Raw genomic sequence first — 57,671 nt, 5'->3', positions numbered from 1 at the left:
AGCGCCCGTCACGCCTGGCGGAACAAGCACCCGGTGCTGGTGCAGACGGTCCAGAAGATCATCACGACGAAGCTGCCCGGGCTGGAAGGCGCCCGCACGAGGGTCAACGCCCGCCACACCAGGAAGATCCGCAGCGGACCGGGCCAGGCGGACTCGCTCGAAGAACGCAACGCCGAGCGCGACGCACTGCTGGCGGAGCTGGGACTGGGCACCTCGGCCGCGTCGACGGCGCCGGCCCAGCCGGCGGATCTGGCCGGGGCCATCGCACTCGCGCCGCTGGGCCCGGCGGCAGGGGCGTCGACCGCGCAGGCCACCCCGCCGTCGACGAGCGTGACGACGGTCGGCACGCAGGACGTCACCACCCTTGTCGCGGTGCGGCGGCGGCTCTACGCCCCGGACAACCGCCACTACACGGGCCTGTCCGACTACCGGCAGATGGCGCTCGGACTGCTCGGCACCGAGGGCGAGGTGGGCGCGGCCGAGCTGCGCGACCTGGCCGCCATGGTGCGCGGCATGCCCCGACGCCTCCCCCTCACCAGCAAGGACAAGTCCGAGGACCAGCGGGCGCGGCAGTGGCTCACCGAGCAGGCGACCTCGAGGTGGAAGGCCGAGCCGCCGGGGCACCGCCCCGACCCGCAGAACCCGAACGGTGTGCCGGATGCGAGGACCGACCGCAGCCGGATGGTCAGCGCCTTCCACGCCATCGGCGAGATGCCGTTCGTGGCGGACCTGACCGCCTGGATCAACCAGGCGGTGCCGTTCGGCGGAGGGCAGGTCACCGAGGAGGTCGTCCAGCGCAAACTGGCCTCGCTGTTCGGTCAGGTACTCGACGACGGTGCGGCGCTGGAGGTCACCGTCGGCGGCAACACCTACGACATCCGATTGTGGGCCGTGCCGGTAAGCGGGCCGGCGGTGGATGCGGACAGCCTTCCCGGCGCGGAGAACAGCAACCGGTTCAAGGGCAAGCAGGAGCTGCGGATCTATGGCTACCACGACCTGGCGTCCTGGTACACGTGGGCGAGGGCGCACAGCTACGACGGCGGGTTGATCTACCGAGCCGCGCTCGGGCAGGCGGAAGCGCTCAGCGGCGCCCGGATCGACCTGGTGGCCACCCTCGGCCGAGGGGCGGGCCGGGGTCAGCGGGAGCTCAGCGCCCACGCCCCCGCCGAATTCCAGCAGCTACGGATCAAGGAACCCCTGGGCTGGGTGAACCTGCCGGTCAACTGGGCGTTGCGAGTGCAGGCGCGCGGGACCGGGAGGTGGCGGGAGCTCACCTTCCGGGACGCGGACGGCGCGTTGCGCGTGGACAACGTGCGCTATGCGGTGGCGGAGTTCCAATTGCCCTACTCTCTCAAGGAGAGCCGTCTTCCCGCGCTGGCGGACAAGACTGACCCCGGCTATCTGCAACCGGTGGCCGTCAGCAGGCCTGAGCAGTTCCCGGTCTGGAAGCTGGATCACGGGGTCTCGCGCGTGCAGCTCTCCGACGCGGTGCTCAGCCAGGTGCAGAGGGCGCTCACCCCCGAGGATTACGCCTTCTGGAAGCCGTACGCCGAGGCGTACCTGGCCAACGACCAGATCGCCCTCCATCTCGGCGACATCCTGCGGCCCGGTGCGGACCGCACCTACCAGCAGGTGTTCCGCGTGAGCCTGCAGGCCGAGGGTAGGCGGTTGAGTCTGAGCCTCACCGCCGGTGATCGGGCCCAGCCGGTCACGTCGGTGGCGAAGGTCAGCGAGGTGAGTGGAAGCGGGGAGACCCGGTTCGACCGGGTGCAGGCCGTGGTGGCCAAGACCCTGCTCAGCGAGGACACCCAGTTGACGCACCGCGGAACGCTGACGATGGCGTTCCGGATGCTCGAGCGGTACCTCCGCCTCGGTGGCCGCGGCCAGCTCAGCTGGCAGAACGGGGATCAACTCATCCGCCATCACCGGGCCCTGCTGACGCGGGCCGAGCGGGTCGTCGGTGAACTGCAGGTCGCGCTGGCCGACTTCACGGTCCGGTTGGATCTCCACCACGAGCGCGACGGTGTGGTCACCGACCCCGGGCCGATCGACGTCGATGGTTTCGCGCACTTCATGGTGCGTAAGGACGAGCTGGCCGCGTTGGCCCTCACCGACCCGGTGGGTGCCTCCGGCGAAACCAGTGGCGCGGCGGCGTCGTCCTCCGCCGTGGCGCCTGCCGCGGCGAAGCCCACGCCGAAGTGGTGGACCCCGGGCCCCGACTGGGGACCGACGATGGACTTCGTCAAGAACCTGGGTGGTGTGCGGGAGCTCTACAACCAGATCGCCGCGCTCATGGTCACCGAGGGGTACCTGCCGAAGGCCGCGGCGGGTGTGCGGGGCGGCACACCGTGGGACACGTTGCAGGGCTTGTCGGTGACCGGCGCGGACGTCAACAAGGCCGGCGTGGAGTACGCGAACTGGGAACTGCTCATCAACAAGCTGTCCGAACGGTCCCTGCGCGCCGGCGCCGACTACGTGCTGAACATCGACCCGCGGCAACCGGGCGTCGCCTGGGTCTTCTCGCACCCCAAGCACCCGGTCTCGCCCACCCGCACCCTCACCATCGGAGTGTCGGCCGAGACCACCGGACGCACCACCTTCGTCGCCGAGAGCGACAAGCAGGTGCAGGTCGGCCACACGAGCATCGACACCATGACCGCCAAGCGCGCCAAGGGCAAGGTCAAGGATCTCTCCGGGTACGGCGGAGTCGGCGGAAACGAGCTGCGCAGCTTCTGGCAGGGGCAGGCGGGTGCCCAGGGCACGTGGACGAACAAGAACAAGGCCGGCGACACCCAGTCCACCGCGCTGACGTCCGACACGGACGGCCAGAAGATGCCCAGCCCGATCTTCGAGGTGGGCATCCGGTGGAGGTGGGTGGCCCTGCGCGACGGGAAGTCCGTGGCGCCGGCCGGGACGGTCGACGCGACAGCGACGATCCTGCAACCGGATACCCTCAACGACGACGCCACCACACCGGCCCCACCACCGCGCCGCTTCGTCCCTCCCTCCGACGAGTCGCCGGCGCGGATCATGCTCGACAGCGACCCGCCGGCAGGTCTCCACAACGATCCGCACCTGCGTTCGGTGCTGACCGAGATGGGGGCATCGGTCTACAACACCCTCGGCGCCCAAGGCGTCGGGAAGCTGCAGGAGAAACTGATCGGAAAACCGGCCGGCCTGCCGGCGGTCGCCGTCTGGAACGGGCTGAACCGTGCCGTCTACCGGAGCAACCTGCTGAGGGCGCTCGCCGCCGGGGCGACGATCCCGGTCGGGAAGCAGTTGGTGGGCCTGTCCGTCCGTCCGGTCGGTCGCCCGGAGATCGTCAAGGTCTGGTTCCCCTACACTCAGCAGCTCCTCGAGAGTCAGGTGGGCCGCGAGGAGGGCGTGGAGGAGCTACGCGAGTTGGGCTTCTCCGGCGGCGCCTTCGGGGGTAAGGAGAACTCGTCGGCCCTCGGCAACGAGCTGGTGGTGGGCGGCATCAGTGGGACCCGGTCGACCGGGCACGGGACGGGCTCTCTGGGCGTGCAGACGGTGGGCAGCTACCGCGGCGTCTACCAGGACAAGAAGATGGCGGTCGTGCGTACCGTCGTCGTCAACCGCGCCGAGGTCGGCGACCACGTCGTCGAGACCTTCGGGGAGGTGATCCTCAATGTGCTCCTGACCGATGTCATCGCCAACCGGGACGCCTTCGACGGGGCCGCGCTGCTGGAGGAGCACCTCCCCGATTCGAGCCCGGCTACGACGTCGACACCGTCGCCGGCCCGCGCGCTGACCACCGAGCTGCGGCCGCCGGTCAGTCTGCAGCACGGCCTGTCCTGGGCCGTGATGTGGCCGCTGCTCTACGGGGCGGCAAACCCGGATTCCGCCCAGCAGACGGGCTACGGGAAGCTGAGCGAGAGACTGGCCGCAGCGGCTGCCGACTTCCAGGCGCCAGGACTGGCCGCCCAGCTCAGGGCGCTACCGTCCTGGCTGAGCCCGTACATGGCGAAGATGCGTGACGGGGGAGCGCTCTGGAGGTTCAAGGCCGACGGCCGGCTCTTCGAGTTGTCGATCTCGGTTGAGTTGGTCGGACCGGCTTGGGGCAGCCGCCCCGGCGGAGACGGCATCAAGGTCTACGAACGGAGCAACGCCTACCGCGACGCCAGCCGTCGCTCGACGAAGATGCTCGCCGTGGGCGGCAGTCTCGTCGGAACGGGTAGGCCGGACACCCTGGACGGCGGTTTCGCGGCGGGCTCAGGGGCCGTCGTTCAGACCCGGGGCGAGGAGGAGAGCGACACGCGTGGCTCGAACCTGCTCTTCATGACCGGGCTACGAGCCAACAAGCTGACGGACTTCAACCAGATGGTCCGGTTCCACGCGACGATCAGGGAGACCACCCCGCCCTCCCCGAAAGCGCGGCTCAAGAAGGCGTTCGACAGTCGGAACGCCAGGCCCCGCTCCGCGAGGATCACGGTCGAGGAGGAGCACGTCCTCAGCGTGCCCACCGAGGGCACGACGCCCCTGGGAGCGCGCGAGCAGACCATCACGTTCGGCCTCAACAGGACGCTGCCACCCAGGGCGCTGATCGAGGGAGTCCTCGGAGTCAAGCAGCTTCACCAGGCGGTGGTCTCCACCGGTGTGGGGAAAGCGGTGGACGCGCCGGCCGCCGACGGGCATCTCAATTTCGAGACCATCCGGACCAGCCTGGGTGACATGCTCAGCGAGCGGGGGGCCTGGTTCAGCGCGGTGTCGATCCCCGGCTCGGTGCTGAATCCCGGCCCGGGCGGCCTCCGCGTGAAGGCACGTTTCAGCAACGTGCTCCAGCTCTACTACATGGAGAAGGCCGAGAAGGAGAACTACGACCACGGCACCGATCTCGTCGCCGACACCGACGTCTCGGCCCGGCGGGAACAGGGAACCGTCACCGTCGCCGTCACCGGGCCGGTAGCGCCCACCCAGTCGGTCGGCGTCCAGGTCTCCGGCGGCTACCAGCGGAGCCGGGCCAGCGGCATCGACCACACCGCCTGGATCGAGCACCGGGCCTGGCTGCGCAAGGACAGCTCGGTCTTCTTCGTCTTCGCCCTGCTGGAGTACGAGGTCACGCTGCCGGGCACCGACGCCCGCGTCAAGGTGCCCGGCAGCGCCGAGATCGTGGTCACGAAGGAGGAAGCCGTCGACTGGGGCATCCCCACGGCGGCGCTCCGGTCCGTCGTGCCCGTCGACCTACGCAAGAAGGAGTTCCCGGGCTACGACGGGGCGGACGAGTCGGGCGAGGCATCCGCGTCGCGCACCGGCATCGTCTCGGACACCCACCAGAAGATCTCCACGGGATACCGCACGGCGACCGAGGCCCTGAGCGGCACCACCGCCGCCCAGCCCTCATCGACCTCGCGTGCGTCGGTCCAGGACCCCGGGGCCGCCGGACCGGACACGGACCTGCGCGTGAAGGGCAGCGACCTCAGCCCGGAGCCGGAGTGGCTGCGGGACTCTCTGGCCCGCATCGAGCGGCCGTACGAGGACGCGCCGAACGTGCTCAGTGACATGTCCGTGCCCGGTGTCCGGACCTCGCGGCCGCCGAACGACCTGCGGGGCGCCGCGCGTCAGCGACCGGACCAGTACTTCCTGTGGCTCGGCACGGCGCGGGACGCGGCGGTGGACCGGCAGGTGTTCGACTGGCTGAACGAACGGCTGGAACAGCTCGCCCAGGCCGGACGGACACCCATCGTGGTGGCCCGTGGCCGGCCGACCCTCGACGAGGCACCCGGCAGGTCGCAGAGCGGGGCGGGGGCCGGGAAGCACAGCCTGGTCCCGCTGCTGCGCAGGTACGGCGGCGCCCTCATGTACGAGGTGCCCCAGACTTCCGGCGGGCTGAGCGGGCTGAACCTCGAGAACAGCTGGAAGATCCAGGGATTCGCACCCGGGGCGGTCGCAGGCCGGGAGGCGGACGCCACCTGGGCCAAGATCACCCCGGCCGTGGTGGACACCGCCCTCCGCCTCACCCGGCCGACCGTCGGCCCGGTGTCTGAGGCGTTCGGTGCGCTGGTGTGGGGTGCGAAGAGCGTACGCGAGCAGTTCGACCTGCTGCGGTCGAGCTCGGCGGACCTGCTGACGCCGGCCCACCTGGACGAGGCCATCGCGATGGCCGAGCGGGTCCCGGGCAGCATGAACGTCGCACTGGTCAAACCGCTGCTGCGCTTCGGCCTGGACGAGCCGGTGGTGGTCCGGGTCAAGGAGTCGACGCCGGAGCAGCGGCCGAGCGCGCTGCTGGAGGCGATCAGCCGGCAGGACAAGGCGGGCAAGCTCAAGGACCCACGGGAGACCGGCGGCGTCACCGGCGACTTCATCGATCTGGTCCAGGCGGTCCGGCTGGGCGCGGACCAGGCGGAGCACCCTCACTTCGACTTCACCGTCTCCCTGCTCACGGCCATCGGCCACGTCAAGGCCGGCCGGTTCGACGACGCCGAGCAGTTCATCGCCGAGAACCGTGGACGACTCAACCCGGCCCAGAAGAAGATCTGGGTCGACGGACTCACGACGTTCAGGGGCGACATGGCCACCACCGAACGCGTCCGCTTCGAGCGGCTGCTGGCGGCGGTCTACGAGTGCTGAACGGGCGCACCCGCTGCCGGCCCGGCAGCGGGTGCGCCCCACCAGCGGCGACTCAGGCGGGCATTGGATCGGCGGTGAGTTCGCGGCGCAGCACGGGCAGCACCTCGGCCCCGAGGATGTCCAGTTGTTCCAGCACGGTGCTCACCGGCAGCCCGGCGTGGTCGATCAGGAAGAGCTGGCGGTGATAGGCGCCGGCGTACTCCCGGTAGCCGAGGACCGCGTCGATGACCTGCTGCGGGCTGCCCACCGTCATCGGTGTGATGTTCATGTACTCCTCCAGGGACGGCCCGTGGCCGTAGAGGGGCGCGTTGTCGAAGTACGGCCGGAACTCCCGGACCGCGTCCTGTGACCTCGGCCGGACGAAGACGTGTCCACCGAGCCCGACGACCGCCTGCTCGGCGGTGCCGTGGCCGTGCGCGGCGTACCGCTCGCGAAACGTCCGGACCAGCCGGGCGGTGTGCTGCCAGGGCCACATGGTGTGGTTGGCGAAGAAGCCGTCACCGTGGGCGGCCGCCAGTTCCGCGGTCTCCTCGCTGGACACCGACGCGTGCCAGACGAACGGGGGACGGCCCGCGAGCGGCCGCGGCACCGCCGTGAACCCCTGCAACGGCGTACGGAACTCGCCCGACCAGTCGACGGTGTCGTCGTCCCACAACCGGCGTAACAGCCGGTAGTTCTCGGCCGCCAGCCGGCGGCTGTCGTCGGCGTCGCGGCCGAACCACGAGTACACCGGGCCGAAGATGCCCCGGCCGAGCATGAGGTCCAGCCGGCCGCCAGCCAGATGCTGCACCGTCGCGTAGTCCTCGGCGATCCGGACCGGATCGTTCGTGGTGATCAGGGCCGTCGCGGTGGAGAGCAGGATCCGGCTCGTCCGCGCCGCCAGGTAGCCCAGCAGCACGGCCGGCGCGGACACCGCGTACGTCCGGTTGTGGTGTTCGCCGACGGCGAAGACGTCGAACCCGGCCGCCTCGGCGTGCTCGGCGATCCGGGCCGTGTTGAGTAACCGTTCGTGATCCGTCGGGGCCCGGCCGGTCACCGGGTCGGGAGTGCGGTCGCCGAGGCTGTAGACACCGATCTGCATACCTGCCAGACGAGCGGGGCCGACGGCCGGTTCAGATCACGCCCGGCTCATCGGCCGGGGGTGGCCGCCGTACCCGCGTCGCGGGGGAGGTATGCGGTGACGACGACCCGGGTGCCGCGGGTGACGGCGAAGTGGGAGAGATCGGCGATGCCGACCGGCAGTTCACCGTCGAGTTCCTGCACGCCGGCCCGGCCGGTCCAGTTGACAAGCGGCCGCTGCCGGCCGTCGAAGGTGTAGCCGTAGAGCCGGTAACCGGTGCCCTTGTCCAGGCCGCTCAGGGTGGCCCGCACGGTGACCCGGTCGCGTTCCTCGGTGAGCAGCACCGACAGGTTCGCCCCGGAGCCCTGGTCCGTCGCGGAGGCGACGGCGGTACGGACGGTGGCCGTCTGCACGTCCGGGGCCTGCGGGGTGAGCAGCGCCCTTGTGGAGATCCCGGCGACCGTGAGAGTGAGCCCCAGCAGAGCGCCCAGACCCGCGACGGTGACGGCACGCCGGGAGAAGAACCGCTTCGGTGGGGATTCGGCACGGTGACCGTCGTCGGGCTGCGGGACAGACGCGCGGTCGGAACCGGGTTGGGCGGGATGCGCGACAGGCCGTCGGGCGGCCGGTGTCGGCGGCGGCACGGCAGTCGGAATGGCCCGTTGCTCACCGGGCCGGGGCTTCTCCACCAGCGCGACCGGCGGCGGCGCGACCGGTGGGGGAGCGGCCGGCGGGGGAGCGACCTGTGCGGGTGTGACAGGTGGCGGTGCTGCCGGTGGGGGAGCGGCCGGTGGCGGTGCGGCGGGTGGGGGAGCGACCGGTGGCGGTGTGGGTGGTGCGGGTGCGACCGGCGAGGGCGCCACCCGCTGCTGCGGTGGCTTCCGGCGCCCGGGCTCGGGCCTGGCGGCGGCCGGCGCCTCCCCGGTGGTCGTCCCGGCATCCGCACCGCCGCGTCGCCGCCGGAACCGGCGTCTGTCAGCCTCCGGGGCCTCTACGCCCGGCGGAGCCGCGGGCTCCTGCGGCGCGAACCGGGCCGGAAACGCCGGCGGCACCGCCGTCCCCAGCGCCCCGTAGAGGTTGAGCAGGTTGTCCGTGTCGTCGCCGAGCAGGGCCAGCGCGGCGAGTGTCTCGCACACCTCGGTCGCCGCCGTCCGGCACTGCCGGCACGATTCGAGATGGCGCCCGACCTGCTCCCCGCTACGCCGGTCGAGCGCGTCGAGGTGGTAGAGAGCCAGCAGATCCGCCACATGGGCGTCTGTACCGGAGACGTCTTCCACCCGCATCAGGCCCTCGGTTCACCGACTTTCCACCAACAATGCTTGAAACGTGCCCCGCCGAAGCGCGGTTCACCTCGGCGGCGACAAACCCGGGGCCATGTCGTCGAAGATATCCTGTAGGTCGGACATCCGGCGTTGCCCGATCTCCCGAAGCTGCACGGTCACGTCGCGCAGCGCCGCCAGCACCGCCTCCTCGACCTCCTCCCGGCCGGCCTCGTACACCTCCGGGTCGATGCGGACCGACCGGTACTCGCCGACCGCGTTGACCCGCACCCGGACGGCACCGCCCGCCGCCGACCCCACCAGCTCGGCCTCGGCCATCCGATCGCGGATGGCGTACACCTCCGCCTGCATGGCCCTCGCCCGGTCCAACGCTTCCCGCATGCCCGGTTCGGTCACCGTGCCCTCATTCCCTCGGTCTCTTCGACACAGGCGAGCCTGCCACCGGGCGCCCCGGCGCTGTAGTCCTCCAAGTGGGGACCACCACGACGTCCCCACCTCGTCAGCAATCCATGATCAGGTAAGCGAGCCGGGTGAGCACATCGGTGGCGGAGCGGTCGTCGCGCGCCCGCTCCAGCACCCGTTCCATCAACGCCGTCCGCACCGCGCCGGGCAACTCCCGGAACCCGGTCGGCACCCGGCTGGTGCCGACCGCCTCCCCCCGGACGACCCGGTGCACCAGGTCCAGCGCCTGTGCGGTGGCCGTGTCCAGCGGGGCCGGTGCCTCCAACCCGTCGGCCAGGTGGGGCAGGCCGGCCAGCACGCTCTGGTCGGCCGTACGCACGAGGTCGATCAGCAGGTGGCTACGGGCCTGCGCGTCCGGCGCGGCGAGGAACCGCCGCGCCACCTCGGCCGGGACGGCGTCGGCGAGCGCGACGGTCTCGGCCGGAGGATCGTCGGCGGGTGGACGTGCCTCGACGTCGATCGGCCGCGCCTCGATGGCCGCAACGGCCTGCCCGGTGGGAGCCGCGTAGCCGGTGAGAGCCCCAGATCCGGTGAGAGCCGCGTATCCGCTCGCAGCAGTGTCCCCGGTCGCAGCAGTGTCCCCGGTCGCAGCAGTGTCCCCGGTCGCAGCCGTGTCCTCGCTCGCAGCAGTGTCCCCGGTCGCAGCCGTGGCGATCGATTGTGCCATTCCGCGCAGTCGCTCGGTGCGACCGGCGCCGGGACGGTGCACCCCGGCGAGCCACTCCCCGGACTGCCCGAAGAGCTGGTCGAACCGGATGAGCCAGTCCTGGACGAACTGCTCCGCCAACGCCTGCCCTGCCGCATCCGCCGGACCGACCGTGGTCGTGACGTCGGCGAACGCCCGCCGCGCCCGGCGTGCCTCCCGCACCAGTTGTGCGTCCTGCAACAGCCGCAGCGGTACGGTCTCCGACAGGGCCGTGGCCAGCGTCGCGAGTCCGTCGGCACCGGCCGTGACCGCCGCCGGGGCGAAGCGGAGCCGGCGCATGCTTGCCACCGCCCGGTTCACCGCGTGGTCCAGCAGCTCGGTGCTCTCGTCCGTCACCCTCCGGCGCGTCGCCTCGTCGACCTCGCGGTCGTCCCGGGTCAGGGCCGCCAGGACCGCCGCCTCCGCCCGGCCGCGGACGGCCTCGATCCGCTCCCGCACGTCGGCCGGCACGCCCGCCCAGTCGACGGCCCCGGCCTCGGCCTCGGTGGGCGTCTCCTCCACCGGCGCCGTGCCGCTTCGCAGGTGGCGGGCGTAACGGGCGCGCAGCGCCTCGATCTCGGTGGCCCACTGACGCCCCCGCACCTCGTCCGGACCGCCGGAGAGCCGGCTGCTCAGGTGCAGGAGGCCGATCTCGTCCCGGATCCGCGCGGCCAGCTCGTCCTGGACCGCGCGGGTGGCCTCGGGCGCGAACTCGGCTGCTTCGGCCGCCGACCACGCGTCGGCGGTCCCCGCCCGGGCGGCCTGCCGGATCGTGGCTCGGTCGTCGGGGCCGACGAACCCCAGCAGGTCCTCGATTCGGGAGGTCTCCTCGTGCACGGCCTGATCGACGGCCTCCCCGGCCTGCACGGCGAACGCCAGGAGAATCCGGGCCACGCCCCGTTCAGCGTGCGGGTCCGGTACGGCCTCCAGCACCTCCGACAGGGCCCACAGCAGGCCGGCGTCGGCGGTCCGGGCGATCGACAGCACCGCGTCGACCAGCCGCCCGGCTCCCATCGCACTCAGCGTGACCCGGCCGGCCGGTGAGCCGGACAGCGCGTGTAGGGCGGGGTTCGCCAGCCAGGCGTCGACGGCGTCGACGATTCGGCCCTGCTGCTGCTCGATCAGCGAGGTGACGTCCGGCCGCCGGTACCGGAAGGCGGCCGCCTCGGCGCGCAGCTCGGCGACGACGGAATCGGAGCGGAGCATCCGGTCGACGAAGCCGCGGATGGCCTCGGCCTGGTCCCCGTCCACAATCGTTTGCGCCGCGAGCCGGCGCTCCAGCGCCGTCGCGAGCGCCTGAGTCAGCCGCTGCTCCATCTCCTCGCGCGCGGGCAGCTCCTGGACGATCGCCGCCAGGTGCCGGTGCAGCAGCTCCTCGGCCTCCGGTTCCGCGAGCCGGCCGCGCAGGCCCCGCAGGGCCGCCAGCGCGTCGTCGACGACCGAGGTGCGCGGCGATGGCGGCAGGCCCGCCACGAAGACGCTGTAGACGCCGGCCCCGTTCAGGATGTGCCTGCGGGCCGCCGCGCCCAGCCGGCGGACGGCGGCGTCCGAGTGCGCGTCGACGAATTCCCGGTAGGCCCACCGCGCCTCCTCCCACGCGGCGGCGTCGAGCCTCATCCCCTCGGCCGCCTGCCACTCCGCGGCGGCGTCCGCGAGGTCGCGGTCGGCCTCGCCGATACGCGTCCTCGCCTCGGTCAGCGCGGTCTGGCGCTCGGTGAACCGACGGATCAGCTCCGGGTAGTGGGCCTCGAACAGCTCCGCCGCGGCGAGTGGCTGGTTTAGTTCGAAGGCGGCGGCCGTGAACGCCTGCCCGGCGAGCGCCCGGGTGGCCGATTCCCACTCTGCGGTCAACAGCGGGGCGAGGTCCGGGTTCTCCTGTGCCCACCGGGCGGGCAGGCCGCCGCGCCGCCGCAGGACCTCCGCCACCCGGTCGGCGAAGACGGAGCGCAGCCGGAACTCCCGGATAAGTTCCCGATACGTGTCGAGCCATCCGGCTCGATCGCCGTCCCGGTCGAACGCCTCACCGGCCCGGCGGACGAAGTCGGCCATGACCTCTGCCTGCAATCGGTGGAAGTCGCCGCTGAGCACGCGGCTGTGGAAGTCCGTGGCGAAGTCGGGCCGGTCCGACGGCGGCGCGGACGGATCGGGACGGCCGGGCCGTGGCCCGGCCACGGTCAGGGCGGTGGGCTGCGGATACCACCCGTGGATCACCTCTAGGAGGTGGCCTCGTACCCGGTCGTGAACCGCGCGGACGGAGCGGCTGACCTCGCCCCGGCCGACCCACCCGGCCGTGCGCCGCAACCCCTGGACGACCGCGTCGGCCCGGTCGGCGGCCCCGATCTCCACCGTGGTGAAGGTGCGCAGCGTACCCGTGACGTCTTCGGTCATCCGCCGGGCCAGCTCGTCGAGCTGGGTGAGCTCCCACGCCTGCGCCCCGTGCTGGTGCCAGTCCGCCCGGTGCTCGCCGACCATCTGCTCCGCCAGCGTGGCGAGCGAGATGACCCGTCGCCGGACGGAGAGGTGGCGGTCGAGTGCCGCCAGCAGGCGGTCCCGCTCGACCACCCAGGAGCGACGCTCGGTGGCACCGAACTCCGCGGTCCCGGCCACATGACTGTCGAACATGGCGAGCAGTTCGCGCCTGACGGCCTCGCCCTCGCTGTCGGGGAGGCCGCCGGCCGGACCGGTGCCGGGCAACCGGGCCACGGCCAACCGGCTGTCGATAAGCGTGGCGAAGGCGGTTCGGGCGTCCATCTTGCGTACGTGTGAGCTGACCCAGTCGTCCGCCCGGGCCAGGTGTCCGGCGAGGACGTCGGACCAGGACGGCCCGGACGGGGCCGAATACCACGGTCCCCTCTCGACGTCGTCGTCCACCGGGGCGTGGTGCTCGCGCAACGCCGCGCCCACCATGTCGAGGAAGGCCAGCTCCGACTCCGGGTGCGCACTGTCGCTGACCGGCCGCTGCGCCGACACGGTGACGTGGGTCTGGATCCACGCCTCCGCGAGGGCCAGCTCGCCCGTGACGTGTCGCGCCCAGTCGGCGCGGTCGAAGTTCCACGACCGGGCGCGGCGCTCGTCGGCGTCGCGGCGCAGCGAAGCGGCGAGGTCGTCGGCCGCCTGCCGGGCGACCGCGGCGTCCGGACCGGTGAACCCGGCCACCAGGGGTGCCGTGACGGCGTCGATCCGGGCCGTCAGCTGCGCCAGTTCGGCGGCGAAACCGGAGTTGGCGGCCACCGGGATCGGATCGTCGGCCACCGCCCGCAGAAGGGCTCTGCGCAGGCCGTCGACGTCCACCGCGCCCTCGTCCACCATGGCGGCGGCGGTGGCGATCTCCCCGGCCAGGGACTCCTGCTCCGGCACCCCGAGCGACGGAAGCGGCGCCTGCCGCCGCACGTCGAGCAACTCCCGGAGCACGCGGTCGACGGCGGCGGTGAGACTCGTCCGGGTCGCGTCGGCCACCGCCAGGGCCCCGACGACCGCCCTGGCCCGTGCGCCCACCAGATGGATGGTCAGCCATGCCTCGGCGGTACCGAGGACGTGGTCGAGCTCGCGCGCCCACGCGCCCGCGTCGAATTCGTTGAATCGCGCCAGCGGCGGGTACGCCTGGTCGAAGCGGGCGAGGAGCGCCGCGTGCAGGGCAGCGGCGGCGTCCTCGGTGGCCGGCCGGAGCTGTTCCGGATGCCGGGCGAGCACGGGCCTGGTGCTCTCGTCGACCGCCGTCCGGATGCGGGTGACCGCCGCCGACCGGCGCTCGTGGGTCGCCTTCCAGGCCTCGGCACCGTCGAGGTGCCGTTGCAGCGTCCCGGCCCAACCCTGATCGGTCAGCTCCCACCACTGCGACCGCTGGGTGTCGAAGTCGGTGAGGATGTGATCCCGCAGCGCGATGCCGGCCGGACCGCCCCGCAACTCCTCGTGGCGTTCCAGGCGCTGCCGCAGCGCCTCGCGTGCGGGATCGCCCGCCACCGTGGTCGGCGACGGAGTCTGCGCCAGCAGCCCGACGGCGTCGGCCGCCCCGTCGCGCACCGCGGTGCTCACCTGCTGCGCGTGCCTGAGACGCGGGGCCGGCGACGGTAGATGCGTGGTCAGGAACCTCGCCAGGCGCTGCTGTTGCGCCCCGTCGAGGTGGGGCCAGAGCCGTGCGGCGGGCGCCTCGCGGAGCGTCGCGGGCAGCGCCAGCACGTCGGCGACGCGCCTCTCCAGCTCGACGTCGATGCGTCGGGTGATCGCCGTACGCTGTGCCGGTGACAGCAGGGCCGCGCCCCGCAGCCGGCGGTCGACAAGCCGCGTGACGTCCTGCCGCAGCCGTTGCCCGAGCAGGTGGACGGTGAGCCAGCCGTGCACGCCCTCCACCACCGTGCCGGCGGCCTCGCGCCACTGCTCGGCCTGGCTGTCCGAGAAGTCGTGGCTGGGTGCTCCGAGCCACCGCCGCACCGCCTCGGCGAAGTCGTCCACCGCGGTCTGCGCGGCGGACGCCTGGCCCGTCCCGATCCCCATCCCGGCCAGCGCCGCGGTCGCGCTGCCCCGCGCGTCGGTGACCAACCGTTCGCGCAGATCGAACGAGCGGTACCAGGTGTCACGGTGGGCGATGTTCAGGTCGGACGTCCGCCGCCACGGCGCCCGGTCGAAGTTCCAGTCCTCGGCGTGCGCGGCGTCGAAGCGCGCCAGCTCGGCGTCGCGGAAGGCCGCCCCCGTGACGTCGCCGGCGGTGGCCCCGCGCAGGTGCCGCTCCAACTCGGAGCGCTCGACCCGGCCGGCCGCGCCGTCCTGGACCGGCTGCCGCGCCGCCGTGTCCACCAGACCGGCACGCAGCACCGTCAGCGCCCGGGCGATCCGGCCGAGCGGGTCGCGGAGGTCGGCGGGACGGTTCGCCACGATCCGGTCACCCACCTGGGCCGCCAGTGCCCTCTCGTCCACCCAGGGTGCGTGCAGTGCGCTGGCGGTGATCGTCAGGTACGGGGAGAGCACCTCGTCCACGCTCCTCGTCGCGGCGGCCATCAGCTCCGGCTGGGGGTTCGTGCCGTCGGCGTGCCAGCCGTTGACCCGGGCCTGCCGGTCGACCTCCGCGTGCATGAGCTGGCCACGGACGTGGACCGTGAGCCAGCTCTGAAGCGTGTCGGCGTGCCCCCGGTACCACCGCCGCAGGGCCTCCCCGTCGGCCTCGTCGTAGAACCTCCCCGGCGCGATGTGGTCGTCCAGGTGCTGCCGGGCCTGTCGGCGGAACGCCTCCGCGGCGACCTCAAGTTCCGCCGCCCGGCCCCGTGGCAAGAGTTCCTGCTGGGCGTGGCCCAGATCCGCCTCGATCCGGGCGGACAGGTCGATGCTGAGCTGGTGCATCGGCAGCCAGGAACGGAACGAGTCGATCGCGGTGGTGTAGCGCGCCTGCCACCGTTCGTGGTCGTGACTGCGGGGCATCGCCGGATAGGCCGACTCGAACAGATCGCGCACCGACTTCGTGAACGCCGCACCGGCCGTACCGTCCACGGGGGTGGCCGCGCCCCGGTTGAACTGTGCGATCTCGGCCTCGACGACGCGATCGAGATCCTCGCCCAGGGTCCGCTGGGTCTGGATGCGCTGCTGCATCGCCGCGACGGAGGCGTCGAGATTCGACCTTGAGAGCGGGGAGGTGAGGTCCCAGGTCCATCTGGCCTGGTCGTGAACCTGGCCCTCGGCGTGCCGGGAATCGAGTCGATCGAGAATTCCCGCCCGGACGAGGGCCGCGGCCTCCCGGCCGACCTCATCGTCCGCCGGCATCGTGGCCAGTCGCTGGGCCAGTGCCTCGTCCAGCGTCCGCTCCGCCTCGGCGCGTTCGGCGGCGAATCCGGTTTCGGCGGTGAAGGCCACCGGTTGCAGATCCGCCAGCAGCCCACCCACCCGGGCCTGCACGTCGGCCACCGCCTCCGGCATCGCGGCGTCGCCCCGGCCCGCCCCGTCGATGGCCCGGAAGACCTCCCACAACCGGCTCTTCTGCTCCGTGCCCCCGGCCCCCGCCGGGATGCCCTTGTCGATCTGCGTCTGGACGTCCCGCCAGGCCTGCGTCAGCAGGTTCCTCTGCTCGGCGGCGCCGAGCGACGCCGGGAGGCCCTGAGCGATCTGCGCCTGCAGGGCGGTGTCGAGGCGCGTCTTCAGCGCCTCGGCGGAGTTGCGCACCCGCACCCGCTCCAGGTCGGGCGCCGCGAGTCCCTCCGGTGTCCGTTCGGCGAGCGCCCGGTCCACGACCTGCGCGACACGGTGGCGCATCAGCTCCGCCGTCAGCTGCGCGTCGGCGGTGCGGGACAGGGTCGCATACTGCTGCCGCACGGCGTCGAGGACTTCGACGCTCGCGGGTACCGCCTTCGCCGTGTCGTCCAGGCTGCCGAGGAAGCGCGACGACACGGCCTGCGCGGCGTCGTGCGCCTCCCGCGCGTCGGTGCCGGACCCTTCGGACCGGCCGGCCGCCGCGTCGAGGTCCCGGCGCAGAGCCGGCCCCAGTTCGTCCCGCAGCCCCTGCCACCGCCGCTCGTTCAGGGCGCGGCTGAACTCGTCGCCGTGCGCCTGCTCCCGCTCCAGCCACCACCGCCGGTCCGCCTCGCGCGTCAGCGAGGTGTCCCGCGAGGCGAAGAACTCGGCGCGATGGGCCGCGGCCACCTCGGCGACGTACTCCGGGCGCTGGAATCCGGCCGCGCGGGCCCGGGTGGCGGATTCGATCTCCTGGAACTCGGCCGCGGCGGCGCGTAGGTGGGTGTCGGCCGTGCTCAGGTAATCGGTGTGGCGCCGCAGGTCGGCCCGGAAGGTGTCCACCCGGGCCGCCCACTGCGCGTCGAGCCCTCCGGGGTGCGCGTCACCGCGACCGGCGACGTGGAAGATCTCGTCGTACGCGCGCTTGAGGTGGATCGCCAGGTGGGTCTCGGCGAGCGGCCAGAACCTGTCCTCCAGGGAACGGTTCGCCTCGTCGATCGTGTGGAAGGCCCGCTCAGTGCCGATGACGTCGTCGATCGCGGCGTCCACCGCCCCCTCACGGGCGATCTCGTCGAGTTCCGTCCGGAGCCGCTCGCCGGTCAGATCGTCGAAGAACGACCTGAACTCCTCGATCCGCGTCTCGATCCGCGTTTCGATCCGCGTCTCGGCCCGGTCGCCGGTGCCGTCCTCGTCCGACCGGTCGCGCACGTCGTCGGCGAACCTGTCCTGCACCGCCGTCTCCACGCGTTCGCGCAGGTCGTACCGCAGCCGGTTGAGCTGGGCGTCGGTCAGGTCGGGAGTGAAACCCTCCGCCCGGCGGGCCGCGTTGCGCGCGGTGACCGCCGCGTCGAGGCGTACGTCGACCGGATGCGCGAGCGCCAGCCGGGCCTCCGCGTCCACGGAGCCGACAGCCTTCACCTCGGTCTCGATCTCGGCGGTGGTGGGCAGCCGGAACTCCGTGTCGGCATCGGCGTCACCGGTCGGCCGCCACGGGTTCTCCGCGGCGCCCGCCCCGGCGGCCCTGGCGGTGACCGCCGCGGCATCGAGCTGCGCCGCGGCGGTCACGAACTCCGGATCCTGCTGGGCCAGCAGGTCGTAGGCCCGTCGGATGCCGCTCTCGACCGTGAGCAGCCGGTGGGGAGCGAGAAGATCGACCAGCCGTGCCGCCCAGACGTCCTCCACCGCGGGCCCGTCCGGCGACCACCGTTCCATGCTCAGTTCGCCGTCGGCACCGAAGAGCCGCTCGTGTTCCTGCCGGACCATCTGGCGGGCGGCGGCGCGCAGCTCGGAGAGCACCACGGCCGGAACGGGCAGGTCGTCGGCGGCCGTGACCGCGCCGGCCGCACGGTCACCGTCCGCACCCGCCCGCACGCCCGTCAGGTACCGCGCGACCCGCTGGGTCAGCTCGCCGTCCAGCAACGTGTCGAGACCCTGGCGGATCTGCTGCTCCGGGGTCGGCTCAGCGAACCGGCCCGCGGTGGTGCCGCCCGGATCGCGGGGCACCACCACCGTGCCCTTGGTGACGTCGTCCAGCCACCGGACGGCGAAGGACTCGTACCGCGCCCAGAACGCGTCGCGTGCCGCCGTGGCGGATTCCGCGGCGCGTGTCGCGGTGGTGGGCTCCGCGTCGCCTGTCGCGGTGGCGGGATCCGCGTCGCGGGGGGCGAACAGCCGGGCGTGGTCGCCCGTCCCCGACAGGCGGTCGAACACCTCATCGACCCGGGTCCGCGCGGCGTCTGCCTGCTCGTCCCACCGGGCCCGGGCGGCGAGCCGCCGGGGCACCGTGGCGGTCAGCTCCCGGTACGCGTTGTCGAAGCCCAGCACGTCGGACTGCTCGTACCAGGTGGTCCGGCCCAGATGACGCTCCACCGCCGCCCGGACGTCGGCCAGGAACGCCTCCCGTACCTCCTCGCGTCCCCGCGCCGACGGCGCCAGGCTCCCGCGGGGCACCCCGGTCGGCTCGAACCAGTCCCGCGCACGCCCCACGACCATCTGCACAGTGGCATCCAGATCGAGCTGCCCTTCGACGCGCCGCCGCCGGATCGCGTCGGGGCCGGCGTCGACCGGGCCGTGCATCGGGGGACCGACCTCGTCCGGGCGCCCGCCCAGCCAGACGATCCGGTCGCCGTCGCGGTACGGCAACCGCCGCGCGAGGGATTCCGCCTCAGCGGCCACCCACGACGGTGTGGGCTGCCCCTCGGCGCCGACGATCACGTCACCGTCGCGCGCGTAGGCGCCGGCGCGGATGTCGTAGGCCCGGTCGATCGGCACGGTCGGCGGCCGGAACCACACCCCCAACCGGTCGAACTCCAGCGTCCAGCCGTTCAGCAGCGGGCGGGAGCCCCAGTGGCCCGGCTCGCCGGGCCCGCCCGGCGTGGCCGGCCGGGGACTCTCACCGGACGGACGGATGTGCCACTCCGCGGCCAGGTGCGGCAGCGTCGGCCGGCCGGCCGCGTCGACGGGTGTCGCCCGGGCCGCGGCGGACAGGCTCGGTTCGGGCGGCTCGGCCATGGCGACGGTCAGTCCGATCCGATCCGCCAGGGCCGCCTGCTCCGCCGGCCGGAGGAAGGGGGCATGCACCACCGTGTGGGGCCGTACCGCCGGCATGAGCCCCGACAGCGGCGCCTCCGGGTCGACGCCGGCGCCGAACACCACCCGGTGCCGGCCGGGCAGCTCGGTGAAGGCGGCGGCGGCCGTCACGATCTCCCGGTCGGCGGGAATCTGGGCGCTGTCCACGTGGACCACCGTGCGACCATCCATCGGGGTGATGCCCACCCCGGTGGGTTGCAGGTGCGAGCGGATCACCCCGGCCTGCACCGATGGTCCCCGGCCCGGCCGTGCCAGGTCCGCCGCGACGTCGCCGCTCGGCAGTGGCTGGCCCGCCACGGCGGCGCGGTCCCGCACGTACGCCGTCGCCAGCCGGCTCAGCGTGTCGTCCGGCAGCACCGCCATGGCACGTGGGTCCAGGCGGCGGAAGTCGCCGAGCGCCGGATGGTCGGCCGCCGACGGACCGGCGCCCGGCGTGGCACCGTCCGGCGTCGCCACCGGCCGGGCCGGCCCCGCCGCGGTACGGCCCTGCACGGCGGCGCCCTCGGTGAAGTAGCCCGGAATCCGGTCCCGCAGGTCCTGCTCGAACGCGTCCCACCGCCGCAGTGTCTTCGCGTCGAAAACCGGCCCCCGGTACGACAGGTGCCCGCCGGACTGCAGCAGCTCGGCGACCTTGGTGTGGATGCGCTCGTGCACCCGTTGCAGCGCCGCGGCCCGCTCCGCCTCGCCCACACCGCGCGCCACCGCGTCGGCGTGGGCCTGCTCGATGGCGTCGCGCAGGCGGAGCGTCTCGTGATGCGCGACGCCCTGATGGATCAGTTGGCCGCGCAGGTTGCGCAGACCCTCGGTGAAGGCGACCTCCGCGTGCAGGAACTGCCCGCTTCCCGGGCCCATGCCGGCGGCGATGGCAGGCCCGAACGTCATGTCGAACAGCTCGTCCACCGACGAGGCGTGCTGTGCGCGGAGCCGGGCCGCGTTCTCCGCGCCCAGGGACTCCAGCGAGAACAGACGCTGCTCCCCGTCGGGCCCGCGTGAGCGCCCGGCCATGTGGCCGGCATGCCGCTCGGCCTTCGCGTACTCCGCGGCGATGTTGGGCCGCAGGCTCTCGGCACGCGCCGCCGACCGCAGCGCCGCGGTGTACCGGGCGTCCACCTCCCGGACCGTCGTGGGCCGGGGCGTCGGCTGTGTGGCGTACGCCGTCTGCGCCTCCCGGACGAAGTACCCGCCGAACTTCTGCTTGAGTGCGCTGAACTCCTTGTCCCTCCCGGTGGCCCACTTCTGCGCCGCCTGCTCGTCGGCGCCGTGCAGCGCCCGCCCCTCGGCCAGCGTGCGGTCGCGGTCGGTGGCCAGCGCCGGCGAACGCACCTCGGGGGGTTCCCCCGACCGGTGGGCGCGCAGGCTCGCCCGGAACTCGTCGATCGCCTCGAGGACCTTCCCGGGTGACCGGCTGCCGAACCGCTCGGCCAGGGCGGTGACCTCCTTCGGGTCCATCCCGGCCCGGCGGCCGATGTCGGCGGCGACCTTGCCCAGTGCGTCAGGCATCTCGCCGTGGCGCACGTGGCCGATGTCGCGGCGGACACCCTGCCGGATGTCGTCGACGTGCCGGACCACGCCGGCCTCGGCGACGAAGAAGTCGACGAACCGGTCCAGCCGCCGGGCCGCCAGGGCGCTGTGGTCGGCGACCAGGTCCGGTCTCAGCTCCCGCAGAGCCATCGCCTTCATCGACGGCCAGAAGTCGTGCCGCATCTCGTCGAGACGCTCGGATCGCCAGGCACGCCGGCGCGCACCCTCGGTCACCCCCGACAGGTTGCCGTTGCCCGCCTCGGTGAGGCGCTCGTGCCGCGCGGCGTTGTTCTTGGCCGCGGTCTCCAGCAGCGCGTGGGCGTCACGGGTCCGGGCCGCGTCGTCGAGGCCCGCGCCCACACCCTGTTGCCCGGTGCGGAGGTCGGCGGTTGCGCCGGGAGCGACGCCTGCGGCGCGGGAGACCTCCGGCGCCCCGGCCACCGGCGGGTCGGCTTGGCCGGTGATGCCCGGCTGGTGCCGGGCCGGTGCCGGCGAAGTGGCACCGTGGCTGCCGGGTGTGCCCGCCGCCGTTCGCTCGCCGGCGGGCAACGGATCGCTGCTCACCGAGGCACGACCATCGCGTACCGGCGCCTCCGCCTGGGGGCCGTTCTCGGCGGGCGTACGGCCGGGCGTGGTCGGGGCCGCCCCGGCCTCGGTGGGGAGGGTCCGGGTGCCGGCGGTGCCGGTGGGTCCGTCGGGGAGGGTCCGGGTGCCGGCGGTGCCGGTGGGTCCGTCGGGCAGGGTCCGGGTGCCGGTGGGCTCGGCGGTGCGGGCGCCGGTGGCACCGCCCGGGGCGCTGCGGGCAGCCTCCGGGAGGGTGCCCGGAGCAGCGGTCTCGGTGCCCTGGCCCCGGGCGGGCACGGGTGACTCCGGTCCGCCGGGGATGGGCGTCGCGGCGCGCTCCCCGGAAGCCGGCACCCGGGGCCCCGCCGATCCCACGTCGGGAAGCGGGCCGGGCATCTCGGTGCCGGGTCGCTGACCGCCGGGCGGACCGTCGGCGCGGATCCCGGTCGGACCGGCCTCGATGGTGGGGTGCGGGGCGGAGCGGCTGGGCACCCCGGCGATCCGGCCGCCGTCGAAGATGTCGAACTGGCTCATCGGGACGCGTCCCGACGGCGGCTGGACCAGCGACAGCCCCAACTCGTCCAGTACGCGTTGCGCCCGGACCGGGTCCAGCCCGCCGCCCGCAACGCCACCGGGGTCGACCCGTCGGACGGGCGCCGGCGGCTCGCCGCCCAGGTGCGTGGAGCCCAGCCGCCCCGCGCCCGGGTTCCCGGCGTCCAGGTGCGCCGTCGACGGCAGCGGCGATGAGCTGTGCGGCTCGATGACGCGGCCCGGTGACGCGGCCGGCGACGACAGTGTCGGCGACGGCGGTTCGCCGCGGGGGGTGACGGGCGATCCGGCGTCGAGCCGCGCCGGTGCGATGCTGTCCGGTCCCGTCGTCGTGGGCCGCTGTACGCCGGGGGAGTCCCCGCCGGAGAACGACCGACTGGTCGGCGGCGGGGACGGGGAGTTGACAGTGGGCGGCGCGTCGACCTGCCGGCCGGTGTCCGGGCGCAGCGTGGGATTGCTCCGGACCGCTGACGTGGTGGTCTGCGGTGGCATGGGCACCCCGGTCCCGCCACCGGCCGTGCCGACCTGGGCCTCCGCTCGGCCGGCGACACCGGGGGACCCGCCCCCGACGTCGACCCGGCCGGAGATGTTCGCCGCGGACTCCGGATTGACGGCCGTGCTGCTGACCGCCCGCGAGGGGGCGACCTCGACGCCCGGTCCGACCGTCGCGGTCGCCGGGCCGTCGAGGTTCGCCTGCGTCGGCCGGACGGACAGGTCGAGGTTGGGCATCGCCGTGTCGCCGGTGCCCGAGGTGATGCCGGTGCGCTGGACGCCCTGCAGGCCGGTGCCCTGCTGATGCGGGCTGGCCACGTTGGACGGCAGCGTGGCCGGCACGTCGGTCAGGTCCTGGTTCCTGTTGATGTTGCGCAGCGCGGAATAGTTGATTGAGAACAGGCCGCCGAGCAGCGCGCCGAGTCCGACGCTGATCCCCTCGTACTTGTTGATGTGGAAGGGGCTGTCGGTGGCGACCGAGCCGACGCCCTCGGCGACCATGTCGATGGCGAAGGCCTCGATGCCGTAGACGACGAACCCGGCGAGGAACTCGACGAACATGCGTCCCAGGGCGCTGGAGAGGCTGACGATCCGGGGCACCACCTGGACGGCCAACCAGGTGATCGCGGCCGGGATGATGAAGAAGTCCAGCGGCAGCATCACGAAGAACAGCAGGGCGCTGACCAGCGCCATGATGAACTGCTTGTTCAGCTCCTTGATCCGCTTCTCGGTCTCGTTGGCCATGTACCGGAGCTGGTTGGCCCAGGAACGCGCCGAATCGGCGACCCGGCCGAGGATGACGTTGAGGCCGTTCGCCGCCTTGCCGGCCGCCGGTCCGGCCTGGCCGCCCCAGACCGTCGAGTTGACCGCCGCCAGCACGTTCTTGCCCAGCAGTTCGAGCCGGTCGGCCTGGGCGTCCCACGCCATGGCCTCGGCCCGCAGTTTCTCGGGATCCGGGAGAACCGGATCGGCACTACCCACGCTCGCCTACTCCTCCGTAGTCCGGGTCAGCCGGCGTCGTCGGGCAGCGGCAGGGGATCGGTGCCGTCGGTGTTGAGCGTGTGGGTCTTGCCCTTGTCGTCCACCCATGTGGCGGCCTCGACCCGGTAGATCTCCTTGTGCGAGTGACCCTCCGCGTCGATCCGCGTCTCCTCGATCCCGTACGCCCAGACGGTGACAGTCTCGCCCTGGTACTCGTACGAGAAGTCGGTGAGCTCCGGCTTCGGCGTCTTGTCGCCCTCGTACAGTAGGTGGGTGCCGCCGGAGGAGTCTTGCCACTGGCCCACGACGTCACGGTTGTCGTACCGGACGCCGTTGTGGTTGTCGTAGTTGATCGAGATGGGGCCCCCGCTGGCGTCCTCGGGGACCTGGGCGCCGGCCTCGGAGGGGGCGGCGAGCTCGTTGAGGAAGTCGTCGAACATCTTCGTGACGGACATCTCGGCCTCGTAGTAGCTGGAGGCGGCGTGCACCGCGACGGCCCGGGAGAGCCGCATGATGCCGGGCTGGTCCTGGTCCTCGGTGGCGCCCTTCTTGCCGAACATCTCGTTCTGAGCCGTCTGCAGCCGGTCGTTGAACGCCTTGGCCTCCTCGGAGCTCTGGCCGGTCCAGCCCAGCTTCAGCTCCTCCCAGATGTCACCGATGCCTCTCCAGCTCTCCTCGATGTCGGCGATCATGCCGGGCATCCACCGGTGGGCATACTGGTACATGGCGTTGGGATAGATGACGAACGTCTTGTCCTCGGCCGAGCTGTTGTAGTCGGACGGGGAGTTCGCGGAGAACTCGTTCGGCACGATCCTGTCCTCCCGCACGCGACGTCGTCCTGGAACCGACGTTAGGCCACCACCCGCGGGGCAGGCAGTTCCCTGTTCGCGGGCGCGGCCGTCACCCCAAGAGGGACGTTGTCGCGGCCGCCCGGAGCCGGTCACCATTCACCAATGGCAGAATCGGACGACCATGTCATCAATCCGGAGCAGAACCAGGGCGGCGACAAGCTGGTCGACCTGACCCAGAACTGGCCGACCGCACGGACGGTGACCGGCAAGAGCTCCGACCTCGTCACGCCGCCGTCGGAGCCGGAGGTGAAACAGGAGCCCGACGGCAGCTACTACGTGCTCGGCGAGAACGACGAACACATCCCGACCGACAACCAGGGTGTGCCGGCGCCGAGGACCGACCCGGCAACCGGTGAACCCCTGGACCCGGAGGAACCGGGCGACACCGCGGTCAAGGTGAACGTCGGCAGCCTCTACGACGCCGAGAACGCGATGCTCAAGTTGACCAGTGCTGCCATCGACGATTTCGAGAGCTTCAAGAACGCGCGTCTCGAGAATGAGACTTGGGTGTTCTATGCGAAGAACAAGGAGTCGACCGAAGACCGCACGTACACGAGGAATCCCGAGGCCGGCGAGGAGTTCTTCGTGGCTTTCGAGACGACCGGGCCGGAGGTCGAGGATCCGAACCCAGAGCGCACGGCGGAACTCATCCAGAATCAGAACGCGTTGCTGCAGGCGATCGGTGGCGCGATCCACCGGGTCGGCCGGTTCGCCGGCATGTACAACGACGCCGCCCAGATCTACGCCGCGGCCGACCGCAGCTCCTGGATCGACTGACAGCGCGGACACCACAGCTCCGCCGCGGGCTCAGGGCCACGGCGGAGCTGCTGCGCACGCTCAGCGGTTCGGCATCCACGTCTTGACGTTTGCCCACTCGCAGTCGGAGTAGTTGGCCCAGCTCAGGTTGAGCGCGTAGGCGATCTTGCCGAGCACGCCGGTCGGGCCGAAAAGCCCGTCGGCCGCCAGGTTCCACTCGCCCTGCAGGCCCTCGTAGTACGTCTTGGCCGTACCGGTCCAGGTCTGGGAGATCGGCCCCAGCTGGATCTTGAGATCCTCCAGTTGCTGGGTGATCTGATCCGCCTTGCCGTTGATGTCGTGGCCCGCCTGCTCAAGCTCCATCGGGACCTTGAGATTGCTGGACGCGGGATCCGGCATTGTCTACTCCTTCTCTGCTGTGTGGCCGCCACCGGCTCCCGCTACAGGCGGGCACCCGGGATGTCGCCGTTGACCGCCTGCAACTGGTTGATGTTCGCCCACTCGGCGTCCTCGTAGTTGACGGCGTTGCCCCGCAGGCCGCTCGCGATGTCGGTCAACGAGTTGTGCAACATCCGACCGTAGATGTCGAAGTCCGTCATCAGGGCGTTCCACTGATCCGCGGCCACACCACCCCAGATCGAGTGCATCTGAGTGACGTACGCCTTCAGGCTGGCCAGCTCGCCGTCGATGTCGGTCGCCGTACGGTCACAGCTCGTCGCCGCTGCGGTCACCATTTCCGGTGTGACGTTGACCGGAGTCATGCCCATGGACGTTCACCCGCTTCCGATGCCTGCTGACATGCCGGTCAAGGGTCGCGCGGCGAGGCGGCGTGAGTCGACGTCCCGCTTAGGGGGACAGCGTCTGTGCCACGCCTCCGGCCTGGGCGGGGGGCGTCTGCCGTTGGATGATCTCGGCGAGGATCTGCGCCACGACGGCCGTGTTGTAGGTGTCGGAGGCGGTCGCGGGGATCATGTTCTTGAGGTTGCCGCCCTCGGCTTCGAGATAGTGGTCGTACGACTTCTGCATGGCCGTGACGGAATCCTTCAACACCTGGTTGATCTTGTCGGAGGCGGCCTGGAGCTTGCTGGCCGATTCGGCGAAGTGGTCACCCGCGGGGCTGTCCCAGGAGTCCGTGATGGAGCTGTAGTAGTTCTTGATCGATGAGAGGTCTCCCTCGATGCGCTCCTGCCGCTGTGCCACCATCTCCTTGGCGAGCTTCAGCTTCGGGATCTCCACGGCGAAGGCCGCCGGCACACCGTCGACGATCTGGAAGATCGGGCGGCCGGTGGCATCCGTACCGACGGTGGTCCAGTGACCGTCCGGCGTGATGAAGGTCGACTCCGTGATCCCGTTCGAGTCGTACCTGATGGAGACTCGATCCCCGTCCTTGGTGCCGTACAGCGGGCGTCCCTCGGCGTCGAAGTCCGTGTAGGTCCAGCCGTCCTGTCGCAGCTCGACGACGTCACCGGTGGCATCGCGGGTCAACACGGACGTCGCACCCTTGCTGTCGACGTACGTCCAGACACTGCCGTCGCTGGTGTAGGCGATCGTCACCGTCTCCGTCCCGCCGCCGTCCGCGCCCGGCTTCGACCCCCGCAGCGGCCGGTCCATCGAGTCGAACTCGGTGAAGGTCCACCCACCACTGGTCATCGAGACGACCCGGTCGTCGGCGTTCTTGGTGATGACGGTGACATCGCCCGTGCCGTTGTCGTAGGTCCAACGGCTACCCGTCCCGGTGTACTCGACCTTCACCGTCTCGCCGGGAGCGTCGATCCGGTGACCGCTCAGCGGCCTGCCGTCGGTGCTGAAGTCGGTGAAGGTCCACCCGCCCGCGTCCATGCGCGTCGTGTTGCTCTCCGCGTCGCGGTAGATCAGCGTCTTGTCGCCCGTACCCTCGTCGGTGAACGTCCAGGTGCTGGTGCCGTCCTGGTGGTAAGACACGTCGATCGCCTGTGCCGGCCGTCCGTCCGTGGCCGGCACGGATCCGTGCGTGGGGTCGCCGTTGCCGTTGAAGGCGTCGTACACCGTGCCGTCGGGAAGTTCCTGCCGGACGACCCGGTCGTCGGTGTCACGGAAGACGGTGGTCGTCCCGTCCGGGCCCACGTACGTCCACTTCGACCCGGCCGCCGAGTATTCGATGGTCACGTCCTGCGGGCCGTTCTTGCCCGGCGTCTGACCGTGCGTGGGGTCGCCATCGCTGGTGAACGCGTCGTAGACGGTGCCGTCCGGCAACTCCTGCCGGACAACCTGGTCCTGCGCGTCGCGGTAGACGGTCGTGGATCCGTCGGGCCCCGAGTACCTCCATGTCGATCCGGTGGGGGAGTACTCGATGGTGACGTCCTGGGGTGCTGCGCCGTCCTCTCCGGGGACGGTGCCGTGGAGAGGACGGCCGTCGCCGTCGAACCGGTCGAAGGTGGCGCCGTCGGCGGTGCGCATCTGCGTGATCGCGCCGTCGCTGTTGCGGTTGACGGTGGTGCCGTCGGTGTAGGTCCACGTCGAGGCGTCGCCGTCGTAGGCGATGGTGACACCTCGTGGTGCTTCGCCGTTCTCGCCGGGGACGGTGCCGTGGAGGGGGCGCCCGTCGGCGTCGAAGCGGTCGAAGGTGGCGCCGTCAGCGGTGCGGATATGGACCGGGTTGCCTTGAACGTCGCGGTTGACGGTGGTGCCGTCGGCGTAGGTCCAGGTCGAGGCATCCCCGTCGTAGGCGATGGTGACGTCCTGCGGTGCTTCGCCGTTTTCGCCGGGCAGGGTGCCGTGGAGGGGCCGGCCGTCGGCGTCGAAGCGGTCGAACGACGCGCCGTCGGCGGTACGCATCTGCGTGACCGCGCCGTCGCTGTTGCGGTTGACGGTGGTGCCGTCGGTGTAGGTCCAGGTGGAGGCGTCGCCGTCGTAGGCGATCGTGACCTCTTGCGGTGCTGCGCCGTCGTCTCCAGGGATGGTGCCGTGGGTGGGTCGGCCGTCGGCGTCGAAGCGGTCGAAGGATGCGCCGTCGGCGGTGCGCATGTGGGTGACCGTGCCGTCGGCGTCGCGGTTGAGGGTGGTGCCGTCGGTGTAGGTCCAGGTGGAGGCGTCACCGTTGTAGGCGATGGTGACGTCCTGCGGTGCTTCGCCGTTTTCGCCGGGCAGGCTGCCGTGGAGGGGTCGCCCGTCGGCGTCGAAGCGGTCGAACGATGCCCCGTCGCTGGTGCGCATGTGCGTGACCTGGCCGTCGGCGCCCCGGTTCAGGGTGGTGCCGTCGCCGTAGGTCCACGTCGAGGCGTCGCCGTTGTAGGCGATGGTGACGTCCTGCGGCGGTTCGCCGTTCTCGCCGGGAAGGCTGCCGTGGAGGGGTCGCCCGTCGGCGTCGAAGCGGTCGAAGGACGCCCCGTCGGTGGTGCGCATGTGGGTGACCGTGCCGTCGGCGTTGCGGTTGAGGGTGGTGCCGTCGGCGTAGGTCCACGTGGAGGCGTCACCGTTGTAGGCGATGTTCACCTCTTGTGGTGCTTCGCCGTTCTCGCCGGGCAGGCTGCCGTGGAGGGGTCGCCCGTCGGCGTCGAACCGGTCGAAGGATGCGCCGTCGGCGGTGCGCATGTGGGTGACCTGGCCGTCGGCGTTGCGGTTGAGGGTGGTGCCGTCGGCGTAGGTCCAGGTGGAGGCGTCGCCGTTGTAGGCGATGGTGACGTCCTGCGGCGGTTCGCCGTTCTCGCCGGGCAGGGTGCCGTGCGTGGGTCGCCCGTCGCTGTCGAAGCGGTCGAAGGATGCGCCGTCGGCGGTGCGCATGTGCGTGACCGTGCCGTCGCTGTCGCGGTTGAGGGTGGTGCCGTCGGCGTAGGTCCAGGTGGAGGCGTCGCCGTTGTAGGCGATGGTGACGTCCTGCGGCGGTTCGCCGTTCTCGCCGGGCAGGCTGCCGTGGAGGGGCCGGCCGTCGGCGTCGAAGCGGTCGAACGATGCGCCGTCGGTGGTGCGCATGTGGGTGACCGTGCCGTCGGCGTTGCGGTTGAGGGTGGTGCCGTCGGCGTAGGTCCAGGTGGAGGCGTCGCCGTTGTAGGCGATGTTCACCTCTTGTGGTGCTTCGCCGTCGTCTCCGGGCAGGGTGCCGTGGGTGGGTCGCCCGCCGCTGTCGAACCGGTCGAACGATGCCCCGTCGGCGGTGCGCATGTGCGTGACCTGGCCGTCGGCGTCGCGGTTGAGGGTGGTGCCGTCGCCGTAGGTCCAGGTCGAGGCGTCGCCGTCGTAGGCGATGGCGACGTCCTGCGGCGGTTCGCCGTTCTCGCCGGGCACGGTGCCGTGGATAGGTCGCCCGTCGGCGTCGAACCGGTCGAAGGTGGCGCCGTCGGACGTGCGCATGTGCGTGACCTGGCCGTCGGCGCCCCGGTTGAGGGTGGTGCCGTCGCCGTAGGTCCACGTGGAGGCGTCGCCGTCGTAGGCGATGGCGACGTCCTGCGGTGCTTCGCCGTTCTCGCCGGGCACGGTGCCGTGGAGGGGCCGGCCGTCGGCGTCGAACCGGTCGAAGGATGCGCCGTCGCTGGTGCGCATGTGCGTGACCGCGCCGTCGCTGTCGCGGTTGAGGGTGGTGCCGTCGCCGTAGGTCCACGTGGAGGCATCGCCGTCGTAGGCGATCCTGACGTCCTGCGGTGCTGCCCCATCCTCGCCGGGCAGGCTGCCGTGCGTGGGTCGCCCGTCGGCGTCGAACCGGTCGAACGACGCCCCGTCGGACGTGCGCATGTGCGTGACCGTGCCGTCGGCGTCGCGGTTGAGGGTGGTGCCGTCGCCGTAGGTCCAGGTCGAGGCGTCGCCGTCGTAGGCGATGGCGACGTCCTGCGGTGCTGCCCCATCCTCGCCGGGCAGGCTGCCGTGCGTGGGTCGCCCGTCGGCGTCGAACCGGTCGAAGGTGGCGCCGTCGGACGTGCGCATGTGCGTGACCTGGCCGTCGGCGCCCCGGTTGAGGGTGGTGCCGTCGCCGTAGGTCCACGTGGAGGCATCGCCGTCGTAGGCGATGGCGACGTCCTGCGGTGCTTCGCCGTTCTCGCCGGGCACGGTGCCGTGGAGGGGCCGGCCGTCGGCGTCGAACCGGTCGAAGGATGCGCCGTCGCTGGTGCGCATGTGCGTGACCGCGCCGTCGCTGTCGCGGTTGAGGGTGGTGCCGTCGCCGTAGGTCCAGGTGGAGGCATCCCCGTCGTAGGCGATGGTGACGTCCTGCGGCGGTTCGCCGTTCTCACCGGGCAGGCTGCCGTGGGTGGGTCGGCCGTCGGCGTCGAAGCGGTCGAACGATGCCCCGTCGCTGGTGCGCATGTGCGTGACCTGGCCGTCGGCGCCCCGGTTCAGGGTGGTGCCGTCGCCGTAGGTCCACGTCGAGGCGTCGCCGTTGTAGGCGATGGTGACGTCCTGCGGCGGTTCGCCGTTCTCGCCGAGCAGGGTGCCGTGGGTGGGTCGCCCGTCGCTGTCGAAGCGGTCGAAGGATGCGCCGTCGGCGGTGCGCATGTGCGTGACCGTGCCGTCGGCGTTGCGGTTGAGGGTGGTGCCGTCGCCGTAGGTCCACGTGGAGGCGTCACCGTCGTAGGCGATGTTCACCTCTTGTGGTGCTTCGCCGTCGTCTCCGGGCAGGGTGCCGTGCGTGGGTCGCCCGCCGCTGTCGAAGCGGTCGAACGATGCCCCGTCGGCGGTGCGCATGTGGGTGACCGTGCCGTCGGCGTTGCGGTTGAGGGTGGTGCCGTCGGCGTAGGTCCACGTGGAGGCGTCACCGTCGTAGGCGATCGTGACGTCCTGCGGTGCTGCCCCATCCTCGCCGGGCAGGCTGCCGTGGAGGGGTCGCCCGTCGGCGTCGAACCGGTCGAACGATGCCCCGTCGGTGGTGCGCATGTGGGTGACCGTGCCGTCGGCGTTGCGGTTGAGGGTGGTGCCGTCGGCGTAGGTCCACGTGGAGGCGTCACCGTTGTAGGCGATGTTCACCTCTTGTGGTGCTTCGCCGTTCTCGCCGGGCAGGCTGCCGTGGAGGGGTCGCCCGTCGGCGTCGAACCGGTCGAAGGATGCGCCGTCGGTGGTGCGCATGTGGGTGACCGTGCCGTCGGCGTTGCGGTTGAGGGTGGTGCCGTCGGTGTAGGTCCACGTGGAGGCGTCACCGTCGTAGGCGATCGTGACGTCCTGCGGTGCTGCCCCATCCTCGCCGGGCAGGCTGCCGTGGAGGGGTCGCCCGTCGGCGTCGAACCGGTCGAAGGATGCGCCGTCGGTGGTGCGCATGTGGGTGACCGTGCCGTCGGCGTTGCGGTTGAGGGTGGTGCCGTCGGTGTAGGTCCAGGTGGAGGCGTCGCCGTTGTAGGCGATGTTCACCTCTTGTGGTGCTTCGCCGTCGTCTCCGGGCAGGCTGCCGTGGGTGGGTCGGCCGTCGGCGTCGAACCGGTCGAAGGATGCGCCGTCGGCGGTGCGCATGTGCGTGACCGCGCCGTCGCTGTCGCGGTTGAGGGTGGTGCCGTCGCCGTAGGTCCACGTGGAGGCGTCGCCGTTGTAGGCGATGTTCACCTCTTGTGGTGCTTCGCCGTTTTCGCCGGGCAGGCTGCAGTGGATAGGTCGCCCGTCGGCGTCGAAGCGGTCGAACGACGCGCCGTCGGACGTGCGCATGTGGGTGACCGCGCCGTCGCTGTCGCGGTTGAGGGTGGTGCCGTCGGCGTAGGTCCACGTGGAGGCATCGCCGTCGTAGGCGATCGTGACGTCCTGCGGCGGTTCACCGTCGTCTCCAGGCAGGCTGCCGTGGATAGGTCGCCCGTCGGCGTCGAACCGGTCGAACGACGCCCCGTCGGCGGTACGCATCTGCGTGACCGCGCCGTCGCTGTTGCGGTTGACGGTGGTGCCGTCGGCGTAGGCCCAGGTGGAGGCATCCCCGTCATAGGCGATCGTGACGTCCTGCGGCGGTTCACCGTTCTCGCCGGGCACGGTGCCGTGGAGAGGCCGGCCGTCACCGCCGAACCGGTCGAACACTGTCCCGTCGGCGGTCTGCTGCCGGACCACGCCGCCGTCGGCGTCGCGGGTGACGCGGCCTCCGTCGCGGTACGTCCAGGTGCTCTCGTCGCCCCGGTAGCCGATGTCCACCGCCCCCGCCCCGTCCGGCAGCGTCCCGTGCAGCGGCCGGCCGTCGGCGTCGAAGCGGTCGAACACCGTGCCGTCGGCGGCCTCCAGCCGCACTACGTCCCCCTCACCGTTTCGGGTGACCGTCGAGTCGGGGTAGTGCCACGTGCTCTGGTCACCGTCGTACGTGATGCTCACCCGGTCGCCGGACCCGGCCAGCGCCGCCTGCCCGGGGCGTCCGGCCGCGTCGAAGTGGTCGAAGACGGTGCCGTCGGCGGTGACCTGGCGGATCACCCGGCCGTCCGGGTCGTACGTGACGATCGACCCGTCGGCTGTCGTCTGGGTGGTCTCCGGCACAACGCCTCCTCGGCTGCGCAGACTGCTGCGATTGAAGGCTAGGAAGAGGGCTGGGAGCGGCCGCAATCCCTTCTTCGGGACGGGGGACGTCCTCGACGGGGTGACGCGCAGATTTTTTGCACGACGGTGAACCGGGGACAGCCGTCCGCCGTTTGATGGCTGCCTCACCGTGCCCGGGTGGGGAGCAGAATCCTGGAGGAGCGCGTGTTCACAGTTGCGATCGTCGCGGAGCATCCGATCTCCCGCGCCGGCATGGAGAAGTTGGCGTCCGACGACGCCAGCATGCGGGTGGCGGCCGCCGTCGGATCGGTGGCGGAACTGGACCGGAGCGCCGGCTCGTACGACGTGGTGGTGTTGGACTTCCCGCACATCGACGTGGCAACGGTGGCGCAGGTCGCGCAGGTGGCCGCCCTGGGCCGGCCGCTGATCAGTTCGGCGTGGACCGGTTCACCGACGTTGCTGGCCACGATCCGGGCCGGCGCGCGCGGCTGTATCAGCCGGTTCGCGGAGCAGGCCGACGTGCGTGAGGCGATGCGGGTGATCGTGCAGGGCGGCTTCTATCTGTGCCCGACGATGGTCGGCCGGTTCCAGCTGGAACTGGCCAACGCCGGGGCCGAGGACACCAACGGGCTGGCACCGCGGGAGATCGAGACGTTGCGCCTGATCGCGTCCGGGTTCACCCATTCCCAGATCGCCACCCGGATGGGGCTGTCGCAGGCGACGGTGAACACGTACGCGAAGCGGATCCGGGCCAAGCTCAACGTCAACAACAAGGCCGACCTGACCCGGATGGCGATCGAGCTGGGCCACTACTCCCAGGGGCGGCGGTCCACCTCAGCCGCCTGACGGGCTGAGGTGGCCGCCGGCCGCCGGTTCAGAACAGCGTGCGACCGAACCAGACGAGGTCGCTGAAGACGCCGAAGACTCCCATCGTCAGCGGGGCCACGGCCACCGCGGCGATCGCCCCGATCACCTCGGACCGGCTGCGCTTGCGGGGCTTACGCGGCCGGTCGGACAGCGGCTCCGGCTGGTCCGCGGGGGACCGCATCAGGACGCTCATGCCGATCCCGACGGCCGTCACGGCGACGCCGGCGGCGATCAGCAGGGCCTGGGCGGCGGTCCCGGTCACACCGACCAGCCACGCCAGCGGGATCATCAGTGTGAACAGGCCGACCGTCGCGGCGCCGCCGATCATCAGCAGTTCGTTGGTGAAGGCGGCGTGCCGGGCCCGGACCAGCAGCCCGAGGGTGAGGATGGCGGCGCTGGCGAGAGCGAACCCTCGGCCGGAGAGGGCCAGCATCGGCAGGGTCACGGCGAGCGCGAGCGTGGGCCCGGCCATCACCACGGAGAGAACCCGGCTGGAGGACGACGTCAGCTCGGTGGTGGCGACCGCCGCGGCCTGCCGGCCCGCGGGGACCCGGTTGCCCCAGGCGGTGACCATCGCGGCGATGCGCCGGGAGACGGCGAGCAGGCCGAGCGCGACCGCCGCGACCAGGGCCGCCGTTTCGACCCGGTCGGCCTCCAGACCGTACGCCAGCGGTACGAGGACGGCGGCGACGGCAAGCTGCGCCTCGACGGCCATGAGGACGACTCCGGGGCCGACGGCGAGGGCCATCATCAGGGCCAGGTTGGCTCCGACGACGGCGCCGGTCCACTGGTGACCGTCGCCGAGGAGACTGCCGGTGATCTGCATGCCGGAGAGCGCGAAGCATGGCGCGGCGGCCAGCACGACGACATGTACCAGCCAGTCCGGGACCGCGCTGGGGCGCTGCCGTAGTCCCCAGCCGGCGCCGAGCAGCAGCAGCCCGGCGAGCAGCAGGGCGAGGGCCGATCCGGTGTCGGCGGCGGTGCGCCAGCCGGTGAGGAACGCCGCCGCGAGCAGCCAGCCGAGCCCGAGGGCGAGAACGACGGGCCCGGCGTGCATCCGCTGGCGGCGCAGCCGGCCGGCCTCGTCGGCGACGACCTCGTCGATGTCCATGACGACGGGCGGGTCGCCGGGTTCCACCGCGATGTCGCGCAGGTACAGCACCTGGCCGTCCAGCACGCCCATGTCGGCCAGGGTGGCGTCGAGGGGGATCGCCGGCGCGTCGGCCGGTGCCAGCGACCATGCGGCCGGCATGGCGGGGGATTCCTCTTCGCCGCACAGCTCGGCCAGCCGGGGCACGTACTCGCCGATGGGTGTGCTCGCGGGGACCGCGAGGTCGATGCGGCGCCGTGTGCCGATGACGGTGATCCGGCTCTGCTCGGTGGCCATCACGTTTACCTTCCGTACGGATGGGGGGTCGTCAGGTGGTGGTGGTCGCCGTGGCGCGGGCGGAGTCCGCCACGGCGACCTGGATGAGCCGGCTCGGGCCGCCGCGGCGGACGAGGACGCCCCGCCCGGGCGGACGCTGGGCGGCGCGTTCGTCGCCGAGCACCACGCCTTCGCGGTGGTCGCCGGAGAGCACCACGCCGCCGGTTCCCATGTCCCGGATGCCGGAGACGAGTTGGTCGCTCGTGAACCGGGAGACGCCGGCCACCCGGCGGGTCAGCATCACGTGCAGGCCGATCTCGCGGGCCTGCGGGATGAACGGGGCCAGGGGGTGCAGCGGCGACGAGGGGCCGCCGCCGATCATGTCGTAGTCGTCGACGACGACGTACAGTTCGGTGCCCTCCCACCAGTCGCGCGCCAGCAACTGTGCCTGGCTGAGGCCGCGTGGCGGCATCCGTTCCTGCAACTTCTCCACGACCTGCTTGACGTAGACCTGGGCGCTCGCGGAGTCTCCCGCGTACGCGCCTAGGTGCTCTTCGGGGACCACGTCGAGCAGGGAGCGCCGGTAGTCGAACAACACCACCCGCACGTCGTACGGTGAGGTCCGCTCGGCCAGTCCGGTGAGGAACGTGCGCAGCAGCGTAGACTTGCCGGAGCCGGCGTCGCCGTACACCAGGAAGTGCGGGTTCTCGCCGGTGAGGTCGATGCTGACGGTGTCCATGTCGGGCTCGGCGAGGCCGATCGGCACCGCGACGGAGTCCGGGGTGGTGGCGAGTTCGCGGACCTCGATGCGCGTCGGCAGCAGGCGCACGGCCGGCGCGCGGTTTCCGCTCCAGTGGCTGTCGATGGCCGCCAGTGCCCTGTCCTGGGCCTCCCGCAACCCGTCGGAGGTGTCCTGGCCGTCGAGCCGGGGGAGCACGAACTGGAAGAAGGCTCCCGGCGCGCTGATTCCCCGGCCGGGGACGTTGGCCGGCACCCGCGAGGCGATCCGGCGGTTGATCTCGGATTCGGAGGGGTCGTTGAGCCGCAGCTCGATCCGGGTGCCGATGCTGTCGCGCAGCGCCGGCCGGATGTCGTTCCAGCGGCCGGTGGTGAGGATCAGGTGTACGCCGGCGCCGAGGCCACGGGCGGCGATCTCGGTGACGGCCGCCTCGGCGTGTTCGTACTCGCCGCGCAGCGCACCCCAGTTGTCGATGATCAGGAAGACGTCGGCGGCGCGGATGTCGGCCGGCAGCGTGCCGGCCCGGCGCCGGTCCCGGAAGTCGGCGATCGAGTCCACGCCGAGCGTGCGCAGGAGGTGTTCGCGCTTCACGATCAGGCTGCGGAGCTCGCTGAGGATGCGGTGGGCGAGTTCGGCGTCGTGGCGGCCGGCGACGGAGCCGACGTGCGGCGCCTGGGCGAAGGCGTGCAGGCTGCCGCCGCCGAAGTCGATGCAGTAGAACTGCATCTCGTCGGGGGTGTGGGTGAGCATCGCGGAGAGCATGACGGTGCGCAGCAGGGTGCTGCGCCCGGTGCGCGGGGCGCCGACGGCGGCGATGTGCCCGTGCGCGCCGCCGAAGTTCATCATCAGGGTTTCCTGCTCCTGACGGTGCGGCAGGTCGAGCAGGCCCAGCGGGATCGACAGGCTGCCGCTCATCGGCCAGTGCGCGGCGGCGTAGCCACGCTCCTCGTCGGCCCGGGGCCGGCCGATGAGGTGGTCGAGGGCGAGCGCCGGGGGCAGTGGCGGCAGCCAGACCTGGTGGGCCGGCGTGCCGACGGAGTGGAGCCGGTCGACGATGATCTGCAACTCGGTCGGGCCGGTCCCGGCGGACGTCTCGGTGGCGGCGGGTTCGTGTTCGATCTCCTCCGACGCGGTCCGCAGGCCGAAGGGGACCAGGGTGCGCCCCTGGTCGCCGCTGGCCGCGGCGCGTTCCTCGGAGCTGAGGTACGGCGTGGAGACGTGCGCCACGCGCAGCCGCTCGTAGATGGACTCGTCCACCTTCAGGTATGCCGAGCCGGGGATCGACGGAAGCTTGTAGGCGTCGGCGTTGCCGATCACCGTCCGGCTCTCCGAGGCGCTGAACGTGCGCAGGCAGATCCGGTACGACAGGTGCGAGTCCAGCCCGCGCAGCCGTCCCTCCTCCAGCCGTTGGGAGGCCATCAACAGATGCATGCCGAGGCTGCGGCCGACGCGGCCGATCTGGGTGAAGAGTTCGGCGAAGTCGGGGCGGCCGGAGAGCAGTTCGCTGAACTCGTCGACGATGATCAGCAGGTAGGGCAGGGGAGCCAGGGGTTCCCCTGCCGCGTCGGTGTCCCCGGCCGCGCGCCGGATCTGGTACTCGCGGATGTTGTCGACGTTGCCGGCGTCGCGCAGCGCCTGTTGCCGCCGCTGCTGTTCCCCCATGAGCGCGGCGAGCACCCGGTCGATCATGGCCGAGTCGTCGGCCAGGTTGGTGATCAGACCGGCCACGTGCGGCAGACCGCTCAACGGGGCGAAGGCCGCACCGCCCTTGAAGTCGATGAGGACGAAGCTGAGCAGGTCGGGCGGGTGGGTGAGGGCGAGACCGGTGACGAGGGTACGCAGCAGCTCGCTCTTGCCGGAGCCGGTCGCGCCCACGATCAGCCCGTGCGGGCCCGAACCGCCCTGGGCGGATTCCTTGAGGTCCAGCACAACCGTCTCGCCGTCACCGTTGGTGCCGATAGGGGTACGCAGCAGCCCGGGATCGGTCGGACCCACCCAGCGGCTGGTGACGTCGACGGAGAACGGCTGCGGCCCGAGCACCATCTCACTGAGTGCGGTGATCCGGGAGAGCACCTGTTCGCGTTCGTCGCTGAGCCGCAGCGGTGCGAGGCTGCGCGCGATGAGCTCGGCGAAGTCGGGGGTGACGGCGTCCGGCGTGCAGCCGAGCGCGGGCGCGGTGACCAGGGCGGGGTTGCCCTCGGTGACGAGTTCGCCGTGGCCGTCGAGCCGGATGCGCAGGTCGACCCGGCTGGGTTCGTCGGCGTCCCGGTCGGCGAGAAAGATCAGCGTCACCCCGGAGGCGGCTCCGGCGATGGTGAGCAGGGCCCGCATCAGGTCGGACCGCCCCCACTCGGAGACCGGGGCGAAACCGGTGAAGACCACGATCAGTCGCCGCACCCGCGTGGCCTGGCCACCCGCGCTCTGCATCCGGGTGCGGTTGTGCAGCTCGGCGCGCTGGGTCAGCTCACGGTGCAGGAACGGGGCCAGCAGCTCGGGCTCGGGCGTGACCAGCGACACGGTGCCGGCCGCGCCGCGTACCCGCGGCTCGAAGGTGTGCGGCAGCCATTTGGCCCAGTCCCACTGCGGTGATCCTCCGGTGTCGACGGCGATCGTCACGTCGTCCGGCGCGTGCAGCACCGCGATGTGGCAGAGCAGGGCCCGCAGCAGCGGCTCGGTGCGTGCCGCGCCGCCGGAGAGGCTGATCACGCCCGCGCCGCCAACATCGATCACCATCGGCTGACGGTCCACCCGGCCCATCCGGTCGATCAGGTTGGTGGCGGCCTGCAACGAGTCCCAGTCGTAGTCGGTAAGCGGGTCCAGCCGGTCGTCGATCTGCAGGGGGGTGGCGAGCTGCACGGCACCGCAGCCCAGGCGTACGTGCAGGAAGTCCTTGTCGTGCTGCCGCCGCTCCCACACCCGGTGCCGGGTGGTGGCGATGGACCACAGCCGCACCGGTTCCGGGTTGGCCAGGGCGGCGACGGTCCGCTGGTTCGCCGCCACCGCCCGGGCGCTGTCGCGCGACAGCTTCAGGTGCGCGCGGTAGCGGGACCGCTGCTTGCGTAGCGCCTTGCCGGCGACGCTTCGCTGGTTGGCGCGCATGGCGATCACGGCGCCGGCGGACGCCACGAAGAACAGGACCCCGATGATGATCATGGCGGGCCGGCCGAAGGTCACCATGTAGGCCGACATGCCGATGCTGCTGAGCAGCGGCAGGACCAGCGACCAGCCGTTGTTCTGCGGATTGTCCTGCGGCTCCTGCGGCGGGGTCGGCAGCACCACCCGGTCGGTCGGCAGGCCGGGCAGCAGGAACCGGGCCGGGCGGTGGAAGGCGAAGCGCGTCATTGTTCTCCTCAGCCCCGGGCGTCGATGTCGGCGTCGACGAGATCGCTGGGCTCCAGCGTGCTCAGCTGCTCGTCGGTCGGGTCGGACAGCGCGGTGACCCGTCCGGCGTGCTGCTCGGTCATCTGTTGGAAGAGCTTGCGGGCGAACCGGCCGTTGCCGAAGCCCTCGCCGCGATCGACCGTCGCCAGGTAGTCGGCGAGTGCCGCGCGGGCCTCGTCGGACAGCCGGTAGTCGTGCTCCCGGGCCTGGACCTCGACGATCTGCGCCAGCTCCTCGGCCGAGTAGTCGTCGAAGGTCAAGGTGCGGGAGAACCGCGACGACAGGCCCGGGTTCGCGGCGATGAAGTGCCGCATGTGCCCCGGGTAACCGGCGACGATGACCACCACCTCGTCGCGGTGGTCCTCCATGAGCTTCACCAGCGTGGAGATCGCCTCGTGGCCGAAGTCGCTGCCCTGCCCGTCCGGCACCAGCGCGTACGCCTCGTCGATGAACAGCACCCCGCCCAGGGCCCGGCGGAACGCCGCCTGCGTCTTGGGTGCGGTGTGCCCCACGTACTCGCCGACTAGCGTGCCCCGGTCCACCTCGACCAGGTGGCCGCTGGTCAGCATGCCGAGCTCGGTGAGGAGTTGGCCGTACAGCCGCGCCACTGTGGTCTTGCCGGTGCCCGGGTTGCCGGCGAAGACCAGGTGCCGCGACATCGGCGGCGGCGACAGCCCGGCCTCGCGGCGACGCTTGACCATCTGCACCAGCTTCACCATCGTGCCCACGTCCTGCTTGACCCGGGTGAGCCCGACCAGGCCGTCGAGTCTGGCGAGCAACTGGTCGAGGTCCCCCGGCTTTCGTGAATCGCGGGCCACCCCCGTCGGCCTGTCCGCCGCGCGCCGGCCCTCCCACCCGGCGGCGGGCAGCCCGCGGGTCGCTGCGGCGCCGGAGGCCGGGAAGGTCGCCGCAACGACGTCGGTGCTCCAACAGTCCTCGTACGTCGCGGCGGCGTCGTCGGCCTGACTCACGTCCTCGTCGGCGTGGTGGACGTGGCAGCGCACCAGGGTCGGATCCGCACCGGAGCCCACGTAGATCGCCGGATACTCCGTGCCGGACACCTCGCAGTCCACGACCCTGCCGTGCGCGCCGGCGTCGAAGTAGATCCCGTTCTTGCGGCAGTCCGTCACCCGTAGCCCGCGAACGGCCGGTCGGGCCCCGCCCCAGACGGCGAGACCGCTGCCGCCGGCGCCGGCCACGGTGCAGTCCTCCAGTAGCGGCTCGGCTCCCTCGTCCAGGAAGATCCCGGCCGCGCCGCAGCCCGTGATACGGATGTTCTGCAGGGTCGGCGCGGTGCCGGCGGCGATCTCCACACCGGTCTGCGCGGCGTCGCGGATGTCGCAGTCCCGCAGCAGCGAGCGGTGCGGCGTGTCCAGGTGCACACCCACCTTGCCGCCGGTGATCGTCAGACCCTCGAGCACCGCGTCCGCGGTGTCACTGATCTGTACTCCGCGTAGCTCCGCGGCCTCCACCGCACCGCCACGCACCCGTACCAGCGACCGGTCCACCGCCCGGATGCCGATCTCCGGGGTCCCAGCGACGACACAGTCCGAGAGCGCCACCGAGGCGGTACCGAGGATGTGCACGGCGCTGCGACCCGACCGGCGCAGCTCGCAGTCGCGCAGCAGGACCCGCCCACCCGAGGCGTACAGGGAGTTGGCGGCCGAATCGTGGAGCCTGCCGCCAGCGACCCGGACCTCCGCGTCGTCACAGACGGCGAGTGCGGTCTGTGCGTTGTCGGTGATCCGGACGTCGGTGAGTCCGGCGCGGGACCCGTCCGCCGCGAGGATGCCCGCCGTGCCGGCCCGCTCCACCTGGGAGTCGGAGAGCAGCAGCTGGGCGGTGCCACCGAGCCGGATACCGACGCCCTCGGCGCGGCTGACCTGGCAGCGTTCCAACCGCACCCCGCCGACGGCACCCGCGTCCCCGGTGCTCGCGTCCGGCATCTTCAGCGGCGGCAGCGGCAGCCACCAGCCGGCCGCGAAGGAAGCGCCGTCATGGACGTGGATGCCGTCCCCGGCCAGGTCGTGGACGGCGGTGTCCCGCAGCTGCGCCTGCCCGGCCTCGGTCACCTCGACACCGGCCAGCCCCACGTGCCCGATATCGCAATGCTCGAGCACGGCCGTCGCGCTGCCGCCGACCCGTACGCCGACGCTCGTGACGGCGTGCAGGACGACCCGGGACAGCTCCACCCGGGCGCTGCCGTTGGCCGCGATCCCGATGCCGTCCACCCGCTCCACCCGCAGGTCGTACGCCCTGAGTTGAGCGCCGTCCCGCGTGGCCAGGCCGGTCACCGCAGCGTCGGAGACGACGCATTGGCGCAACGTCACCCGCGCGCCGCCGCTCGCCTCGACCGAACCGCCGGTTACCACCGCGTCGTCCAGGGTGAGGTGCCCGGCGGTCACCTCGACGGCGACCGTGTCCGCCCGTGCTCCGCGTACCGTCAGGCCCCGCACCACCGCGTTCCCGGAGCGCACCGCCAGCGCGGGACCGTCCGGGCAGACCAGCTCGACGGCCCCGCCGCCGTCCTCGGCCACGATCGTGACCGACCGATCGAGCACCAGCCGTTCCCGGTATACGCCGGGCGCCACAGTGACGAGGGTGCCGTCCTTGGCGGCCCGGACCGCCGCACCGATCGACCGGTGCCGACCCCAGCCGCGCGTCGAAACGCGTTCCACCCGTCCGCTCGTGGTGATGCCGGACTCGGTGCTCGCTGCCATCATCCGACCCGGACCGTCACCCACCGCAGTCCACCTTCAGCTGGCCCAGCATCAGCCGGCTGTCGCGTTCGCCGCGGCTCCGCGCGGGATCCAGGCGTACAGCGAGCTCGGTCTGGTTGACGGGGAACGAGCCGACGTCGACCCAGCGGCCGGCCTGGGTGCCGAAGTCGACAGTGAAATGGGCGTACTCGACGCTACCGGCACCGGGCAGGACCGAGTAGGCGACCTCGCCGGCGCGGAGGACACCCGGGGACGCCTCCGGTACGTGTACGGCGATCCGGCATGCCCTCGTCCCCTTGGGGGGCTGGAACCTCCAGAGCGCCGACTGCCCGCTGTTCTCGCCCTGCATGGCCCGCAGCGGCGCGGTCGCGTACATGCCGCGGCAGCCGTCCTGCGCCCACCCGCCGGATCCCACGGTCCGCCAGTCGCCGTCGCGTCCCTCCGCGGTGAATCCCCGATCCGGCACCGGGGCGCAGTCCCAGCCCGCGACCGCGGACCACTTGTCGACTCGCGCCGAGTGGGGGGTGACCGACTGGCCGTCGGGCCGCCGGTCACCGGGCTTGAGCGGACGGATCAGGCTCCAGAAGACACCCACCACGATCGTGACGACCGCGACCGTCGCCGTCACGGTCATCAGCGTCGGCCAGCGCACCATGAAGCGCTCACTGGCCGGCACCTCGGCCGCGTGCTCGACGAACGCCCGGACGAACTCGTTGCGCTGGGTCAGCTTGGCGGACGGGGCACCAGGGTCGCGCGGCGGCATCACCACCGGCGGCCCGGAGCGAGTGCCGGTCACGGCGCGTCGGGACGCTGCTGGGACGACTTGGCTCCGATCGACGCCTTCGGCAGTGCCACGGTCTCCGCCCGGGTTCCCGGTCCGTCGCTGGCCACGGGCGTCGTGCTGTCGGCCTGCTGGTCGTCCGGGTCGAGCTTCCCGCCGTCCGGAGGCGGCGGGTCACCGTCCGCTTGACGGGAGACCGACGGCGCCCGGGGCACGGAGGCCGGCGGCAGGGCGCCGCTGCGCACCGGCGGTGCGGCGGTCACCGGACGGGGGCCGTCGTCGTCACCGTCGTCCTCGTCGTCCGCGGTCTCGTCGCGCAGCAGCCGGCGGATCCGGAACACGAGCAGCACCGCCGCCGCGAGCGCGACCAGCGCCACGATGGCCAGCAACGTGGACCGTCCGCCAGAGCTGCTGGAGGTGAGCCGTCCGCCCGATTCCCGCCCCGACGAGGCCGCCTCGGCCTCCTCGGGCAGCACCTTCGTGACTGCGGCAGCGGGATTGATCATGCCCCAGCCGTACCGGCCGTCGGGCTGTGCGCTGTCGCCCATCTTGTCCGACGTCACCTGGAGGCGGTGGGCGACCTGCTCCGGGCTCAGGTCCGGGTACGCGGCCCGGACCAGCGCGACGGCGCCGGCGACAAACGCCACTGCGTACTGCGTGCCGCTGCCCGCGACGGCGCCGACCCCGGTGATCCCGACGCTGCTCACGTTGACACCCGGGGCGACCACGTCGATGCCACCACCGCGATAGTCGGCGGCTCGCTGGCCGTCGACGGCCACGCCACCCACCCGCAGCACACCGGGGCCGATCTCCGCGTCCGGGTCGACCGGTACCGAGGCACGTGCGGCACCGATCACCACGACGACGTCTCGGGCCACCGCCGCCATGATCGCCTTCGCCACCTCGGGTTTACTGGTGTCGACGAAGTTGCCCAGTGCGATGACTGTCGCACCCGCCTCGACGGTGGCCTCGATGGCCGCGGCTCCGTCGGCAGGCTGGGCCTTGGCGTCCTTGCCCACGACCCGGACCGGCATCACCGTGGCGTCCGGGGCGACGCCCTTGACGTCACCGCCCTTGGTGGGCTGGCCGACCACCAGACCGGCCATCGCGGTGCCCGAGCCCAGGCAGTCCGTGTCGCCGCGGCCGCTGCCGCTGACGATGTCCATGCCGACGGCCACGTGGCCACTGAGTGCCGAGAGGCTGCCGTCCACACCGGAGTCGATGATCGCCACAAGCTGCCCCTTGCCGCGGCTCTGCGGCCAGGCCTGGTCGGCGGCCAGGCGGAGGCTCGCCCAGTCGGAGCGACCGCTCGATGCCGCAGTGGTCGCACACTGCCCCGCCTTCACACGGGGCTGTGTCGGTGCCTTGCTCGGGACCGTGGCGGCACCGGAGACGCGCTCGGGCGGCACGCTGGGCCGCGCCTTGGCGGTGGGCGTGGCCCCAGCCTTGCCGGGCAGCGGCTTGACCGGCGCGGCCGGCGCCTTGTCGGGCAGCACACCGTACTTGACGCCCTCGCCGACGGCGTCCCAGGGCAGCACCAGCAGCCAGCCGGCCCGCAACTCGCCCGGGTCCTTGAGAGTGCCGCCGTCAGGTTGCCGGCGGCCGGTGTTGAGGTTGCGGATCTCGACGGACCGCTTCCCGTCACCGAGGAATCGGGCGGCGATGCTCGTGAGGTTCTCAGGTTCTCCCTGGTACGACGACCCGACGGCATAGAACTTGACGTATTCGTCGGCGGCCGAGGCCGGGCTCACGGCTCCGACGATCAGAGCCACCATGACGAACACCGCGAGGCAGGCACCACGTGCCGAACGGGTGATCCAGAACATTCGCTACTTCCCTTTAGTCGTCGCCCAGGGCGGATCTGCACACACGACGGCCGAGAGGGCACAGTGGTTCACGGCCGGACGCAATCCGCGGCGGCATCGTGATCCCGTCGTGACACGCCGCCGTCCGGCGGTCGCCAGGTGCGAAGGCGGCGTACCTCAGCGCGGTGTCGTGGGCGCGGCTTGCGGAAGTTGCACAGTGACCGCCGGTGCGCCGTTCGCGACGCTGATCGTCACGAATGCCAGATCACCGAGGGTCACCGGCAGGTCACCGGCCACCTCCTGCACCGTGTCGGTGCCGGTCCACGATGCGATCTCGCGCGTCTGGCCGTCGAGCGTCACCGCGTACAGCTGGTAGCCGGTGCCGGCGTGCAGGCCGGTGGCCGTGACCTGCACGTGTACTCCGCTGTCGGTCTCCGACGCGAACACCGAGGCCGTCGCACCGGTGCGCGGTTCGCTCCCGCTCGCCGCGACCGTCACCACCTCCGGCCCGGCCTCATCACCCATCCGATCCAGAACGAAGAGGGCACCGAAGCCGACGAACAGCACCACCGCGAGCGCAAGACCGGCCCGCATCAGCGCGAGCCGCTGCCGCCGGGGGCGCGGCTGCCGCCCGGGCCCGGTGTCCACCGGACGCCGGGCGGCCGGCCGGACCGTGCCGGACCCACCACTGCGGGCAGTGGGCGCCGCCGGCCGGGTGACCGGCGGCGCCTCCTCGACAACCACATCCTCGCTGAGCAGCGCGAGGGCAGCGACGACCTCGCACACCTCGCGGGCCGTCACCCGGCACTGCGCGCAGTCGCGCAGGTGGCGGTCGACGGCGTCACTGTCGACCGGATCGAGGACACCCATGTAGTGCGGACCCAGCAGGTCCGTCACATGGTCGCCCAGGGCGGGTAGGTCCGGCACGCCGCTCAGCTTCCCGGTCCGTAGCGTTCGGGCGGCGTCACTGCTTCACGAATCGCCACTTCTGGTCTCTCTGGTTGTCCTGGCGGTCAAACTGCTGGATCCAGTATCCGTTCCAGGTGGTGCCGTTGTCCCTCGTCGGTCCCAGGTCCGCGCCCAGCAACTCCATCACGAAGCCGCTGCGACGGTTGGTCATGACCACGTTCCCGGCGCCGACGTCCTCCAGCAGCCACTGCTGATTCTCGTCGTTGTCGTCACGCTCGTACACCGCCATCTTCGCCCCCTTCTGCAGGGAACGGTCCTGCACGGACAGGGCCATATTGTTCCACGCGCTCGCGATGATGACGTGCCGCTTGTCCGGCGCCGGGTAGAGCCGCCAACGTTGGTCCGCGTACCCTTCGTCCTTCCACAGTTCCAGCCGGCTACCGGGCTGCACGAGCATGTTGATGCCCGGGATTTCCACGATTGAATTGGCCGCCCACGGGTTCTCGAGGCGGTATGTTGCGCCCGCCTCGTACGCGAACAGCTTCAGGCCCTGGGGCTTCTTGCTGGGCTGGGCAGACGTGCTCGTGCTCGGCGAGGCCTGCACGCTCCGGCTCGCCGACGGCGTGGGGCTCGGCGTCACGGTGGGGCTCGGCGTCACGGTGGGGCTCGGCTTCGTCGCGGGGACGGAGAGCCGGCTGTCCTTCTCGTACTCGGCGATGTGCCTCGGCACCTCGTCGGCAAGTTGGGTGACGTTGACGCGGGGGAGCCCGGCCGCGCGCCGCACCGGGTCGATTCCCCACTGGTACGCGCTCAGCGCCAGGCGGTACGGGTCCTCGCCGTTGAGCTCGGACAGTTGCTGCGCCATGTCGCACATGGCGATGCCGAGTGCCGGAATGGCATCCGCGGGTCGCCATACCGACGTCTTCTCGCCCGGCTGGTACTGTTCCCACAGAGCGGACGTGAACTGGGCGACACCCTGGCGATCCGACGTGCGCTTGTTCACGTCGAAGCCGGACAGTGTCCGCAGCTGTGCCGCGATCCGGGCCGATGTGATCTGCGGGCAGATCTTTCCGGCGGTTTGGATCGGCTGGACGAGAGCGTCGGGCACCTTGAGTTCCCCGGCAGCCCCGGCAGCCCCGGAGGCGGCCGAGTTCGTCACCGCCTTCTCGGAGAACTGCGGCTGCTCGGCGTACCAGGCCGCGTACGCCTTCACCTTGTCGACGTAGGACTTGGCATCGGTCGGGACGCCGCGCGCGTCGAGCACCGCCTTGATTCCGGTCCGCTCCGCCGCGATGGCGGCCGGCCAGAGGTCACCATCGAGGTCGGTGGAGCGCAGGTGGCCCACGTTCTCGCAGGTCCGGTGACCCAGCGCGACGATGTTCGCCCGCCGATCGGCGCGACTGGCGTCGGACGAGGGACGCCACTTCTCCCAGGCCGCCTGGTCGAGACCGGCGATCTTGTCGGGGCTGGTCTTGAAGCCGGACGCCGCCATGATCTGTGCGGCGATCTTCGGCGGGTTGAGGGCGGGGCAGGACAGGGCCGCCTCCACGATGGCGGGCACGTCACCGTCGGGAACGGGCTCGCCGACCAGCTTGTCCGGGTCTGCGGTGGCGGCCAGTTCGAAACCGACGGCCCCGGACGCCAGGATGATGCCGACCAGGGCCACGATCTCGGCGCGCCTACGCGTCGACGAGATGAGCCGTCGCCACGGGCGGCGCTGGCCACTTGCGGTTGCTTTCATCGACTCAACTCTTACGCTCAATGGGGTGGGCACGTGTCGTGCACATGACGGCTGGGCAGCTGCCCCGGTTCACAGCCTCTTGGATTTTCTTGGGCCCGCCTCGCCCGCGTCGCCGTTGCCGGTCGACCGTCGTTCGCCTGTGGCGCCGAAGTCGAACCCACGGCTGACGAGGGCCTCTCGCATGGCCCGAAGCGCATAGAAGGTGCGTGACTTGACGGTGCCGGCCGGGACGTCGAGCGCGTCGGCGGCCTCGGCCACCGACCGTTCCCGGAAGAAGATCTCGACAAGCGTGATGCGCAGCCGCTCGGGCAGGGAGTCGAGCGCGGCCCGGACCTCACGCGCGTCGAGGAGGCGCTCGATGGCGTCGTCCGGCTGCGCGTGGTCGTCGATGTAACCGACCGGCAGTTCGGCCGGCCGGACGTCGGCGGAGCGCACCTGGTCGATCAGGATGCGCTTGGCCACGGTGAACAGCCAGGCCCGGTTCCAGTGCCCCTCGGCGTTACGCGCCTCCGGATTCCGCCAGGCCCGCAACACCGTCTCCTGCACGATGTCCTCGGCGCGGTGAACGTCGCCCCTGGTCAGGCGGGTCATGAAGCTCAGCAGGACGGGCGCGTGGACCTGCTGTAGATGCCGCAGAGCGTCGGCGTCTTCGGCGCGGTCCTTGCTCGCACCCAGACCGTCCGCAGGGGACTCGGCGTCAGCTGCCGTGCCGCCGGCACCGCTGACTTCTGGGGAGGGTCGCACGCGGCAAAGACTTACACCGAGATTGCCGATTGTCTACTCAGCGACACTGCCGGTGGCAGTCGGGCCGGCGGGTATCTGGGCTGTTCATCGATCGCGGCGAGGGGTGGGTGGCGTGGCGTCATCCGCCGATGATTCACGGAGCGTGACGACTAGTTCGGGGGATGTCCGGTTGCTGGGCAGCCCGCCGGGACGGCACCCGACCAGCGTGAACTGTGCCGTGCACGCGCCCGCCGGGCCGTTGCCCGGGGCAAGCTAATCTACGTCCGATGTTCACTCGGCGGTAACGTCGACTGTTCACTCGGCTGTACGCACGGTCCCGACATCTGCCGCGTCCCTGTCGGAGCGCGATCGTTTCGAGCGGGCCACCGACGGGAGGAGGGCCGAGCATGGGCACCGCTTGGGTGCTGGCGGTGACCTTCGTGGTCGGCGGCGTCCTCGGCGCATCGATCATGGCGCTGAGCGTGCGTCGGACGGCCGCCGCGAGGAGCAACGAGCTGGCGCAGCTCGAACAGTTGGTGGAGCGGCGGGCGGAGCAGGTGACCGCGCTGAGCCATGAGCTGCGGACCCCGTTGAGCATGATCAAGGGTGCGGTCGACCTGTTGCGGGAGGGCACCCCCGGGCCACTGACAGCCGCCCAGGCCCGCTTCCTGCAGGTCCTGGATCAGCAGTGCACGCAGGTCATCGGGCTGTGCGAGAGCCTACTGATCCAGGCCAAGATCGAAGCCGGCTTGTTCACACCACACCTGGAGAAGGTGGACGTGTCGGTGGTGGTGCGTGAGGTGGTGACCGCGATGCGACCGCTGTGTGTGCAGCGGCAGCAGCGCATCAGCCTCGACATGCCACAGGTGATGCCGCGTATCCGGGCAGACCCGATGCTGCTGACCCAGGCGCTGACCAACCTGCTGTCGAACGCGAGCCGGTTCACCACGACCGGCGGGAACCTCGATGTTCGGGTCATGCTGATCGACAATGGCGTGGCGGTGTACGTGACCGACGACGGCGCGGGCATGAGTCGGGCGGAGCGGCAACGCCTGTTCCACCGCTTCGCCACCGGTCGGCCGTTGGCCGACGGCACCGGCCTCGGCCTGGTGATCACGAAGACCATCGTGGAACTGCACGGAGGCGAAATCATGGTGCACACGGCGTCGACCCGGGGGACCACCATCCTCCTGACCCTGCCGGACCGGTCGTGACGCGCGCCGGCGAGCAGCCCGGGAGCGGGCCCACCGCGCTGGTGGTCGACGACGAGCCGCAGATGACGATCATCGTGGAGTTCGCACTCCAGACCCAGGGCTTCACCGTCCTCGCCGCCCACGATGGCGCTACCGCCCTGCACCTGCTGCGGACGCATTCGGTGGACCTCGTGGTGCTGGACGTCATGATGCCCACGATGGACGGGCTGGCCCTGTGCCAGCGGATTCGCGCGCGCTCTGAGGCGCCCATCATGTTCCTCACCGCGCTGGCCCAGCGTGACGACATCATCGCCGGGCTGGAGCACGGCGCCGACGACTACGTCACCAAGCCGTTCCACCCCCGGGAGGTGGCGCTGCGGGCGCAGGCGCTGGTGCGTCGCCGCCGGGGGGCAGGCACCACGGTCCGGGTCGGTGAGCTGGTCATCGAGCCGGCCACCCAGACCGCGACGTTGGCGCAGCACCGGCTCGACCTGCCGTACAACGAGTTCAAGCTGCTGCACCACCTGGCGGTGCGCCGCGGCGTGCCGCAGTCGTGGCAGGACCTGCTGCGGGAGGTCTGGGGCACCACGGACCTGATCGGCGGACGTGACGTGGTGAAGTCCGCGGTGTACCGGCTGCGCTCCCGGCTCGCCGGGATACCGAACGGATCGGCGTACGTGCGCACCCTGCGGGGGGTCGGCTACCTGATGCCCGAGATGGCCGCCGGGGCCGCCGGGGCCGGGGACGACTCCCCGGCGGCTAGGTGACGGCGGCGTCACCATTACTTACGCCGCCGTCACCGGAGCGTCGTTCACACGCACTTAACGTGGCCGTCACACCACTTGCATTGATCCGGGTGGCTTCAGTAGGGGAGACCACGTCATGAGGACGAATACGATACGGGGCAACCGCACACTGCTGGCGACAGCGATGGCGGCCTCGCTGCTGTTGGGCGCGGCCGGCTGCGCCCGCGAGGGTGGCGCCGAGGCCAGCAAGGACAGCGGTGTGGTGCACGTGGTGTGCGGCGCCACCGAGGACTGGTGCGCGGCGACCACGAAGAAGTTCACCGAGACCACGGGGGTGAAGGCCGACTTCGTGCGGCTCTCCAGCGGCGAGGCGCTGGCCCGTATCAAGGCCGGCAAGGGCAACGCGGAGTTCGACGTGTGGTACGGCGGGCCCGCCGACGGGTACGCCTCCGCCGGCGAGGAAGGCCTCCTGGAGCCCTACGTCTCGCCGAACGCGGGTGTCATCCCGGCCAAGTACAAGGACCCGCAGGGCACCTGGACCGGCGTCTACGTGGGCGCCCTGGGCTTCTGCAGCAACAGCAAGCTGCTGACGGAGCGGGGAGTCGGGCTTCCCGACTCGTGGACGGCCCTGCTCAACCAGAAGCTCGCCAAGGACATCGGCATCGCGCACCCGTCTACCTCCGGCACCGCGTACACGACGCTCTGGACCCAGGTGCAGCTGGCGGGCGGCGACGAGGCCAAGGCGCTGGACTACATGCGCAAGCTGCACCCGAACGTCCTGCAGTACACCAAGTCCGGCTCGGCGCCCGCCCAGATGACCGCCCGTGGTGAGGTCGCGGTGGGTGTCATCTTCGCGCACGACTGTGTGGCCACCATGGAGGCCGGCTTCCCCGACCTGAGGCTGACTTTCCCGGCGGAGGGCACCGGTTACGAGACCGGCGGTGTCGCCGTGGTGAAGAATGCCAAGAACCCGACCAGCGCCCGCAAGTTCGTCGACTGGGCTCTCACCACTGAGGCGCAGGAAATCGGCCCGAGCGTCAAGGCGTACCAGTTCCCGACGAACCCGGCCGCGAAGGTGTCGGACAAGGTCGTCCCGCTCTCCGGCATCGAGATGGTGGAGTACGACGCGGTGGCCGCCGGTAAGGCGAAGACGGCGCTCAACAAGCGGTTCGACTCCGAGGTCGCGCAGGCGCCGAAGTCATGACCACGTTGTTGTCCGATCCCGGGGTGATCACCCCGACCCCACCCGAGACGGTCGCGCCACGTCGGCGGCGCCGCCGGCTCGCCCCGGGGCTGCGGATCCTTGTCGGAGTCTGCGCGGCGGTGGTGGGATTCGGCGCGGTGATCCCGCTCGTGGCGGTGCTCGCCACGGCCTTCGCGCCGGACGCGCTGTCCCGCTACGCCGAGTTCTTCACCTCCTCCGTCGACCTGGGCATCCTGCGCAACACGTTGGTGCTCGGGGCGCTGGTCGGCCTGTGCGGCACCGCCCTGGGGTTCCTGTTCGCGTTCGTCCAGGCCCGACTCGACGTGCCGGGCAAGAAGATCCTGCACCTCATCGCCCTCATGCCGATCGTCAGCCCGCCGTTCGCGGTCGCCACCGCCACTGTGGTGCTGTACGGCCGGCGCGGTGTCATCAGCAACGGGCTGTTCGGCCTGGAGTACGACATCTACGGCCTCGACGGCCTGGTGTTCGTGCTGTCACTGTCGCTGTTCCCGGTGGCGTACCTGGGCCTGCTCGGCATGATGCGAGGCCTGGATCCGGCGCTCGAGGAGGCGGCCATGAACATGGGTGCCAGTCGCTGGCAGATCATGCGCCGGGTGATCCTGCCGCTGCTGGCTCCCGGGCTCGTCGCGCCGTTCCTGCTGCTGTTCGTGGAGGCGATCGCCGATTTGGCGAATCCGCTGGTGCTCGGCGGCGACTACACCGTGCTGGCGAGCCGCGCCTACCTGGCGGTGACCGGCGAGTACGACACCACCAGCGCCGCCGTCTACTGCGTGATCCTGCTGGTGCCGTCCCTGGCGATGTACTTCGGCCAGCGGTGGTGGCTCAACCGCAAGGTGCGCACCACCATCACCGGGCGACCGTCCGGCTCCGTGCACCTGATCACCGGCTGGAGCCGGTGGCCGGTGTACGCCCTGGCGCTGTTCGCCGCCGCGATCATCGTGAGCATCTACAGCACTGTCATCCTCGGCTCGGTGACAAAGGTGTTCGGCGTGGACAACACCTTCACCCTCGATTACCTCAAGGAGGTACTGCTCGGGGTGGGAGTGGAGGCTGTCCTCGACACGTTGACGTTCGCGGTCATCGCCACTCCGATCGCCGCCCTCCTCGGTCTGCTCATCGCCTGGCTGGTGGTTCGCCACCTGCGGCGTACGGCCTGGCTGCTCGACCTCGGCGGCACGTTGGGTGTCGCCGTGCCGGGCACCGTGCTGGGCATCGGCTTCGTCCTCGCCTACCGGCCCGAGCGGTACATCGGCGACTATCTGGTGTTCCCCAGCCTGGTGGGCGGCAGCGCGGTCTTCGCCGGCGCGATGGCAATCGTCGTGGCGTTCGTGATCCGTAGCGTGCCGGCGGGGCAACGGACGGCGGTCGGCGCGTTGACCCAGTTGCATCCGCAGATCGAGCAGGCGTCGACCGACCTCGGGGCGAACTCGCTGCAGACGTTCCGTTGGGTGACCCTGCCGTTGATCAAGCCGGCTCTGCTCACCGGGCTGAGCTACAGCTTCGCCCGCAGCATGACCTCCGTGTCGACAATCGTGCTGCTGGTCACGCCCGAGACGAAGATCATCACGTCGCAGGTGCTCAGCGCCGCGAGCACCGGCCGGTACGGGGTGGCGTTCGCCTACTGCACGGTGCTGACCGCGCTCGTCCTGGTCGCCTTCGGGATCATCCGACTGCTCGTCGGCGGGGGCGCCGCACTGCACCGCACCGCCAAGTCTGAAAGGCCGAAACGATGACCGTCGCCGCGCCCACCGAGGCAGCTGCGCTCGCCCCCGCCGGACGTGGTGAGGCCAGCACCGGACGTCTGCAACTCGAGGCCCTGACCAAGCGTTTCCGCAGCCGTACCGGGGACGTCACCGCGGTCGACAGCGTCTCGCTCGACGTTCTGCCGGGGGAGTTCATCACCCTGCTGGGTCCGTCGGGCTGCGGCAAGACCACCACGCTGCGCATGGTGGCGGGTTTCGAGGACGCCACGAGCGGGAGCATCCTGCTCGACGGCAAGACCATCGACGACATGCCGCCGCAGCGTCGGCCGATGGCGATGGTGTTCCAGAGCTACGCCCTGTTCCCGCACATGACCGTCGCGCAGAACATCGCGTACGGGCTGCGGCTGCAACGGCGTAGCAAGGCCGACATCGCCGAGAGCATGCGGATGGCGGTCACCAGCATGAACCTGGTCGGGCTGGAGGACCGCAGCCCGCACGAGCTCTCCGGCGGCCAGCAGCAGCGGGTCGCGTTGGCTCGGGCACTGGTGGTGCAGCCGAAGGTGCTGTTGTTCGACGAGCCGCTGTCGAACCTGGACGCGAAGCTGCGCGACGCCATGCGGGCCGAGATCCGACGCATCCAGAAGATGTTCGGGATCACCAGCATCTACGTCACCCACGACCAGGACGAAGCGATGAGCATGTCCGACCGGATCGTGGTGATGAACAAGGGCAAGGTCGAGCAGGTGGCGACGCCCGGCGAGATCTACGCCCGCCCGGCCAGCGTTTTCGTGGCGGACTTCATCGGTCGGGCCAACTTCATCGAGACGGTGCCGGAGACCATCGCCGACGGTAAGGCGACGGTGACGGTGCTCGGCCGGCGGCTGAGCGTGCCCGCCCACTCGACGGTGGCAGCCGGGTCGGGGGACGCGTACCTCATGGTCCGTCCCGAGACGGTGACGTTGTCGCCGGTGACCGACGGTGGGACCGGCATGGGTGTGGTGCTGCGGTCGACGTTCCACGGCCCGAGCATCGACTACGAGGTGGAGACGACCGGTGGCACGGTCACGGTGACCGAGTCGGGCAAGGACCCCCGGGACGCGCTGGCCGAGGGAACCCACGTGGACGTGACCATCGCCGCGGACCGGGCGTACCTGCTGAACCGGGAATGAACGTGGTGGCAGCCCGCCGGCCTTCACACCGATTGCCGGCGGGCCGTCACCGGTCATCGTCGCCACCGCGCCCACCGGCATGCGTGCCGGGGAGCGCGCCGTAGGGCGTCCTCGCGCGGTAGTCGTCATCGGATCGCCCGACCGGCGCGGGGTGTGAGGAATCGCCGGAGCGGCAGGGCGATGAGCAGTGCGACAGCAACCAGGAGGCCGCTGATCCACACCGAGCCGAGGTCGCCGGCGTCGGCCCCGAGGGTCGCCGCCGCAGCGACGGGGCAGAGGGTGTGGCGTCCTGTTTCCCGCGGAGTGCTCTGCGGTTCCGCGCAGCAGCCGACAACGCTCTATTCGCCTGGCGGTGGGATGTGCGCAGGTCAAAGCGGTAAGGAGCTGCCAGGTGCCCCGACCTTGCAACTGGGAGCAGATTGGGTGCAGGTTGGCGAAGAGGTCTCCGCGCCCGAAGTGCTCACTGATGCCGGACAGAGACGAGGCGCTTTGACCTGCGGTGTTGGAGATCGAGCGGTGCGGCGTGACCTCCCAGTAGAGGTCGAAGCGGTCAGGCGTTGCTGCTCCCGGGATGGCTGGCGCCGGCCCGCGTCTCGGTTCGCCTTAGGCAGTGTCTGCAGCCGTGCTGCAGGTCGATGCGGAGGGTTGCGGGTGAGCTTGATGCACTCCGCCGTAGTTCCGTCATTCGAGACACCGATCCCACGGGCTACGTCCTGAGTTGGCTCTTCAGGCTGGTGACCTCTTCGGCGGACCCAAAGGTGTCTGCTCGTCGGGTCCGGGTGCTCTCGCAGCCGAGGAGCGAATGTTGGCCGACGGCCCAGCCTTACCGACCGCGGGCCAGTCGGTCGGGTCGTCCGGCAAGTGCCAGCGTCGGCGTGATGACGTACGGCCATTTGCTGGCCCAAGCAAACCAGCTTCTCGCGTCCCTCAGGACGTCCAGCTAACGGAAGCGAATCCATGATCTGACACCGATACGCCTATCACGAGGCGCACGCGGTTTCCTACCGTGAGTGAGTGTCCCGCAGCTCACGGAAACCAAAGATCAAATGCCGTGCGCCACGGGACGAGGATGGCCGCGCCTGCCAACGTCTCGTCAGCCGCCGAGGTCAGCGCTGTCGCGACCACCACGGCCGGCCTGAGGTGCCGCCCGGCGGCCGCATGTCGGAGTACATCAACCGTCCAGCCAAGAAGGCACGCCGCAAGGCCCAGCCATCCTCGGCTCGATCTCGAATGCCTCGGCAGCGCACCGAAACGGCCATGGGCCAGGGACTACGGGTTGCTCCTGCCACGCGCGGCCGCCTTATCGCCGAAGCAGTCGAGATCTGCGAAGTGGCCATCGCCAGCGGCGCCGTCGCAGCCGTCGAGAAACGCGCCGCACACTACGCCGGCGAGGAAGTCTGGACGCAGCTCGCTCACCGCAAAATCGGGCGCAACTGCAGGTGGTTGGCTCGCTTGGCTCGCATGGCGCTGGATGGCAAGGACTGGCTGCATGCGCGCGTGGGCGACATCTTCTTCTACATCCTCGTCAAGCTGAAGGCGCCAGAGATCGTCCGCGTGTTTGGGGCCAGAGCAGCCGAGAAAATTCCACTGCCCTTCGACGAACAGCTCATCGCCGTGGCCCGCGGCATGCAAGTGACCGGCATCGTCATCTGCATCATGAACGGCCGCGACCTCACCAAGTGCGAGAGCTTTCTCGATCTCATCAACACGGAGGGCAAGGAGCGGTTGAAGCAGCTAATCCAGCAGGCGGCGGGAGACTGGACGAACTTGCAGGTATCTGCCCGATCGATGGAGGCTGCATAGCTGGACTACCGTGAAGCAGCGCACTTCAGAGGTATCCCGATCTGCCGCTGACAGCGCGGGTGGCCACCTGGCTTGTCATCTTGTTCCGCGCAGCAGGTGGTGATCGGCTCGTGAGCTTTCGTGAGTGGGAGCGCCTGACGCATATCGAGCGGGCTTTCTTCATCAACTCGCGACCCTCGGGCCGGCGTTGCCGGCAGGCGGAGGCCTACCCGTGATGCGCGCGCCGCATCCTCATCACGGCCCTTGTCACGGGACGAGACGTTCTGGCGCTCGAAGGAGTCGCTGTGATCTCGACGCCGTAGGGCATGGCGGTCCAGTCATCGGAGCGGGTCGACATTAACCAACTCAGCGTCCAGCAGATCGGCTGCATCCTCAGCGGTGGCCACGAACTCTTCCGGTGGGATCCTGGCGACGAAGGCCTTGCCCAGGTCATCCGGAAAGGGATGGTTTGGCCGCCAGAACGCGAAGACGATCACTAGGTCGTCGTCCAGGTAGGCGTACTTGGAGACGTTGTCGATCGTCTCGCCCCACTGCATGAACCAGAACTGCTCCCGAAACTCCGTGTCGTCTTCTTGGAGCAGCCGGAAGATCTCCTCAGGTGTGCGGCCCGGGAACGGACAGGGCTTGACGTCGCGTCGGCGCACCTGCCCCGCGCTCGAGCGCATAGCGCGGATGAAGGACGGGAGGAAGGCGTAGTTGTCCTCGGTGGTCAGCCTCTTGCCAGCCGCCCACAGGTCGACGACGCGGAGTTGCTGCGGCTCGGCCCCGCCGATCTCCACCGCGAACGTGGCCCGGTCACCGAGGCGTCGTGTCATCAGCCCGCGGGCGCAGTCATAAGAAAGGCTGTGCCTGACGGGGTAGCTTGCCATCCCTCGGCCAATGCCTTGCGGACGATCGCAGCGACCGCCGACGGGAGAACGGGCACTGCGGACCCGCCGATCCAGTTACTTGGATGGTCCTGGGGCATGCTGGCCAGCAACACCCTGCCCTTGCAATCGATCTGTTCTACAGCGACAGCGAGCGGTCGCTCACACAGCCCTTGGACATAGGTTGGTTTGCGGCGCACTCGCCACCTGTAGGTGACCCCGTCAACCGTGATGAGCCGAGAGCCCTTCTTGACCAACGCCATGACGACCCTCCTCGACGTCAGATGACCCTGCCCGTAGCGCGCCCGACGCAGCGGTCAGTATGGGGCAGCGGGGGGTGCCCGATCGGCGAGGCAGACACACCGCGTGCCGCATGCCCCCAGAATGTCGCTACGCTCCATGTAGATCAACGCGATTCTCAAGCTGAGCGTGGGCGCACGCCCTGGTCACCTTGCTCGGGCTGGAAGTAGCGCTGATTGATCCGTGCAGCGCCGTCGGGCTTCCCAGCCAGAATCTGGCGCCCCTGCCACTCGACGGTCCGCTCATCACTCCAGCCGTTTCGGGAGCCCGCTCACGGTGAGTGGGCTCCCCGGAGCCTGGCCCGGCTCGAACGGTGCTGCCATCCCTGGGTCAGTGACGTGCGCTACCGGCGCCGCACGTTGGGCAGGCCGGCCTCCGAGGTTAATGCGTCCAAGACCTGATGGGGAATCCGTTAACTCGGGGGTTGTTCCTGGTCTGCATTCTGGTAGGCCCGGCCGTCAGCCATGGCCGTAGCGGCGGGAGGTGGCTTCTCCGATCGCCGTACCTCGGGCCAGTGTCCGCGATTCCGCGAGGAACGACTGCGGGACGATCCATCGCCGGTCGCCCGCCGCAGCCCGGTTGCGAGCTGGGGTTCGGGGAGCAGGTGGGGAGCAACAGGGTGCACTGAACGGCTTTCAACTGCACCCAACTGCACCCCACGGCCCGCAACTGCACCCACCCCTGCCCGCAGCTCCACGTTGCCGCAGGTCAGAGTCGGTGCAGCGTCCTGTTTCACACCGGAGTGCTCTGCGGTTCTGCACAGCGGTCGACAACTCTCTATGTTGCCTGGCTGGGGAGTGTGCGCAGGTCAAGGCGGTAAGGAGCCATTGACCCGCCGCCGACCCAGCCGCCCGGGCGGCGTCCAACGCCACCTCGAAGATCCGGTCCGGCCGGTCCGAACGACGCAACCGTTCCCGCATGTCGACCAGCACCGTGTGGGCGAACCCCACCCGACCCGCGCCGTCCCAGCCACCGACCCCCGCGGCATAACGCCAGCGAGCGTCGAACGTGAACCGGTCCACCGCCTCCCGGTCCGACAACCCTTCGAGACGTTGCAACACCATCACGGTGGCCACCACCGACGGCGGCACCGACCGGCGACCCACCGCCGCGAACAGGTCGGTGAACAGCCCGTCCGGGAACAACGCCTCACCATGCTGACGCAGGAACGCGAAGATCGAGCTCGCCAGCAACGCCTCACCGCAGAAACGGCTCACCGGATCCAGCAGGTCCAACTGCTGTGAAGCCACACCCAACGCCACACCAACAAACTACCTAAAATAGACAGAAAGCGATGGCCACCACGCCAGTGGCAGCCATCGTTTAACACCAGTGGGAGTATGGATCTAACGGTGTTTCCGGACTGACCTACCAGGCGTTGTGCCTGGTGAGGAGGGTGCCGTGATGACCGCGACACTGAACGACCAGA

The 57,671-nt window shown here is 71.1% G+C and carries 27 protein-coding genes (1 of these 27 running past the window's edge); 9 read left to right on the top strand and 18 right to left on the bottom strand.

The genetic code is table 11. The annotated features are described in order from the left end of the window. Window positions 1–6,588 carry the 3' portion of a hypothetical protein gene (locus tag AB0B85_RS14300; RefSeq protein WP_357407166.1) on the top strand. Its footprint begins 1,770 nt before the window's first position, so the window shows 6,588 of its 8,358 coding nt (coding positions 1,771–8,358); the start codon falls outside the window, past its left edge; the stop codon is at window positions 6,586–6,588. 52 nt (window positions 6,589–6,640) lie between these two features. On the opposite strand, the gene AB0B85_RS14295 is transcribed toward AB0B85_RS14300, so the two are convergent. The 5 genes from AB0B85_RS14295 to AB0B85_RS14275 all read right to left on the bottom strand — a co-directional run bounded on the left by AB0B85_RS14295 (window position 6,641) and on the right by AB0B85_RS14275 (window position 24,030). Continuing rightward, window positions 6,641–7,669, bottom strand: coding sequence for a CE1758 family FMN-dependent luciferase-like monooxygenase (locus tag AB0B85_RS14295; RefSeq protein ID WP_357407164.1), 1,029 nt, complete (start codon window positions 7,667–7,669; stop codon window positions 6,641–6,643). 47 nt (window positions 7,670–7,716) lie between these two features. Further along, a complete protein-coding gene (locus tag AB0B85_RS14290; protein ID WP_357407162.1) occupies window positions 7,717–8,931 on the bottom strand; it encodes a zf-HC2 domain-containing protein in 1,215 nt (404 codons plus the stop codon). 63 nt (window positions 8,932–8,994) lie between these two features. Further along, complete coding sequence (locus AB0B85_RS14285) at window positions 8,995–9,324, bottom strand: YbaB/EbfC family nucleoid-associated protein (RefSeq protein WP_357407160.1); 330 nt, start codon at window positions 9,322–9,324, stop codon at window positions 8,995–8,997. A 103-nt stretch (window positions 9,325–9,427) separates the two neighbouring features. Next, window positions 9,428–23,203, bottom strand: a complete 13,776-nt coding sequence (locus tag AB0B85_RS14280) for a hypothetical protein (RefSeq protein WP_357407158.1) — start codon at window positions 23,201–23,203, stop codon at window positions 9,428–9,430. A gap of 26 nt (window positions 23,204–23,229) precedes the next feature. Then, entirely contained in the window at window positions 23,230–24,030 is an 801-nt protein-coding gene (locus AB0B85_RS14275; protein ID WP_357407156.1) for a hypothetical protein, read from the bottom strand. Between the two features lie 126 nt (window positions 24,031–24,156). On the opposite strand from AB0B85_RS14275, the gene AB0B85_RS14270 reads away from it, so the two are divergent. After that, window positions 24,157–24,831 (top strand): hypothetical protein, encoded by a 675-nt coding sequence (locus tag AB0B85_RS14270; RefSeq protein ID WP_357407154.1) that lies wholly within the window; start codon window positions 24,157–24,159, stop codon window positions 24,829–24,831. Between the two features lie 60 nt (window positions 24,832–24,891). Here the strand turns inward: AB0B85_RS14270 and AB0B85_RS14265 are convergent, their stop codons facing one another. The 3 genes from AB0B85_RS14265 to AB0B85_RS14255 all read right to left on the bottom strand — a co-directional run bounded on the left by AB0B85_RS14265 (window position 24,892) and on the right by AB0B85_RS14255 (window position 32,439). Next, entirely contained in the window at window positions 24,892–25,209 is a 318-nt protein-coding gene (locus AB0B85_RS14265) for a WXG100 family type VII secretion target (protein WP_357407152.1), read from the bottom strand. Between the two features lie 41 nt (window positions 25,210–25,250). Continuing rightward, a complete protein-coding gene (locus AB0B85_RS14260) occupies window positions 25,251–25,577 on the bottom strand; it encodes a WXG100 family type VII secretion target (RefSeq protein ID WP_357407150.1) in 327 nt (108 codons plus the stop codon). Between the two features lie 79 nt (window positions 25,578–25,656). Beyond that, the gene (locus AB0B85_RS14255) at window positions 25,657–32,439 is read right to left on the bottom strand and encodes a WXG100 family type VII secretion target (RefSeq protein WP_357407148.1); all 6,783 of its coding nucleotides are present in this window, start codon (window positions 32,437–32,439) and stop codon (window positions 25,657–25,659) included. On the opposite strand from AB0B85_RS14255, the gene AB0B85_RS14250 reads away from it, so the two are divergent. Continuing rightward, window positions 32,410–33,051 (top strand): response regulator transcription factor, encoded by a 642-nt coding sequence (locus tag AB0B85_RS14250; protein ID WP_357407146.1) that lies wholly within the window; start codon window positions 32,410–32,412, stop codon window positions 33,049–33,051. The genes AB0B85_RS14255 and AB0B85_RS14250 overlap by 30 nt on opposite strands. Before the next feature lie 28 nt (window positions 33,052–33,079). Here AB0B85_RS14250 and AB0B85_RS14245 read toward each other — a convergent pair whose 3' ends face one another. From AB0B85_RS14245 to AB0B85_RS14210, 8 genes are all read right to left on the bottom strand, one after another. Next, the gene (locus AB0B85_RS14245) at window positions 33,080–34,459 is read right to left on the bottom strand and encodes an EsaB/YukD family protein (protein WP_357407144.1); all 1,380 of its coding nucleotides are present in this window, start codon (window positions 34,457–34,459) and stop codon (window positions 33,080–33,082) included. A gap of 31 nt (window positions 34,460–34,490) precedes the next feature. Next, window positions 34,491–38,519, bottom strand: coding sequence for a type VII secretion protein EccCb (eccCb, locus tag AB0B85_RS14240; protein ID WP_357407142.1), 4,029 nt, complete (start codon window positions 38,517–38,519; stop codon window positions 34,491–34,493). 8 nt (window positions 38,520–38,527) lie between these two features. Continuing rightward, window positions 38,528–41,302: a right-handed parallel beta-helix repeat-containing protein gene (locus tag AB0B85_RS14235; RefSeq protein ID WP_357407140.1), complete on the bottom strand. Its 2,775-nt coding sequence runs from the start codon at window positions 41,300–41,302 to the stop codon at window positions 38,528–38,530. After that, complete coding sequence (locus tag AB0B85_RS14230) at window positions 41,295–42,074, bottom strand: hypothetical protein (protein ID WP_357407138.1); 780 nt, start codon at window positions 42,072–42,074, stop codon at window positions 41,295–41,297. The genes AB0B85_RS14235 and AB0B85_RS14230 overlap by 8 nt, the downstream gene beginning before the upstream one ends. Continuing rightward, a complete protein-coding gene (locus AB0B85_RS14225; protein ID WP_357407136.1) occupies window positions 42,071–43,885 on the bottom strand; it encodes a S8 family serine peptidase in 1,815 nt (604 codons plus the stop codon). The genes AB0B85_RS14230 and AB0B85_RS14225 overlap by 4 nt, the downstream gene beginning before the upstream one ends. A 156-nt stretch (window positions 43,886–44,041) precedes the next feature. Continuing rightward, window positions 44,042–44,791, bottom strand: a complete 750-nt coding sequence (locus AB0B85_RS14220) for a zf-HC2 domain-containing protein (RefSeq protein WP_357407134.1) — start codon at window positions 44,789–44,791, stop codon at window positions 44,042–44,044. 37 nt (window positions 44,792–44,828) lie between these two features. After that, a complete protein-coding gene (locus AB0B85_RS14215; protein ID WP_357407132.1) occupies window positions 44,829–46,514 on the bottom strand; it encodes an RICIN domain-containing protein in 1,686 nt (561 codons plus the stop codon). A gap of 69 nt (window positions 46,515–46,583) precedes the next feature. Further along, window positions 46,584–47,258: a sigma-70 family RNA polymerase sigma factor gene (locus AB0B85_RS14210; protein ID WP_357407130.1), complete on the bottom strand. Its 675-nt coding sequence runs from the start codon at window positions 47,256–47,258 to the stop codon at window positions 46,584–46,586. Window positions 47,259–47,644: 386 nt separating this feature from the next. Here AB0B85_RS14210 and AB0B85_RS14205 point away from each other — a divergent pair, with 386 nt between their 5' ends. From AB0B85_RS14205 to AB0B85_RS14180, 6 genes are all read left to right on the top strand, one after another. After that, window positions 47,645–48,451, top strand: coding sequence for a HAMP domain-containing sensor histidine kinase (locus AB0B85_RS14205; RefSeq protein ID WP_357407128.1), 807 nt, complete (start codon window positions 47,645–47,647; stop codon window positions 48,449–48,451). Beyond that, window positions 48,448–49,197 carry a response regulator transcription factor gene (locus AB0B85_RS14200; protein WP_357407127.1) on the top strand — a complete coding sequence of 250 codons (750 nt, stop codon included), beginning with the start codon at window positions 48,448–48,450 and terminating at the stop codon, window positions 49,195–49,197. The genes AB0B85_RS14205 and AB0B85_RS14200 overlap by 4 nt, the downstream gene beginning before the upstream one ends. Before the next feature lie 115 nt (window positions 49,198–49,312). Beyond that, window positions 49,313–50,380 carry an ABC transporter substrate-binding protein gene (locus AB0B85_RS14195; RefSeq protein WP_357407126.1) on the top strand — a complete coding sequence of 356 codons (1,068 nt, stop codon included), beginning with the start codon at window positions 49,313–49,315 and terminating at the stop codon, window positions 50,378–50,380. Next, on the top strand, window positions 50,377–52,134 hold the full coding sequence (locus tag AB0B85_RS14190; RefSeq protein ID WP_357407124.1) for an iron ABC transporter permease: 1,758 nt from the start codon (window positions 50,377–50,379) through the stop codon (window positions 52,132–52,134). The genes AB0B85_RS14195 and AB0B85_RS14190 overlap by 4 nt, the downstream gene beginning before the upstream one ends. Continuing rightward, window positions 52,131–53,273, top strand: coding sequence for an ABC transporter ATP-binding protein (locus AB0B85_RS14185; protein WP_357407123.1), 1,143 nt, complete (start codon window positions 52,131–52,133; stop codon window positions 53,271–53,273). The genes AB0B85_RS14190 and AB0B85_RS14185 overlap by 4 nt, the downstream gene beginning before the upstream one ends. A 1,158-nt stretch (window positions 53,274–54,431) precedes the next feature. Beyond that, on the top strand, window positions 54,432–55,076 hold the full coding sequence (locus AB0B85_RS14180) for a hypothetical protein (protein ID WP_357407122.1): 645 nt from the start codon (window positions 54,432–54,434) through the stop codon (window positions 55,074–55,076). Between the two features lie 317 nt (window positions 55,077–55,393). On the opposite strand, the gene AB0B85_RS14175 is transcribed toward AB0B85_RS14180, so the two are convergent. Together AB0B85_RS14175 and AB0B85_RS14170 are read right to left on the bottom strand one after the other, a co-directional pair. Further along, complete coding sequence (locus AB0B85_RS14175) at window positions 55,394–55,891, bottom strand: hypothetical protein (protein ID WP_357407349.1); 498 nt, start codon at window positions 55,889–55,891, stop codon at window positions 55,394–55,396. Window positions 55,892–56,877: 986 nt separating this feature from the next. After that, window positions 56,878–57,504 (bottom strand): transposase, encoded by a 627-nt coding sequence (locus AB0B85_RS14170; RefSeq protein WP_357407120.1) that lies wholly within the window; start codon window positions 57,502–57,504, stop codon window positions 56,878–56,880. Window positions 57,505–57,671: the final 167 nt, after the last annotated feature.

Source organism: Micromonospora sp. NPDC049044 (genome assembly GCF_040649215.1).
GTDB lineage: Bacteria > Actinomycetota > Actinomycetes > Mycobacteriales > Micromonosporaceae > Micromonospora.
This window is presented reverse-complemented; position numbering and strand designations above follow the sequence as displayed.

What these genes read in the sequence shown, in the direction of transcription:
- AB0B85_RS14295 (WP_357407164.1), bottom strand. Translation starts at nt 7,669, where the DNA reads ATGCAGATCGGTGTCTACAGCCTCGGCGACCGCACTCCCGACCCGGTG.
- AB0B85_RS14290 (WP_357407162.1), bottom strand. Translation starts at nt 8,931, where the DNA reads ATGCGGGTGGAAGACGTCTCCGGTACAGACGCCCATGTGGCGGATCTG.
- AB0B85_RS14270 (WP_357407154.1), top strand. Translation starts at nt 24,157, where the DNA reads ATGGCAGAATCGGACGACCATGTCATCAATCCGGAGCAGAACCAGGGC.
- AB0B85_RS14265 (WP_357407152.1), bottom strand. Translation starts at nt 25,209, where the DNA reads ATGCCGGATCCCGCGTCCAGCAATCTCAAGGTCCCGATGGAGCTTGAG.
- AB0B85_RS14260 (WP_357407150.1), bottom strand. Translation starts at nt 25,577, where the DNA reads ATGGGCATGACTCCGGTCAACGTCACACCGGAAATGGTGACCGCAGCG.
- AB0B85_RS14255 (WP_357407148.1), bottom strand. Translation starts at nt 32,439, where the DNA reads ATGCTCCGCGACGATCGCAACTGTGAACACGCGCTCCTCCAGGATTCT.
- AB0B85_RS14245 (WP_357407144.1), bottom strand. Translation starts at nt 34,459, where the DNA reads ATGGCCACCGAGCAGAGCCGGATCACCGTCATCGGCACACGGCGCCGC.
- eccCb (WP_357407142.1), bottom strand. Translation starts at nt 38,519, where the DNA reads ATGACGCGCTTCGCCTTCCACCGCCCGGCCCGGTTCCTGCTGCCCGGC.
- AB0B85_RS14225 (WP_357407136.1), bottom strand. Translation starts at nt 43,885, where the DNA reads ATGTTCTGGATCACCCGTTCGGCACGTGGTGCCTGCCTCGCGGTGTTC.
- AB0B85_RS14215 (WP_357407132.1), bottom strand. Translation starts at nt 46,514, where the DNA reads ATGAAAGCAACCGCAAGTGGCCAGCGCCGCCCGTGGCGACGGCTCATC.
- AB0B85_RS14205 (WP_357407128.1), top strand. Translation starts at nt 47,645, where the DNA reads ATGGGCACCGCTTGGGTGCTGGCGGTGACCTTCGTGGTCGGCGGCGTC.
- AB0B85_RS14195 (WP_357407126.1), top strand. Translation starts at nt 49,313, where the DNA reads ATGAGGACGAATACGATACGGGGCAACCGCACACTGCTGGCGACAGCG.
- AB0B85_RS14190 (WP_357407124.1), top strand. Translation starts at nt 50,377, where the DNA reads ATGACCACGTTGTTGTCCGATCCCGGGGTGATCACCCCGACCCCACCC.
- AB0B85_RS14185 (WP_357407123.1), top strand. Translation starts at nt 52,131, where the DNA reads ATGACCGTCGCCGCGCCCACCGAGGCAGCTGCGCTCGCCCCCGCCGGA.
- AB0B85_RS14180 (WP_357407122.1), top strand. Translation starts at nt 54,432, where the DNA reads ATGTCGGAGTACATCAACCGTCCAGCCAAGAAGGCACGCCGCAAGGCC.
- AB0B85_RS14175 (WP_357407349.1), bottom strand. Translation starts at nt 55,891, where the DNA reads ATGACACGACGCCTCGGTGACCGGGCCACGTTCGCGGTGGAGATCGGC.